This is a genomic window from Cytophaga hutchinsonii ATCC 33406 (genome assembly GCF_000014145.1).
Taxonomy (GTDB): domain Bacteria; phylum Bacteroidota; class Bacteroidia; order Cytophagales; family Cytophagaceae; genus Cytophaga; species Cytophaga hutchinsonii.
This window is the reverse complement of record NC_008255.1, coordinates 3,557,131-3,614,801: the sequence shown is the minus strand read 5'-3', so window position 1 is coordinate 3,614,801 and position 57,671 is coordinate 3,557,131. Positions and strand designations below refer to the sequence as shown.

Annotated in this window: 64 protein-coding genes and 1 tRNA gene (2 of these 65 only partly in view); 57 read left to right on the top strand and 8 right to left on the bottom strand. The window is 38.6% G+C overall.

Annotation, left to right across the window (positions count from 1 at the left end; all coding sequences use genetic code 11):
* The 49 genes from tuf to CHU_RS15215 all read left to right on the top strand — a co-directional run.
* Positions 1-561: the 3' portion of an elongation factor Tu gene (gene tuf, locus CHU_RS15450; protein ID WP_011586525.1), read on the top strand. 627 nt of this gene lie to the left of the window's left edge; the window shows 561 of its 1,188 coding nt (coding positions 628-1,188); the start codon falls outside the window, past its left edge; its stop codon occupies positions 559-561.
* 109 nt (positions 562-670) lie between these two features.
* A tRNA-Trp gene (locus CHU_RS15445) sits at positions 671-741 on the top strand.
* 17 nt (positions 742-758) lie between these two features.
* Complete coding sequence (secE, locus tag CHU_RS15440) at positions 759-941, top strand: preprotein translocase subunit SecE (protein WP_011586524.1); 183 nt, start codon at positions 759-761, stop codon at positions 939-941.
* 23 nt (positions 942-964) lie between these two features.
* Complete coding sequence (gene nusG / locus CHU_RS15435) at positions 965-1,522, top strand: transcription termination/antitermination protein NusG (RefSeq protein WP_011586523.1); 558 nt, start codon at positions 965-967, stop codon at positions 1,520-1,522.
* Between the two features lie 4 nt (positions 1,523-1,526).
* On the top strand, positions 1,527-1,970 hold the full coding sequence (rplK, locus tag CHU_RS15430) for a 50S ribosomal protein L11 (protein WP_011586522.1): 444 nt from the start codon (positions 1,527-1,529) through the stop codon (positions 1,968-1,970).
* A 14-nt stretch (positions 1,971-1,984) separates the two neighbouring features.
* Positions 1,985-2,683, top strand: coding sequence for a 50S ribosomal protein L1 (gene rplA, locus CHU_RS15425; RefSeq protein ID WP_011586521.1), 699 nt, complete (start codon positions 1,985-1,987; stop codon positions 2,681-2,683).
* Between the two features lie 27 nt (positions 2,684-2,710).
* A complete protein-coding gene (gene rplJ, locus CHU_RS15420) occupies positions 2,711-3,214 on the top strand; it encodes a 50S ribosomal protein L10 (RefSeq protein WP_011586520.1) in 504 nt (167 codons plus the stop codon).
* Between the two features lie 65 nt (positions 3,215-3,279).
* Positions 3,280-3,651: a 50S ribosomal protein L7/L12 gene (rplL, locus tag CHU_RS15415; RefSeq protein ID WP_011586519.1), complete on the top strand. Its 372-nt coding sequence runs from the start codon at positions 3,280-3,282 to the stop codon at positions 3,649-3,651.
* 135 nt (positions 3,652-3,786) lie between these two features.
* The gene (gene rpoB, locus CHU_RS15410) at positions 3,787-7,662 is read left to right on the top strand and encodes a DNA-directed RNA polymerase subunit beta (protein ID WP_011586518.1); all 3,876 of its coding nucleotides are present in this window, start codon (positions 3,787-3,789) and stop codon (positions 7,660-7,662) included.
* Positions 7,663-7,712: 50 nt separating this feature from the next.
* Positions 7,713-12,029, top strand: coding sequence for a DNA-directed RNA polymerase subunit beta' (gene rpoC, locus CHU_RS15405; protein WP_011586517.1), 4,317 nt, complete (start codon positions 7,713-7,715; stop codon positions 12,027-12,029).
* Between the two features lie 75 nt (positions 12,030-12,104).
* Entirely contained in the window at positions 12,105-12,437 is a 333-nt protein-coding gene (locus tag CHU_RS15400; protein ID WP_011586516.1) for a DUF3467 domain-containing protein, read from the top strand.
* A gap of 161 nt (positions 12,438-12,598) precedes the next feature.
* Positions 12,599-13,012: a 30S ribosomal protein S12 gene (gene rpsL, locus CHU_RS15395; RefSeq protein ID WP_011586515.1), complete on the top strand. Its 414-nt coding sequence runs from the start codon at positions 12,599-12,601 to the stop codon at positions 13,010-13,012.
* A gap of 7 nt (positions 13,013-13,019) precedes the next feature.
* Entirely contained in the window at positions 13,020-13,487 is a 468-nt protein-coding gene (gene rpsG, locus CHU_RS15390; protein ID WP_011586514.1) for a 30S ribosomal protein S7, read from the top strand.
* 18 nt (positions 13,488-13,505) lie between these two features.
* Complete coding sequence (gene fusA, locus CHU_RS15385; protein ID WP_011586513.1) at positions 13,506-15,611, top strand: elongation factor G; 2,106 nt, start codon at positions 13,506-13,508, stop codon at positions 15,609-15,611.
* A gap of 4 nt (positions 15,612-15,615) precedes the next feature.
* Positions 15,616-15,921: a 30S ribosomal protein S10 gene (gene rpsJ, locus CHU_RS15380; protein WP_011586512.1), complete on the top strand. Its 306-nt coding sequence runs from the start codon at positions 15,616-15,618 to the stop codon at positions 15,919-15,921.
* Between the two features lie 193 nt (positions 15,922-16,114).
* Positions 16,115-16,735 (top strand): 50S ribosomal protein L3, encoded by a 621-nt coding sequence (rplC, locus tag CHU_RS15375; RefSeq protein WP_011586511.1) that lies wholly within the window; start codon positions 16,115-16,117, stop codon positions 16,733-16,735.
* Between the two features lie 2 nt (positions 16,736-16,737).
* Positions 16,738-17,364, top strand: a complete 627-nt coding sequence (gene rplD / locus CHU_RS15370; RefSeq protein ID WP_011586510.1) for a 50S ribosomal protein L4 — start codon at positions 16,738-16,740, stop codon at positions 17,362-17,364.
* An 8-nt stretch (positions 17,365-17,372) separates the two neighbouring features.
* Positions 17,373-17,660 (top strand): 50S ribosomal protein L23, encoded by a 288-nt coding sequence (rplW, locus tag CHU_RS15365; RefSeq protein ID WP_011586509.1) that lies wholly within the window; start codon positions 17,373-17,375, stop codon positions 17,658-17,660.
* A gap of 16 nt (positions 17,661-17,676) precedes the next feature.
* Positions 17,677-18,516, top strand: a complete 840-nt coding sequence (rplB, locus tag CHU_RS15360) for a 50S ribosomal protein L2 (protein ID WP_011586508.1) — start codon at positions 17,677-17,679, stop codon at positions 18,514-18,516.
* Positions 18,516-18,785: a 30S ribosomal protein S19 gene (gene rpsS / locus CHU_RS15355; RefSeq protein WP_011586507.1), complete on the top strand. Its 270-nt coding sequence runs from the start codon at positions 18,516-18,518 to the stop codon at positions 18,783-18,785. Before rplB ends, rpsS begins: the two co-directional genes overlap by 1 nt.
* 29 nt (positions 18,786-18,814) lie before the next feature.
* Positions 18,815-19,363, top strand: coding sequence for a 50S ribosomal protein L22 (rplV, locus tag CHU_RS15350; RefSeq protein WP_011586506.1), 549 nt, complete (start codon positions 18,815-18,817; stop codon positions 19,361-19,363).
* A 5-nt stretch (positions 19,364-19,368) separates the two neighbouring features.
* Positions 19,369-20,133: a 30S ribosomal protein S3 gene (gene rpsC, locus CHU_RS15345; RefSeq protein ID WP_011586505.1), complete on the top strand. Its 765-nt coding sequence runs from the start codon at positions 19,369-19,371 to the stop codon at positions 20,131-20,133.
* 33 nt (positions 20,134-20,166) lie between these two features.
* Positions 20,167-20,589, top strand: coding sequence for a 50S ribosomal protein L16 (rplP, locus tag CHU_RS15340; RefSeq protein WP_011586504.1), 423 nt, complete (start codon positions 20,167-20,169; stop codon positions 20,587-20,589).
* A 1-nt stretch (position 20,590) separates the two neighbouring features.
* Entirely contained in the window at positions 20,591-20,779 is a 189-nt protein-coding gene (gene rpmC / locus CHU_RS15335; RefSeq protein ID WP_011586503.1) for a 50S ribosomal protein L29, read from the top strand.
* A gap of 34 nt (positions 20,780-20,813) precedes the next feature.
* The gene (rpsQ, locus tag CHU_RS15330; RefSeq protein WP_011586502.1) at positions 20,814-21,077 is read left to right on the top strand and encodes a 30S ribosomal protein S17; all 264 of its coding nucleotides are present in this window, start codon (positions 20,814-20,816) and stop codon (positions 21,075-21,077) included.
* A gap of 2 nt (positions 21,078-21,079) precedes the next feature.
* Complete coding sequence (rplN, locus tag CHU_RS15325) at positions 21,080-21,448, top strand: 50S ribosomal protein L14 (RefSeq protein WP_011586501.1); 369 nt, start codon at positions 21,080-21,082, stop codon at positions 21,446-21,448.
* 5 nt (positions 21,449-21,453) lie between these two features.
* Positions 21,454-21,789 (top strand): 50S ribosomal protein L24, encoded by a 336-nt coding sequence (gene rplX, locus CHU_RS15320; RefSeq protein ID WP_011586500.1) that lies wholly within the window; start codon positions 21,454-21,456, stop codon positions 21,787-21,789.
* Entirely contained in the window at positions 21,789-22,343 is a 555-nt protein-coding gene (gene rplE, locus CHU_RS15315) for a 50S ribosomal protein L5 (protein WP_011586499.1), read from the top strand. The genes rplX and rplE overlap by 1 nt, the downstream gene beginning before the upstream one ends.
* A 9-nt stretch (positions 22,344-22,352) precedes the next feature.
* Positions 22,353-22,622: a 30S ribosomal protein S14 gene (gene rpsN, locus CHU_RS15310; protein ID WP_011586498.1), complete on the top strand. Its 270-nt coding sequence runs from the start codon at positions 22,353-22,355 to the stop codon at positions 22,620-22,622.
* Positions 22,623-22,723: 101 nt separating this feature from the next.
* Positions 22,724-23,116 carry a 30S ribosomal protein S8 gene (gene rpsH / locus CHU_RS15305; protein WP_011586497.1) on the top strand — a complete coding sequence of 131 codons (393 nt, stop codon included), beginning with the start codon at positions 22,724-22,726 and terminating at the stop codon, positions 23,114-23,116.
* 23 nt (positions 23,117-23,139) lie between these two features.
* The gene (gene rplF / locus CHU_RS15300; protein ID WP_011586496.1) at positions 23,140-23,694 is read left to right on the top strand and encodes a 50S ribosomal protein L6; all 555 of its coding nucleotides are present in this window, start codon (positions 23,140-23,142) and stop codon (positions 23,692-23,694) included.
* A gap of 7 nt (positions 23,695-23,701) precedes the next feature.
* A complete protein-coding gene (gene rplR / locus CHU_RS15295) occupies positions 23,702-24,052 on the top strand; it encodes a 50S ribosomal protein L18 (RefSeq protein WP_011586495.1) in 351 nt (116 codons plus the stop codon).
* A gap of 20 nt (positions 24,053-24,072) precedes the next feature.
* Positions 24,073-24,591, top strand: coding sequence for a 30S ribosomal protein S5 (gene rpsE / locus CHU_RS15290; protein WP_011586494.1), 519 nt, complete (start codon positions 24,073-24,075; stop codon positions 24,589-24,591).
* A gap of 12 nt (positions 24,592-24,603) precedes the next feature.
* Positions 24,604-24,780, top strand: a complete 177-nt coding sequence (gene rpmD, locus CHU_RS15285) for a 50S ribosomal protein L30 (protein WP_011586493.1) — start codon at positions 24,604-24,606, stop codon at positions 24,778-24,780.
* 5 nt (positions 24,781-24,785) lie between these two features.
* Positions 24,786-25,238: a 50S ribosomal protein L15 gene (gene rplO, locus CHU_RS15280; RefSeq protein WP_011586492.1), complete on the top strand. Its 453-nt coding sequence runs from the start codon at positions 24,786-24,788 to the stop codon at positions 25,236-25,238.
* The gene (gene secY / locus CHU_RS15275) at positions 25,238-26,560 is read left to right on the top strand and encodes a preprotein translocase subunit SecY (protein WP_011586491.1); all 1,323 of its coding nucleotides are present in this window, start codon (positions 25,238-25,240) and stop codon (positions 26,558-26,560) included. Before rplO ends, secY begins: the two co-directional genes overlap by 1 nt.
* 7 nt (positions 26,561-26,567) lie before the next feature.
* Positions 26,568-27,347: a type I methionyl aminopeptidase gene (map, locus tag CHU_RS15270; protein WP_011586490.1), complete on the top strand. Its 780-nt coding sequence runs from the start codon at positions 26,568-26,570 to the stop codon at positions 27,345-27,347.
* A gap of 8 nt (positions 27,348-27,355) precedes the next feature.
* Entirely contained in the window at positions 27,356-27,574 is a 219-nt protein-coding gene (gene infA, locus CHU_RS15265) for a translation initiation factor IF-1 (protein WP_011586489.1), read from the top strand.
* 27 nt (positions 27,575-27,601) lie between these two features.
* Positions 27,602-27,718 (top strand): 50S ribosomal protein L36, encoded by a 117-nt coding sequence (gene rpmJ / locus CHU_RS19320; protein WP_072356053.1) that lies wholly within the window; start codon positions 27,602-27,604, stop codon positions 27,716-27,718.
* 17 nt (positions 27,719-27,735) lie between these two features.
* Positions 27,736-28,113 (top strand): 30S ribosomal protein S13, encoded by a 378-nt coding sequence (gene rpsM / locus CHU_RS15260; RefSeq protein WP_011586488.1) that lies wholly within the window; start codon positions 27,736-27,738, stop codon positions 28,111-28,113.
* 31 nt (positions 28,114-28,144) lie between these two features.
* On the top strand, positions 28,145-28,552 hold the full coding sequence (gene rpsK / locus CHU_RS15255; RefSeq protein ID WP_011586487.1) for a 30S ribosomal protein S11: 408 nt from the start codon (positions 28,145-28,147) through the stop codon (positions 28,550-28,552).
* 37 nt (positions 28,553-28,589) lie between these two features.
* The gene (gene rpsD, locus CHU_RS15250; RefSeq protein WP_011586486.1) at positions 28,590-29,195 is read left to right on the top strand and encodes a 30S ribosomal protein S4; all 606 of its coding nucleotides are present in this window, start codon (positions 28,590-28,592) and stop codon (positions 29,193-29,195) included.
* Between the two features lie 28 nt (positions 29,196-29,223).
* Positions 29,224-30,213, top strand: coding sequence for a DNA-directed RNA polymerase subunit alpha (locus tag CHU_RS15245; protein ID WP_011586485.1), 990 nt, complete (start codon positions 29,224-29,226; stop codon positions 30,211-30,213).
* Positions 30,214-30,218: 5 nt separating this feature from the next.
* Positions 30,219-30,689: a 50S ribosomal protein L17 gene (gene rplQ / locus CHU_RS15240; RefSeq protein ID WP_011586484.1), complete on the top strand. Its 471-nt coding sequence runs from the start codon at positions 30,219-30,221 to the stop codon at positions 30,687-30,689.
* Between the two features lie 98 nt (positions 30,690-30,787).
* On the top strand, positions 30,788-31,885 hold the full coding sequence (gene carA, locus CHU_RS15235) for a glutamine-hydrolyzing carbamoyl-phosphate synthase small subunit (protein WP_011586483.1): 1,098 nt from the start codon (positions 30,788-30,790) through the stop codon (positions 31,883-31,885).
* A 30-nt stretch (positions 31,886-31,915) separates the two neighbouring features.
* Complete coding sequence (gene eno / locus CHU_RS15230; protein WP_011586482.1) at positions 31,916-33,199, top strand: phosphopyruvate hydratase; 1,284 nt, start codon at positions 31,916-31,918, stop codon at positions 33,197-33,199.
* Between the two features lie 52 nt (positions 33,200-33,251).
* Positions 33,252-33,560: an FtsB family cell division protein gene (locus CHU_RS19810; RefSeq protein WP_011586481.1), complete on the top strand. Its 309-nt coding sequence runs from the start codon at positions 33,252-33,254 to the stop codon at positions 33,558-33,560.
* Positions 33,561-33,639: 79 nt separating this feature from the next.
* On the top strand, positions 33,640-35,919 hold the full coding sequence (locus CHU_RS15220; RefSeq protein ID WP_011586480.1) for a penicillin-binding protein 1A: 2,280 nt from the start codon (positions 33,640-33,642) through the stop codon (positions 35,917-35,919).
* A gap of 29 nt (positions 35,920-35,948) precedes the next feature.
* Entirely contained in the window at positions 35,949-36,965 is a 1,017-nt protein-coding gene (locus tag CHU_RS15215) for a pirin family protein (protein ID WP_011586479.1), read from the top strand.
* A 103-nt stretch (positions 36,966-37,068) separates the two neighbouring features.
* Here the strand turns inward: CHU_RS15215 and CHU_RS15210 are convergent, their stop codons facing one another.
* Positions 37,069-38,079 (bottom strand): sugar phosphate isomerase/epimerase family protein, encoded by a 1,011-nt coding sequence (locus CHU_RS15210; RefSeq protein WP_011586478.1) that lies wholly within the window; start codon positions 38,077-38,079, stop codon positions 37,069-37,071.
* A 73-nt stretch (positions 38,080-38,152) separates the two neighbouring features.
* Positions 38,153-39,307 (bottom strand): Gfo/Idh/MocA family protein, encoded by a 1,155-nt coding sequence (locus CHU_RS15205; RefSeq protein ID WP_041932441.1) that lies wholly within the window; start codon positions 39,305-39,307, stop codon positions 38,153-38,155.
* Positions 39,308-39,503: 196 nt separating this feature from the next.
* Between CHU_RS15205 and CHU_RS15200 the strand changes: the two genes are divergently transcribed.
* Positions 39,504-40,769, top strand: a complete 1,266-nt coding sequence (locus CHU_RS15200) for an MFS transporter (protein WP_011586476.1) — start codon at positions 39,504-39,506, stop codon at positions 40,767-40,769.
* Positions 40,770-40,782: 13 nt separating this feature from the next.
* On the opposite strand, the gene CHU_RS15195 is transcribed toward CHU_RS15200, so the two are convergent.
* The 3 genes from CHU_RS15195 to rlmN form a co-directional block, all read right to left on the bottom strand.
* Entirely contained in the window at positions 40,783-41,244 is a 462-nt protein-coding gene (locus CHU_RS15195) for a hypothetical protein (RefSeq protein WP_041932440.1), read from the bottom strand.
* 75 nt (positions 41,245-41,319) lie between these two features.
* Entirely contained in the window at positions 41,320-41,883 is a 564-nt protein-coding gene (locus CHU_RS15190; RefSeq protein ID WP_011586474.1) for a hypothetical protein, read from the bottom strand.
* A 4-nt stretch (positions 41,884-41,887) separates the two neighbouring features.
* Positions 41,888-42,949 carry a 23S rRNA (adenine(2503)-C(2))-methyltransferase RlmN gene (rlmN, locus tag CHU_RS15185; RefSeq protein WP_041932439.1) on the bottom strand — a complete coding sequence of 354 codons (1,062 nt, stop codon included), beginning with the start codon at positions 42,947-42,949 and terminating at the stop codon, positions 41,888-41,890.
* A gap of 241 nt (positions 42,950-43,190) precedes the next feature.
* Between rlmN and clpB the strand changes: the two genes are divergently transcribed.
* Positions 43,191-45,806 carry an ATP-dependent chaperone ClpB gene (gene clpB, locus CHU_RS15180; protein WP_011586472.1) on the top strand — a complete coding sequence of 872 codons (2,616 nt, stop codon included), beginning with the start codon at positions 43,191-43,193 and terminating at the stop codon, positions 45,804-45,806.
* 244 nt (positions 45,807-46,050) lie between these two features.
* Here the strand turns inward: clpB and CHU_RS15175 are convergent, their stop codons facing one another.
* Positions 46,051-46,503, bottom strand: coding sequence for a KTSC domain-containing protein (locus CHU_RS15175; protein WP_041932798.1), 453 nt, complete (start codon positions 46,501-46,503; stop codon positions 46,051-46,053).
* A gap of 227 nt (positions 46,504-46,730) precedes the next feature.
* Between CHU_RS15175 and CHU_RS15170 the strand changes: the two genes are divergently transcribed.
* Positions 46,731-47,162, top strand: a complete 432-nt coding sequence (locus CHU_RS15170) for a hypothetical protein (protein WP_238379298.1) — start codon at positions 46,731-46,733, stop codon at positions 47,160-47,162.
* A 58-nt stretch (positions 47,163-47,220) separates the two neighbouring features.
* Here CHU_RS15170 and CHU_RS15165 read toward each other — a convergent pair whose 3' ends face one another.
* Positions 47,221-48,636 (bottom strand): hypothetical protein, encoded by a 1,416-nt coding sequence (locus CHU_RS15165; protein WP_041932438.1) that lies wholly within the window; start codon positions 48,634-48,636, stop codon positions 47,221-47,223.
* Between the two features lie 319 nt (positions 48,637-48,955).
* Between CHU_RS15165 and CHU_RS19005 the strand changes: the two genes are divergently transcribed.
* The 5 genes from CHU_RS19005 (at position 48,956) to CHU_RS15140 (ending at position 57,283) form a co-directional block, all read left to right on the top strand.
* Positions 48,956-51,973: an esterase-like activity of phytase family protein gene (locus CHU_RS19005; RefSeq protein ID WP_049755587.1), complete on the top strand. Its 3,018-nt coding sequence runs from the start codon at positions 48,956-48,958 to the stop codon at positions 51,971-51,973.
* Between the two features lie 73 nt (positions 51,974-52,046).
* Positions 52,047-53,978, top strand: coding sequence for a cytochrome-c peroxidase (locus tag CHU_RS15155; RefSeq protein WP_049755586.1), 1,932 nt, complete (start codon positions 52,047-52,049; stop codon positions 53,976-53,978).
* Positions 53,979-53,997: 19 nt separating this feature from the next.
* On the top strand, positions 53,998-54,363 hold the full coding sequence (locus CHU_RS15150; RefSeq protein ID WP_011586466.1) for a c-type cytochrome: 366 nt from the start codon (positions 53,998-54,000) through the stop codon (positions 54,361-54,363).
* A 94-nt stretch (positions 54,364-54,457) separates the two neighbouring features.
* Positions 54,458-55,819 carry a chloride channel protein gene (locus CHU_RS15145; RefSeq protein ID WP_011586465.1) on the top strand — a complete coding sequence of 454 codons (1,362 nt, stop codon included), beginning with the start codon at positions 54,458-54,460 and terminating at the stop codon, positions 55,817-55,819.
* A 90-nt stretch (positions 55,820-55,909) separates the two neighbouring features.
* Positions 55,910-57,283, top strand: coding sequence for a DEAD/DEAH box helicase (locus CHU_RS15140; protein ID WP_011586464.1), 1,374 nt, complete (start codon positions 55,910-55,912; stop codon positions 57,281-57,283).
* Positions 57,284-57,353: 70 nt separating this feature from the next.
* Here CHU_RS15140 and CHU_RS15135 read toward each other — a convergent pair whose 3' ends face one another.
* Positions 57,354-57,671 carry the 3' portion of a DUF2147 domain-containing protein gene (locus CHU_RS15135; RefSeq protein ID WP_011586463.1) on the bottom strand. The gene runs 111 nt beyond the window's last position, so 318 of the gene's 429 nt are visible here — the last part of the coding sequence; its start codon lies beyond the right edge, outside the window — the gene reads right to left on this strand; it ends in the stop codon at positions 57,354-57,356.

The following is a 57,671-nucleotide window of genomic DNA, read 5'->3' as shown; positions in this document are numbered from 1 at the left end:
CCTTTCTTGATGCCGGTTGAAGATGTATTCTCTATCACAGGTCGTGGTACAGTTGCTACTGGTAGAATTGAAAGAGGTGTTATTAACTCTGGTGAAGGTGTTGACATTATCGGTTTTGGTGCTGAGAACTTAAAATCTACAGTTACTGGTGTTGAAATGTTCCGTAAGATCTTGGATCGTGGTGAAGCTGGTGACAACGTTGGTCTTCTTCTTCGTGGTATCGAAAAAGAATCTATCAAACGTGGTATGGTTATCTGCAAACCAGGTTCAGTAAAACCTCACTCTGAGTTCAAAGGTGAAATCTACGTTCTTTCTAAAGAAGAAGGTGGTCGTCACACACCATTCTTTAACAAATACCGTCCTCAGTTCTACATGAGAACGACAGATGTTACTGGTGAAATCGAACTTCCTGCAGGTACTGAAATGGTAATGCCGGGTGATAACATCACAATTACTGTAAAATTGATCGCTGCAATTGCACTTGAAAAAGGTCTTCGTTTCGCTATCCGTGAAGGTGGTAGAACAGTAGGTGCTGGTCAGGTTACTGAAATATTGAAATAATTATCTAATAATAAACAAGGTGCGTTTTTGATTATTTCAGAAACGCATTTGTTTTTTTATAGGATTGTTAATATCTTTGCACCCCGGCTATAAATTCCGGGGTGCATTTACGGGTGTAGTTCAAGGGTAGAATGTCGGTCTCCAAAACCGCTGATGGGAGTTCGAATCTCTCCACCCGTGCACAAGGAAAGTGAATTATGAAGAAACTAGTAAGTTTTGTACAAGGTTCTATAGACGAACTGACTACCAATGTATCCTGGCCGAAATGGTCGGAATTACAAAGTAGTTCTGCGCTTGTTTTATTTGCATCTATCATATTTGCAATTGTTATAGGTCTCATCGACTTCGCGTTTAAAAACGTGTTACAGTCGATTTACTAATTTTATATTCTTTCTGAAGGAACATGAGCGAGTTGCATTGGTACGTAGTTAGGGCTGTTAGCGGCCAGGAAAAAAAGGTAAAATCTTACCTTGAAAACGAAATTACCAGACAAAGACTAGTGGACTATGTGCCACAAGTGCTTATTCCTGCCGAGAAGGTGTATGAAATGAGAAATGGTAAAAAGAGAGTTAGAGAAAGAAGTTTTTTCCCAGGATATGTTCTGATACAAGCAGATTTAAGCCATGGTGAGGCTGCCCACGTGATTACCAGTATTCCTGGTGTTCTCGGCTTCCTGGGTGCTTCTGAAGGTGCTGCTTCAAAAAAACCAATTCCACTTCGTCAATCTGAGGTCAATAGAATATTGGGTACAGTTGATGATTCTCAGGTGGGAGAAGTTGTCCTAGAAACTCCGTTTGTTGTAGGCGAAACCGTAAAAGTTATGGATGGTCCTTTCAGCGGGTTTACAGGTAGTGTAGAAGAAGTATTCGAAGAAAAGAAGAAGCTTAACGTTATGGTTAAAATATTTGGCCGTAATACACCCGTTGAGCTTAATTATATACAAGTAGAAAAACTCCAGTAAGAAAATGGCAAAGGAAATTACCGGATATGTGAAGCTACAGATTAAAGGTGGGGCAGCAAACCCTTCACCTCCAGTTGGTCCGGCTCTTGGTTCCAAGGGTTTGAACATCATGGAATTCTGTAAGCAATTCAATGCAAGAACTCAGGATAAACCGGGCGTATTGCTTCCAGTATTAATTACAGTTTACACAGACAAATCTTTCGATTTCGTCGTAAAAACTCCTCCAGCAGCTATTCTATTAGCGGAAGCAGCTAAGATTAAAAAAGGTTCTGCAGAACCTAACCGTGTTAAGGTTGGATCTGTGAACTGGGATCAAATCCGTACAATTGCGGAAACAAAGATGCCGGATCTTAATGCTTTTAAAATAGAATCTGCAATGAAAATGGTAGCAGGTACTGCCCGTAGTATGGGATTAACAGTATCAGGTAAAGCACCGTGGGAGAACTAATTTAAATTAAAGTCATGGCAAAGTTGACAAAAAAACAAAAAGACGCTCTAAGTAAATTTGATGTCAATAATTCCTACTCTCTTTCAGACGCATCAGCGCTAATTAAGGAAATCACCTATACAAAATTCGACGCTTCTGTTGATATTGATGTAAGACTGGGTGTTGATCCTAAAAAAGCAGATCAAATGGTGCGTGGTATTGTGACGCTTCCTCACGGTACAGGTAAAGATGTTCGTGTATTGGTTCTTTGTACACCTGACAAAGCTCAGGATGCTAAAGACGCCGGTGCAGATCACGTAGGGTTAGACGACTATATCCAGAAAATCGAAGGTGGTTGGTTGGATATTGACGTAATCATCACAATGCCTACAGTTATGGCAAAAGTTGGTAAACTAGGTAAAATACTTGGTCCGCGTAACTTAATGCCTAACCCAAAAGCCGGTACTGTTACACTGGACGTGGCAAAAGCGGTGAAAGATGTGAAAGCTGGTAAAATCGACTTCAAAGTTGATAAATTTGGTATCGTGCATACAAGCGTTGGTAAAGTATCCTTCTCTCCGGAGATGATTCTTGAAAATGCGAATGAAGTATTGCAAGTGCTTGCTAAATTAAAGCCTGCTTCAGCAAAAGGTACATATGTTAGAAGTATTACACTTTCTAGCACAATGAGCCCAGGTATAACAATTGATAAGAGCTCAGTAGCAGGTCTGTAATAAGAGCCTCCTTAAACGAGTAATCAAATGACAAAAGAAGAAAAAGCAATAATCATTCAGGAGGTTGCACAGAAAATAGCAGGTGCTGCTACGTTCTATATCACTGATGGTTCTGGAATGACAGTAGATCAAGTAAACAAATTCAGAAAACTTTGTTTCTCTAAAGGTGTTGAATATAAAGTTGTAAAGAACTCTTTAATTAAAAAGGCTCTTCAGCAACTGAATATTGACCACACAGCGTTAAACGGAGCTGCTCTGAAAGGTGCTTCTGGTCTGATGTTCTCCGACACAGCAAACGTACCCGCTAAACTTTTGAAACAATTCCACAAAGGTGGTGTTGCAAAACCTGAGTTTAAAGGTGCATCTGTTTTCGCAGATTTCTATGTTGGAAAAGACAAACTTGATGCGCTTGCATCAATCAAATCTAAAGAAGAACTTATCGGCGATATCATCGCTCTATTACAAGCTCCAGCTCAACGTGTTATCGGTGGCCTTACAAACGAAAGCCGCGTCTTCGCAGAGCAAGCTTAAAAAAATTAGCTTCGGCTAATCAAACAAATACTTAAAAAATAAATTCATTAATAATTTATAATACAATGGCAGATTTAAAAGCGTTCGCTGAGCAATTGGTTAATTTAACAGTGAAAGAAGTTAATGAATTAGCTTCAATCCTTAAAGATGAGTACGGTATCGAACCAGCAGCAGCTGCAGTAGTAGTTTCTGGCGGTGGTGATGCAGCAGCAGCAGTTGAAGAGAAAACAGCATTTGATGTTATTCTTAAAAGTGCAGGTGCTTCAAAATTAGCAGTAGTTAAATTGGTTAAAGATCTTACTGGTCTTGGCTTGAAAGAAGCTAAAGATTTAGTTGATGGTGCTCCAAAACCTGTTAAAGAAGGTGCATCTAAAGACGAAGCTGAAGCTATCAAGAAACAACTTGAAGAAGCTGGTGCTGAAGTAGAAATTAAGTAATTACTAATTCTCTTCTGTTTATCAGATACGGCATTAGGCCTGACAGTTCATGTCAGGTCTTTTCCTGTTTGTATACCATCAGAATTATAGTGCTAAATTTCAGTTTAAATTATCTAACATAAACTAATTAAAGCGTTGGCAACTAACAATACTCAAAATCTTAGAAAGAGCTTTGCAAAAACTAGAAGTACGGTTGAATACCCAGATTTCCTAGATATCCAAGTTAGATCTTTCAAAGATTTTTTTCAGATTGATACTCCTGCTGAAAATAGATTCAAAGAGGGACTTTATAAAGTTTTTGCAGAAAATTTCCCAATCTCTGACTCCCGTGATAATTTTATTTTGGACTTCATCGATTACAACATCGATACGCCGAAATATAATGTTGACGAGTGTATTGACCGCGGATTAACTTACGCTGTACCTCTTAAAGCAAAACTTCGTCTTACATGTAACGATAAGGACAACGAAGACTTCCAGACAATCGAACAGGAAGTGTTCCTTGGAAATATTCCATACATGACTGAACGTGGATCTTTCGTTATCAATGGCGCTGAGCGGGTAATCGTATCACAGTTGCACCGTTCTCCGGGTGTATTCTTTGCTCAAAGCAAGCACACCAACGGAACTAAACTTTACTCCGCAAGAGTAATTCCTTTCAAAGGATCCTGGATCGAATTTGCAACAGACGTGAACAACGTAATGTTTGCATACATTGATCGTAAAAAGAAATTCCCTGTAACTACGCTGTTAAGAGCAATCGGATACGGTAGTGATAAAGATATATTAGACTTATTCGGTTTATCTGAAGAAGTTGAAGCTACTAAAGCTAATATTAAAAAAGCTATAGGTAGAAAATTGGCTGCCCGCGTACTTCGTACATGGACAGAAGATTTCGTAGATGAAGATACTGGTGAAGTTGTTTCAATCGACCGTAACGAAGTTCTTTTAGAACGTGATTCGATCATTAAAGAAGAAGACATCAACATCATTGTTGAATCTGGTTCTAAATCAATTATTCTTCACCGTGAAGACGTAAATATTGCTGATTACACAATCATCTATAACACGCTTCAGAAGGATAACTCAAACTCTGAAAAAGAAGCGGTTGAGCAAATCTACCGTCAATTAAGAAATACAGACGCTCCTGATGAACAGACAGCACGTGATATCATTCACAACCTGTTCTTCAGTGATAAACGTTATGATCTTGGTGAAGTTGGTCGTTACAGAATTAATAAAAAATTAGGTAGCGGCATGGGTAGTGAGGTTAAAGTCCTTACAAAAGAAGACATCATCAACATTGTAAAATATCTGATCGGTCTTATCAACTCACGTGCTGTTGTTGATGATATTGATCACTTGAGCAACCGTCGTGTTCGTACGATGGGTGAACAGCTTTACAGCCAGTTCAGCGTTGGTCTTGCACGTATGGCAAGAACAATCAAAGAACGTATGAATGTTCGTGACAACGAAGATTTCAAACCTGTAGATCTGATCAATGCGCGTACACTTTCTTCAGTAATCAACTCATTCTTCGGAACAAACCAGTTATCTCAATTCATGGATCAAACCAATCCATTGGCTGAGATTACGCACAAACGCCGTATGTCGGCTCTTGGGCCAGGTGGTTTATCCAGAGAACGTGCCGGTTTCGAGGTTCGGGATGTTCACTATACGCACTACGGTCGTTTGTGTACAATCGAAACTCCTGAAGGTCCAAACATTGGTTTGATTTCCTCTCTTTGCGTTCACGCAAAAGTAAATAGCATGGGTTTCATCGAAACTCCTTACCGTAAAGTTATTGATGGTATCGTTGACGTTAAAAACCAACCGGTATTCTTAACTGCGGAAGAAGAAGACGGTGCACACATCGCACAGGCAAACGCTATGTACGACGATAATGGTAACTTCATTAGCGATCGTATCAAAGCCAGATATGAAGGTGACTTCCCGGTTATTGCTCCGGATAAAGTTGACTTAATTGATATTGCAACAAACCAGATTGTTTCTGTTGCCGCATCTCTTATTCCTTTCCTTGAGCATGATGATGCCAACCGTGCATTGATGGGATCAAACATGCAGCGCCAGGCAGTTCCTTTATTAAGACCGGAAGCACCAATTGTTGGTACTGGTCTTGAAAGACGCGTGGCAATGGATTCAAGAACATTATTGATTGCAGAAGCAGATGGTGTTGTTGAGTTTGTAGATGCAAACGAAATCAAAATGCGTTACGATCTTACTGATGAAGATCGTTTAGTAAGTTTTGATTCAGATATAATCACATATAGCTTAATTAAATTCAGAAGAACCAACCAGGATACCTGTATCAATCTTAAACCGGTTATTCAACATGGTGAAAGAGTTAAAAAAGGTCAGGTATTGTGTGAAGGGTATGCAACGGATAAAGGTGAATTAGCATTAGGTAGAAACTTAATGGTAGCGTTCATGCCTTGGCAAGGGTATAACTTCGAAGATGCGATTGTTATCAGTGAGAAAGTAGTACGTGATGATATCTTTACTTCAATTCACATCGAAGAATTTGAATTAGAAGTTAGAGATACAAAACGTGGTGAAGAAGAATTAACTTCTGAGATTCCAAACGTAAGTGAAGAAGCCGTTAAAAATCTTGATGAAAACGGTATTATTCGTACGGGTGCTGAAATTAAAGAAGGTGATATATTAATCGGTAAAATCACACCTAAAGGTGAATCAGATCCTACACCGGAAGAGAAATTGCTTCGCGCGATCTTCGGTGATAAAGCAGGTGATGTTAAGGATGCTTCTATGAAAGCGCCTCCATCTTTACGTGGTGTTGTTATTGATACGAAATTGTTCTCCCGTCCTAAAAAGGATAAAGATTTGCGTATAAAATCTAAGAAGCAAGTTGAGACAATAAAAGGTAAGTACAGCAAAGATCTTTTAGCTTTAAGAGAGCAAATGATCGAAAAGCTTGCTGCTTTATTGGATGGACAGACTTCTCAAGGTGTTAAGCATAAATTCGGAGATGAAGTAATTTCTAAAGGTGTTAAATTCTCCCGTAAAAATATTGAGGCGAATGTCTTCCCGGACAAAAACCCATACAGAGATGAGAGCAATTATAACGTTCAGGAAGAAGCGAACTTATTAGGTGATTTGATTATTGATAATTGGACATCTGATAAAAAAATTAACGAAAACGTTTTACGTTTAGTTAAAAACTATTTGACAAAACGTAATGAAACTGCTGGTAAATTCAAACGCGAGCGCTTCACATTAGAAGTTGGGGATGAATTACCTGCTGGTATTGTTCAATTAGCAAAAGTTTACATTGCTAAGAAACGTAAGTTGAAAGTTGGTGATAAGATGGCTGGTCGTCACGGTAACAAAGGGGTTGTTGCCCGTATTGTCCGTGATGAAGATATGCCATTCTTAGAAGACGGAACTCCGGTTGATATCGTACTTAACCCGCTTGGGGTACCTTCGCGTATGAACATCGGTCAGATCTATGAAACATTATTAGGTCTTGCCGGCAAGAAATTAGGTAGAAAATATGCAACTCCAATCTTCGATGGTGCTTCTGAAGAAGAAGTAATCAACGAATTAAGAGATGCAGGTTTACCTACAATCGGTCGTACGAAACTGGTAGATGGTTTATCCGGTAATCCTTTTGACCAACCAGTTACGGTAGGTGTTATTTATATGATGAAACTTGGTCACTTGGTTGATGATAAGATGCACGCTCGTTCTATCGGGCCATACTCTCTTATTACACAACAACCGTTGGGTGGTAAAGCTCAATTCGGTGGTCAGCGTTTTGGTGAAATGGAGGTTTGGGCACTTGAAGCATTCGGTGCAGCAAACATTCTTCAGGAAATCCTTACAGTGAAATCTGATGATGTTGTAGGTCGTGCTAAAACATACGAATGTATTGTTAAAGGCGAAAACCTACCGAGACCAAACATCCCGGAATCATTCAATGTATTGGTGCATGAACTTAGAGGTTTAGCTCTTGAGATCACACTTCACTAATATCATAATAGTTTTAGAACCTTTTGGCTAACCAATAGACACAGAAAAAAATGGCGTTCAGAAAAAACAAAAAACTGAATAACGATTTCACAAAAGTAACCATCAGTCTTGCTTCTCCAGAATCAATTCTTGAAGGCTCTCATGGTGAGGTTACACAACCGGAAACAATCAACTACAGAACATACAAGCCAGAGATGGGTGGTTTGTTCTGTGAGCGGATTTTCGGTCCGGTAAAAGACTGGGAATGTCACTGCGGTAAATACAAACGTATTCGTTACAAAGGCATTATTTGTGATCGTTGCGGGGTTGAAGTAACAGAGAAAAAAGTTCGTCGTGAACGTATGGGTCACATCGAATTAGTTGTACCTGTAGCACACATCTGGTATTTCCGTTCATTACCAAACAAGATCGGTTACATGTTAGGTTTACCTACAAAGAAACTTGATCAGATCATATACTACGAACGTTATGTTGTTATTCAATCAGGTGTTAAATCTGAAGACGGTATCAACTACCTTGATTTCCTTACTGAAGATGAATATCTGGATATCTTAGATAAACTTCCTCGTGAGAATCAATTATTAGACGATAAAGATCCAAATAAATTCATCGCTAAGATGGGTGCAGACGCGTTAGAAACACTTCTTTCCCGTTTGAACTTAGATGAATTATCATACAGCTTACGTCATGCGGCAGCAAACGACACTTCTCAGCAACGTAAAGCGGAAGCGCTTAAACGTTTGAAAGTTGTTGAAGCTTTCCGTGATGCAAGATCCCGTATAGAAAACAAACCGGAATGGATGATTATCCGCATGGTTCCTGTGATTCCCCCGGAATTACGTCCATTAGTGCCGTTGGATGGTGGTCGTTTCGCTACATCCGATTTAAATGATCTTTACAGACGTGTTATTATCCGTAACAACCGTTTGAAAAGATTGATCGAAATCAAAGCTCCGGAAGTAATCTTACGTAACGAAAAACGTATGCTTCAGGAAGCGGTAGATTCATTGTTCGACAACTCACGTAAGATAAACGCTGTACGTGCAGAAGGTAACAGAGCATTGAAATCACTTTCAGATATGTTGAAAGGTAAGCAGGGACGTTTCCGTCAGAACTTACTTGGTAAACGTGTCGATTACTCTGGCCGTTCTGTAATCGTTGTAGGACCTGAATTGAAAATGCACGAATGCGGTCTTCCGAAAGATATGGCAGCTGAATTATTCAAGCCATTTATCATTCGTAAGCTGATCGAACGTGGTATCGTAAAAACAGTTAAGTCTGCTAAGAAAATAGTGGATCGTAAAGATCCGGTTGTTTGGGATATTCTTGAAAACGTATTGAAAGGTCACCCGATCCTTTTAAACCGTGCTCCTACACTTCACCGTTTAGGTATTCAGGCATTCCAGCCAAAATTGATTGAAGGAAAAGCAATTCAGTTACACCCCTTAGTGTGTACTGCCTTCAACGCCGATTTCGATGGTGACCAGATGGCGGTTCACGTTCCACTGGGACATGAGGCTATTCTTGAAGCATCATTATTGATGATTGCATCTCATAACATCCTGAACCCTGCGAATGGTGCGCCAATTACAGTACCATCTCAAGACATGGTTCTTGGATTATATTATGTAACAAAAGGCCGTAAGTCTACACCTGAGCACCCGATCAAAGGTGAAGGTATGGCATTCTACGGTGCTGAAGAAGTTGTGATCGCTATCAACGAAGGTCGCTTATCACAACATGCACATATCAAAGTTAAAGGTATCGTACGTACAGATGCCGGTGAATTAGTTGAACAAATGATTGATACCGTTGCCGGTAGAGTATTGTTCAACTTAGTAGTTCCGGAAGAAGTAGGTTTCGTAAACGAACTGTTAACGAAGAAAAAATTACAGTTGATCATTGGTATGGTATTCAAGATCGCTGGTATGTCTAAAACTGCGAAGTTCCTGGATGATATCAAGCAGATCGGATTCCAGATGGCCTTCAGAGGTGGTCTTTCTATCGGTTTGGATAACATTGGTATCCCCGCTGATAAAAATACATTGATCGATGGCGCTAAGAAAGAAGTTGATTCAGTATGGAGCAACTACTTAATGGGTCTTATCACAGACAACGAACGTTACAACCAGGTTATTGATATCTGGACGCGTGTGAACTCTGAGATCACAGATACATTGATGAAACAGCTTGAAGCTGATCAGCAAGGTTTCAACCCGATCTACATGATGATGCACTCCGGAGCACGTGGTTCTCGTGAGCAGATCCGTCAATTAGGTGGTATGAGAGGTTTGATGGCTAAGCCACAAAAGAACTTACAAGGTTCAGTTGGTGAGATCATCGAAAACCCGATCCTTTCCAACTTCAAAGAAGGTCTGGATGTAATCGAATACTTTATCTCTACACACGGTGCTCGTAAAGGTCTTGCCGATACAGCCCTTAAAACGGCCGATGCAGGTTACTTAACACGTCGTTTGGTTGACGTCGCACAAGATGCAATTATCAACGAACAGGATTGCGGTACATTAAGAGGTCTTACAGTTTCTGCATTAAAAGACAACGACGATATCGTTGAACCGTTAACAGAACGTATCCTTGGTAGAGTAAGCGTTCACGATGTATTCCATATTATTTCAAATGAATTGTTGGTTTCTTCCGGACAGGAAATTACAGAAGAAATTGCAAGAAGCATAGATGATTCAGGCATTGAATCTGTTGAAATCAGATCCGTTCTTACGTGTGAATCAAGAAGAGGATGTTGTGCAAAATGTTACGGTAGAAACTTGTCATCCGGTCAAATGGTTGGTATTGGAGAATCTGTAGGTGTTATCGCAGCACAATCCATTGGTGAACCAGGTACACAGTTAACACTTCGTACATTCCACGTGGGTGGTACGGCATCTAACATTACTGTTGATGCAAACATCAAAGCTAAGTTTGATGGTGTAGTTGCTTTTGATGATTTAAGAGTAATTCAATCTACAAACTTAGAAGGCGATAAAGTAACTGTAGTAATGGGCCGTTCAGGTGAGATTCGTATCGTTGAGCCGGTATCTGGCAAAACGTTATTGAGTAACCACGTTCCATACGGTGCATTCTTAAATGTGAAAGATGGTGAAACGGTTAAAAAAGGTCAGGAACTTTGCTTCTGGGATCCATATAACGCTGTTATCTTATCTGAATTCGAAGGTACAATCCAATTCGATTCAATCGAAGAAGGTGTAACATACCGCGAAGAATCTGATGAACAGACTGGCCACAGAGAAAAAGTTATTGTTGATACAAAAGATAAAACGAAAAACCCTGCAATCATTGTAAACCATAAGAAAGGCGAACCAAAAGGATACAGCATCCCGGTAGGCGCCCACTTAGCAGTTGAAGATGGACAGGATGTTAAACCTGGTCAGGTATTAGTTAAGATCCCTCGTTCTGTTGGTAAAACAAGAGATATTACGGGTGGTCTTCCACGTGTAACTGAATTGTTCGAAGCACGTAACCCTTCTAATCCTGCTGTAGTAAGTGAGATTGATGGTATCGTAACGTACGGCGCAATTAAGAGAGGTAACAGAGAGATCTTTATTGAATCAAAAGATGGTGTTAAAAAGAGATACATGGTACCGCTTTCCAAACACATCCTTGTTCAGGACAACGATTTCATCCGTTCAGGAAATCCGTTGACAGATGGAGCAATTACTCCATCAGATATCTTATCAATCAAAGGACCTACAGCTGTTCAGGAATATCTTGTAAATGAAATTCAAGAAGTATACCGTCTGCAAGGTGTAAAAATCAATGATAAACACATTGAGATTATTGTTAGACAGATGATGCAAAAGGTTCAGATTATCGAAGCCGGGGATACATCTTTCTTAACAAACCAGGCAGTGGATCGTTTCAAATTCAGAGAAGAAAACGATAATATCCTGGATAAGAAAGTTGTTGTAGAATGTGGCGACTCAGAAAAATTAAGACCAGGTATGATCATTACTGCACGTCAGTTAAGAGACGAAAACTCTAGCTTGAAACGTAAGGATCAACGTTTGGTAGTAGTTAGAGATGCTGAACCAGCAGTTTCTATGCCAACACTTCAAGGTATTACTCAAGCTTCTTTGGATACAGAAAGTTTCATCTCTGCAGCGTCGTTCCAGGAAACGACAAAAGTACTCAGCGAAGCAGCAGTAAGAGGAAAAGTAGATTTCTTAAAAGGCTTGAAAGAAAACGTAATCGTAGGTCACTTAATCCCTGCAGGTACAGGTCAGCGTGTATTCAATGACATTATCGTAGGATCAAAAGAAGAATACGATAGTTTGATCGCTTCGAAAGAAGCCTTCAATGCTGCCCGCAAAGGCGAGTTACAACAGAGTTAATAAATATTGAAAAAATAAACAAGGGCACTGGTTCTTATAACCTTTGCCCTTGTTTTTTCTAAAAGCGTCTATAAAATGGCTATCAAAAATAATCCAGCTGAAGAAATGATGCAAAATCAATTAAACATTGAGTTGCCGGAAGACATGGCAGAAGGTGTTTATGCTAATTTAGCTATGATTGCACATTCTAACAGCGAGTTTGTATTAGATTTCATTCGTATGATGCCTGGAGTTCCCAAAGCACGTGTCAAAGCGCGGGTCGTACTAACTCCCGAACATGCAAAACGCTTATTACAGGCTTTAAACGACAATATCGTGAAATACGAAGAAGCATTTGGCCCGATAAAAGATCAGGAAGAATTTCCACGTTTTCCGATGAATTTTGGAGGTCCGGTAGGAGAAGCCTGATTGAAATCTAAATAATTGAGCATTAATTAATAAAGAATGCGCAAAATGGTGATAAGATGTGGATGAATTTGAAAAAAAATAATATCCACAATTTGCAGAATCGCCAAATTAGCGTACCTTTGCAGTCCGATAAATTGAGAATAGTTAAATACTTAGGATAAATGCCTACTATACAACAATTAGTAAGAAAAGGAAGAGAACAACTTGTATTCAAGTCAAAGTCTCCTGCTCTAGATTCCTGCCCACAAAGAAGGGGCGTATGTACACGTGTGTACACTACAACACCAAAGAAACCAAACTCTGCGATGCGTAAAGTTGCGAGGGTGCGTTTAACAAACTCTAAAGAGGTGAATGCTTATATTCCCGGAGAAGGCCACAACCTTCAGGAACACAGTATTGTGTTGATCCGAGGTGGTAGAGTAAAAGATCTTCCAGGTGTTCGTTACCACATCGTTCGTGGAGCATTAGATACTGCCGGAGTAAACGGTAGAAAACAAAGTAGATCTAAATACGGTGCTAAGAGACCTAAACCAGGCCAGGCTGCTGCAGCTCCTGCAAAAGGCAAGAAAAAATAATTAGAATATGAGAAAGGCGAAACCAAAGAAGAGATATCTTCTTCCTGATCCTAAATTTAGTGACACTATGGTTACTAAATTTGTAAACAGCTTAATGTATGATGGCAAGAAAAGCACAGCATACAGTATTTTTTATGATGCAGTTGCATTAGTTGAAAAGAAAACATCTGAAAGCGGTTTAGAAGTTTGGAAAAAAGCACTTAACAACGTGAGCCCTCAGGTTGAGGTTCGTTCCCGTCGTGTAGGTGGTTCTACATTCCAGGTTCCGACTGAAGTTCGTCCGGATAGAAAGATGGCTTTAGGAATGAAGTGGTTGATTAACTACGCTCGTTCTCGCGGTGAAAAAACTATGACTGATAAATTAGCTGGTGAAATTATCTCTGCTTCTAAAGGTGAAGGTGCTGCAGTTAAAAAGAGAGATGACGTACATAGAATGGCTGAAGCTAACAAAGCATTCTCACATTTCAGATTCTAATTTTCTGCAAACAATATTATGGCTCGCGATTTAAAATTCACACGAAATATTGGTATTGCCGCTCACATTGATGCTGGTAAAACTACAACTACTGAACGTATTCTTTACTATGCTGGTGTAAACCACAAAATCGGTGAAGTACACGAAGGTGGAGCAACAATGGACTGGATGGCTCAAGAGCAAGAAAGAGGTATCACGATTACTTCTGCTGCCACTACAGTTGGTTGGAAATACAGAGATAACCAATATCACGTAAATATTATTGATACTCCAGGTCACGTGGATTTTACTGTAGAAGTAAACAGATCATTACGTGTACTTGACGGTTTAGTATTCTTATTCAGTGCGGTTGATGGTGTTGAACCACAATCTGAAACAAACTGGCGTTTAGCCAACAACTACAAAGTAGCCAGATTAGGTTTCGTTAATAAAATGGACCGTTCCGGTGCTGACTTCTTAAACGTATGTAAGCAGGTTAAAGAAATGTTAGGCAGCAATGCTGTTCCATTGCAATTACCGATCGGTTCTGAAGATAATTTTCAAGGTGTTGTTGACTTAGTTAACAACAGAGCAATCGTTTGGAATGAAGCTGACAAAGGTATGACTTTCACGGAAGTGCCTATTCCAGCTGATATGGTTGATGAGACACTTGAGTACAGAGAGAAATTATTAGAAGCAGTAGCTGATTATGATGAGACTTTGATGGAGAAATTCTTCGAAGATCCAAATTCAATCTCGGAAACTGAAATATTAACAGCATTGCGTAAAGCTGTTTTAGATATGAAAATCGTTCCTATGTTGTGCGGTTCTTCATTCAAAAACAAAGGTGTTCAAACCATGCTTGATTATGTAATGGAGTTGTTACCTTCTCCGTTAGATAAAGATGATCTAGTAGGAATTAATCCTGATACAGATAAAGAAGTTGTGCGTAAGCCGGTTGAAACAGATCCATTCTGTGCATTAGCTTTCAAAATTGCAACAGATCCATTTGTAGGCCGTCTATGTTTCGTAAGATCATATTCAGGTCTATTGGAATCAGGTTCATATGTTTACAACACACGTTCCGGAAATAAAGAGCGAATTTCTCGTATTTTCCAGATGCATGCCAACAAGCAAAATCAAATTGACAGATTACACTGTGGAGATATTGGAGCTGTAGTAGGTTTCAAAGATATCAAAACAGGTGATACATTGTGTGACGAGAAAAACAAAATCATCCTTGAATCAATGGTATTCCCAGAGCCGGTTATCGGTTATGCGATTGAGCCAAAGACACAGGCAGATGTTGATAAAATGGGTGTTGCTATCGCTAAATTGGTAGAAGAAGATCCAACGTTACACGTGCATACAGATCAGGAAACTGGTCAGACAATCCTTAGAGGTATGGGTGAATTACACCTTGAAATTATCATCGATCGTATGAGACGTGAATTCAAGGTTGAAATTAACCAGGGTGCTCCTCAGGTTGCTTACAAAGAGTCGTTAACTAAAAGCACTGAACACCGTGAAGTTTTCAAAAAACAATCGGGTGGTCGTGGTAAGTTCGCAGATATCGTATTCGAATTATCTCCGCGTGAAGATGATAAATTAGGCCTTGAATTTGAGAATAAAATTGTTGGTGGTGTAATTCCAAAAGAATTTATTCCTTCTATTCAAAAAGGCTTTGAAGAAGCAATGAAAAATGGCGTAATCGCTGGTTTCCCTGTGGAATCAATGAAAGTACGTTTAAATCATGGTTCATTCCACGATGTCGATTCAGATGCATTGTCATTTGAATTGGCAGCAAGACAAGGTTTCAAAGAAGCAGCTAAAAATGCAGGTGCTAAAATCATGGAACCGATCATGTCTGTTGAAGTTGTTACTCCTGAAGAATACACTGGTCCTGTAACAGGTGACTTGAACAGAAGAAGAGGTATGATGAAGGGGATGGATTCTAAAATGGGTGCTCAGGTTATCAAAGCTGACGTTCCATTGTCTGAACTATTCGGTTATGTGACTGACTTAAGAACAATCTCTTCTGGTCGTGCAACTGCTTCATTGACATTCTCTCATTATGAATTCGTTCCTGCAAACCTTGCAGAAACTATAGTAGCTAAAGTTAAAGGTACTGCTGTAAGCAAATAATATCATGAATCAAAAAATCAGAATAAAACTTAAATCTTACGATCACAATTTGGTTGATAAATCTTCCGAAAGAATTGTAAGAGCTGTTAAGGCTACCGGGGCTGTTGTTAGTGGTCCAATTCCTTTGCCAACAGAAAAAGAGATCTTCACCGTTTTGAGATCTCCACACGTTAACAAGAAATCCAGAGATCAGTACCAGCTTTGTACATACAAAAGATTGGTTGATATCTACTCTACAAGTTCTAAAACAGTGGATGCTCTAATGAAATTAGAGTTGCCAAGTGGTGTAGACGTAGAAATCAAAGTTTGATAGAATCTTTCTTTTGATAGAAAAAATATAGGATGTAATACGAAAGTATTACATTTCTTTTCTACAAAGGGCTCATTTAAGCGAAAATAAACGTAAACTAATTTTGGTTACATGTATTTTTTCGTATCTTTGCAGTCCCTTTTTAGCGAAGGGTTAAATAATTAAATTGTATTGTCCGTAAAATATTAGGGTGATGTCCGGTATTATAGGTAAAAAAGTAGGGATGACAAGCGTATATGATGCAGTAGGGAATTATGTTCCTTGTACTGTAATCGAAGCTGGTCCTTGCGTTATCACGCAAATCAAAACTGTAGAAACAGACGGTTACAAAGCTGTTCAGTTAGCTTTCGATGATAAAAAAGAAAAGAGCACGACTAAGCCTCTTTTGGGTCATTTCAAAAAAGCAGGTGTTTCTCCAAAAAGAAAGCTTGTTGAATTCAAAGGTTTTGAAAATGAATTGACTCTTGGTCAATCTTTAGCAGCACAAGACGTATTCGTAGAAGGTGACTTCGTGGATGTAGTTGGTACTGCAAAAGGTAGAGGTTTCCAAGGTGTTGTAAAAAGACATGGTTTTGGTGGTGTGGGTGGTCAAACTCACGGTCAGCATAACAGAGCTCGTCACGCTGGTTCAATTGGTGCATGTTCTTTCCCTGCACGTGTATTTAAAGGTACTCGTATGGCTGGTAGAATGGGCAACAACAGAGTTAAAATTCAGAATTTACAAATTTTGAAAGTTTATCCTGAGCACAACTTATTAGTTGTTAGTGGTTCTGTACCAGGTTCTAAAAATTCTTACGTTTTAATTGAGAAGTAATTATGGAACTTTCCTTATTAAATATAAAAGGTAAAGATACTGGAAAGAAAGTAGTTCTTTCTGACGATATCTTCGCGGTAGAGCCTAACAACCACGCGATCTATTTAGATGTGAAACAATATCTTGCTCACCAGAGACAAGGTACTCATAAAGCTAAAGAACGTGCTGAAGTTTCTTTCTCAACAAAGAAACTTAAAAAGCAAAAAGGTACAGGCGGTGCGAGAGCAGGTAGCCGTAAATCACCAATATTTGTTGGTGGTGGTACTATCTTCGGTCCAAGACCAAGAACATACGGTTTCAAAGTAAATAAAAAAGTTAAAGACCTTGCACGTAAGTCTGCATTCAGCCACAAACTGAAAGAAAGCAACGTGACAGTCCTTGAGAACTTCACTTTGAATGCCCCAAAAACTAAAGATTATTTAGCAATACTTAAAGATCTTTCTTTGGATACAAAAAAGACTTTATTCGTAATCGCTGATATCGATAAGAATATAATCCTTTCAAGCAGAAACTTGAAAAAAGCTAAAGTTGTTAGCGTAGACCAAATCAATACATATGATTTAGTGAATGCAGACAAAGTAGTTATTTCTGAAGGATCTGTTTCGAAAATTGAAGCATTACTCAACTAATTAGAGTCATGAGTATTTTAAAGAAACCACTTATTACCGAAAAGGTATCTGCACAGAATGAAGGTGGAGTATACGGCTTTGTTGTAGATAAAAATGCAAACAAAGTTGCCATCAAACAAGCAGTTGAAAAAATGTACGGCGTCAATGTTGAAGAAGTAAGAACCATGATCGCTCCTGGTAAAAAGAAGACCCGCTATAGCAAAGGTTCATTCTTATCCGGAAAGACATCTTCATTCAAAAAGGCAATCGTAAAAGTTAAAGACGGAGAAATCATAGATTTCTACGGTAATCTATAATCATTAAGGTTCCATCATGTCACTGAAAAAATTCAGACCGATTACACCTGGTACAAGATTTAGAGTAGCCGCATCATACGATGACGTAACTACATCTACTCCTGAAAAGTCACTTGTTGTTTCTATTAAGAAATCAGGTGGCCGTAACAGCCAAGGTAAAATGACTATGCGCTATATTGGCGGTGGTCACAAACAACAGTATCGTATTATCGATTTCAAACGCGATAAGCACGCTATTCCTGCAGTAGTTAAAACGATCGAATACGATCCAAACCGTACTGCACGTATCGCTTTATTGTCTTATGCAGACGGTGAAAAAAGATACATCATTGCTCCAACGGGATTAGAAGTAGGTAATACTATTCTTTCCGGACCTGGTATTGCACCAGAAGTTGGCAATTGTCTTCCTTTATCAGATATTCCTCTAGGTACTGTTGTACACAATATTGAGTTAAAACCAGGCAAAGGTGCTGCAATGGCACGTAGCGCAGGTACATATGCTCAGTTGGTAGCACGTGAAGGTAAATATGCTACGCTTAAATTACCTTCCGGTGAAATGAGAATGGTTCTTGTAGTTTGCTACGCATCTATCGGAACGGTTTCTAACGCTGATCACATGAACCTTACAAAAGGTAAAGCCGGCGCCACAAGATGGGCAGGTAGAAGACCACGTGTTAGAGGTGTTGCAATGAACCCGGTTGATCACCCTATGGGTGGTGGTGAAGGTCGTTCATCTGGCGGTCACCCAAGATCTAGAAAAGGCTTGTATGCTAAAGGTGGTAAAACCAGAAGCGCAAACAAGTATTCTAAGAATATGATAGTTAAAAAAAGAGTTAACAAAAGATTGAGTAAATAATGTCACGTTCGCTCAAAAAAGGCCCATACATAGATTTCCGTCTTGACAATAAGGTTCAGGCGTTGAATGATTCAGCTAAGAAGACTGTGATCAAAACTTGGTCAAGAAGATCAATGATATCTCCTGAATTCGTTGGACATACTTTCGCAGTACACAACGGAAATAAATTTATCCCTGTTTATGTTACAGAAAACATGGTAGGACATAAATTTGGTGAATTTTCACCAACAAGGACTTTCAAAGGTCACGCTGCAAAAGGTAAGAAATAATTAAGTCATTAAGTTGACAAAGTATTCCAATGGAAACGACAGTTAAAATAAAAAAATCGGTTCTCAAAAGACAGAAGATTGCAGCAGCTAAAGAAGCAGCAGCAAAGGGAGCAGTTAAGGCACACCTTAACAACGTTCCGACTTCTACTAGAAAGATGAGACTTGTTGCTGATCTTGTAAGAGGACAGCGTGTAACGTTAGCGTTAGGTATCTTAAAATACCAGGCTAAACAAGGTGCTAGAAAATTAGAAAAATTAGTACTTGGTTCAGTTGCTGATTGGCAAGCTAAAAACTCTGAAGCTAGAGTTGAAGATGCAGATTTATATATTCGCGAAATTTTTGTTGATGGCGGTAGAGTTCTTAAAAGACTTCGCACTGCTCCTCAAGGTAGAGCGTATAGAGTTCGTAAAAGATCAAATCACATAACAATCGTTATTGATTCTTTAAAAGAGCTACCTGCTGCACCAGTTGCAGTAGTTGAAGAAAAAGAAGTTGTTGCTACTGCTGCTGCTAAGCCAAAAGCTACTGCTAAAAAGGCAACTGGTGAAAAAAGCAAAGCTAAAACTAAAGCGAATTAATTACCATGGGACAAAAAGTTAATCCGATAGGTTTCCGTTTAGGAGTTGTTAAAGGTTGGGAATCTAACTGGTACGGAGGCAAGACATTTGCTGACAAATTAGTTGAAGATGAACAAATACGTAAATATGTACTTGCTCGTATTCCTAAAGGCGGAATCTCTAAAATAGTTATCGAAAGAACTATTAAAAGAGTAACCCTTACTATTAATACTGCTAGACCTGGTGTTGTAATTGGTAAAGGTGGTGCTGAAGTTGATAAAATTAAAGAAGAGTTAAAGAAAATTACAGGTAAAGATGTTCAAATTAACATCTTTGAAATTAAAAGACCTGAAATGGAAGCTCTTCTAGTAGGAGAGTCAATAGCTCAACAATTAAAAGCTAGAATTTCTTACCGTCGTGCAATGAAGCAAGCAATTGCCGGTACGATGCGTGTAGGTGCTCTAGGTATTAAAATTAAATTATCCGGTCGTTTAGGTGGTGCTGAAATGGCACGTACTGATCAATATAAAGAAGGACGTATTCCTCTACATACATTACGTGCTGACATTGACTACGCTGTGAGTGAAGCATTAACTGTATATGGTAAAATCGGTATCAAAGTATGGATCTTTAAAGGTGAAGTATATGGTAAAAGAGATTTATCACCCAATGTAGGTAATGCTGCATCTGGAGCAAGTTCTTCTTCTAACAATGATAACGCTTCTCCTAATCAAGGCGGTCCTAGAAGAAAAAGAGGCGGCGAAGGTAATAGAAAAAAGTCTAACAAATAGAACAGAGATTCTGTCTGTATATAAAATAAAGTCATGTTACAGCCAAAACGTACAAAATATAGAAAGCAGCAAAAAGGGAGAGTAACTGGTGTTGCTACCCGCGGTCATAGAATTGCTTTCGGCTCTTTTGCAATTAAGTCTTTAGAAGGTGGTTGGATTACAGCTCGCCAAATCGAAGCAGCACGTATCGCAATGACACGTGCAATGAAAAGAGAAGGCCAGGTTTGGATCCGAGTGTTTCCAGACAAACCAATTACTCAAAAACCTGCAGAGGTTCGTATGGGTAAAGGTAAAGGTGCTCCTGAATATTGGGTTGCTTGTATCAAACCGGGTACAATCTTATTCGAATCAGGTGGAGTATCAATAGAAACGGCACAAGAATCTTTGCGTTTGGCTGCGCAAAAATTGCCTTTCAAAACAAAGTTTATTGTAAGACCGGATTACGTAGCATCATAATATGAAAACTGCTGAAATAAAAGGTTTATCGGTAGAAGATTTAAAGCAACGTATCGTTGCTGAAAAAGAGAACTTGCACAAGCTGAAATTTGCGCATGCGATTTCTCCGATTGAGAATCCGATGAAAATAAGTCATACTCGTAAGCTGATCGCTCAATTGAGTACTGAACTTACTGCAAAAAGTAAATAAGTTAAGGTCGAAAGATTAAATCTACCGAACTATAATGGAAGAGATTCTAAGAAACGCCAGAAAAGAAAGAACTGGCAAAGTAGTTAGTAATAAGATGAATAAATCTATTACTGTAGCTGTTGAACGTAAGGTAAAACACGCTAAGTATGGTAAATTCATACACAAAACTACAAAATTAATGGCCCATGATGAAAATCAGGAATGCGGAATTGGTGATACAGTGCGCGTTATGGAAACAAGACCATTAAGTAAATTGAAACGTTGGAGACTCGTTGAAGTCATTGAAAAAGCTAAGTAATCATGATACAGCAGGAATCAAGGCTATCCGTAGCAGACAACAGTGGTGCTAAAGAAGTATTAGTAATCCGTGTACTAGGTGGTACAGGTAAAAGATATGCTTCAATTGGCGACAAAGTTGTTGTGACTGTAAAGTCAGCAATTTCTTCAAGCAATATGAAGAAGGGTACGGTATCTAAAGCCGTGGTGGTACGCACCAAAAAAGAAGTTAAGCGTGCGGATGGTTCATACATCCGTTTCTCTGATAACGCTGCAGTTTTGTTAAACAATAATGATGAACCAAGAGGTACTCGTATCTTCGGTCCAGTTGCGCGCGAATTGAGAGACAAGCAATTTATGAAAATCGTTTCATTAGCCCCTGAAGTTCTTTAATTCGTATGGCAAGCAACAAACAAACAAAACTACATGTCCGCACAGGTGATAACGTTATTGTTATCTCTGGTGATGATAAAAGAAAGAGCGGTAAAGTTCTTTCTGTAGATAAGGAAAACCAAAAGGCAATTGTAGAAGGTATCAATATTGTTACTAAGCACAATAAGCCAACAGCGAATGTACCTAACGGTGGCATCGTTAAGAAAGAGGCTCCTATTCACATCAGTAAATTGATGATCGCTGATCCTAAAACAGGAAAAGCAACAAGAATCGGCCGTAAAGAAGATAAAAACGGCAAAATGGTTAGATACGCTAAACAGTCAGGGGAGGTAATCAAGTAATGGCTAATCCTAGATTAAAAGATAAATATCTTAATGATATTCTTCCGGAACTAAAGAAGAAGTTTCAGTACTCTTCCGTTATGCAAGTTCCTAAGATTACAAAGATTGTAATCAATAAAGGTATTGGTGCAGCTGTAGCTGACAAGAAATTAGTTGATGTAGGTGTTGATGAACTTACATTGATCTCTGGTCAGAAAGCAGTAGCTACTAAATCAAAGTTAGATGTTTCTAACTTCAAACTTAGAGCTAATATGCCAATCGGTGCTAAAGTTACGTTAAGAGGTAATCACATGTATGAGTTCCTTGACCGTTTAACGGCAGTGGCTTTACCACGTGTGCGTGATTTCAAAGGTATCAACGATAAAGGTTTTGACGGTCGTGGAAATTACACATTAGGTGTAAAAGAACAGATCATTTTCCCTGAAATCAGCATTGATAAAATAAATAAAATTACTGGTATGGACATCACGATCGTGACTACTGCCAATACAGACGAAGAAAGTTTTGAACTTCTGAAAGCATTCGGTATGCCGTTTGCATCTCTGAAAAAATAACAATATACCATGGCTAAAGAATCGGTAAAAGCTAGAGAAAGAAAAAAGCAGGCAACAGTTGAAAGATTTGCTGCTAAAAGAAAAGCTCTAAAAGAAGCAGGTGATTATGTAGGTTTAGATAAACTACCTAAAAATGCTTCTCCAGTACGTTTGCACAATCGTTGTAAGTTGACTGGTCGTCCAAGAGGTTACATGAGAAAATTCGGTATCAACCGTGTTACTTTCAGAGAACTTGCTGCAAATGGTAAAATTCCAGGTGTAACCAGAGCCAGTTGGTAATTTATTTCAAAATACTTTATTATTAAAAAATAATATCGTACCTTTGCAGGCCCTTTTAGGGCTTTTAATTTCTTATTAAAGTTGTTAGAATTGTTAAATATATGGATCCAATAGCCGATTACCTTACAAAAATCAGAAACGCGATAAAAGCAAAGCATCGCGTTGTTGAGGTTCCTGCTTCAAATATCAAGAAGGAGATTACTAAGGTATTATTTGATAAAGGTTATATTCAAAGCTATAAATTTGAAGAGAGTGCTGTTCAGGGCTCTATTAAAATAGCTTTAAAATATCACCCGCTTACAAAAGAATCAGCGATCGTTAAGATTGAGCGTATCAGTAAGCCAGGTTTGAGAAAATACACACACGCTGAAACTATGCCACGCGTGTTAAATGGTCTTGGTGTAGCTATCGTTTCTACCTCAAAAGGTATCATGAGCGATAAAGAGGCTAAGAATCTAAATATAGGCGGAGAAGTTCTTTGCTTTGTATATTAATTTAAAAATTTCGGACGAATACTATGTCACGTATCGGTAAATTACCTGTAACTCTTCCGGAAAAAGTTGAATTATCTGTATCACCAAGTAATCTTGTGACAGTAAAAGGCCCTAAAGGTACTCTTACTCAACAAGTTGATGTAGATATCAAAGTTTCCGTAGAAGATGGAAAGGTTGTAGTTGCTAGACCAACTGAGCAAAAAAGACACAAAGCATTACATGGTTTGTATCGCTCATTAATCAGCAACATGGTTCAAGGTGTTAGCCAAGGCTATAAAGTTGAACTTGAATTAGTTGGTGTTGGTTACAAAGCAACAGCTACTAATAACATTCTTGAATTAAGCTTAGGATATTCTCACGGTATCTTTTTGAAGTTACCTTCAGAAATCTCAGCTTCAGCGTTAACGGAAAAGGGTAAAAACCCTATCGTTACTTTAGAGTGTATTGATAAGCAGTTAATCGGTCAGGTTTCTGCAAAAATCAGATCTCTAAGAAAAATCGAACCTTACAAAGGTAAAGGTGTTCGATTCAAAGGAGAAGTTGTACGAAGAAAAGCTGGTAAAACAGCATCTAAATAAATAAGACATGGCAACTAAGAAAGATCTTAGAAGGCTCAGAATAAAAAGAGGTATCAGAAATAAAATTTCTGGTACTGCTGAGAAACCGAGATTATCTGTATTCAGAAGCAATACAGGTATATCAGCTCAATTAATTGATGATATCAGTGGCTTAACTCTTGCAAGCTGTTCTTCTGTTGAATTCAAGTCTAGTAAAGGTACTAAATGCGAAATTTCAACATTAGTAGGAAAAAAAATTGCAGAAAAAGCAGCTACTAAAGGCATCAAAAACATTGTTTTTGATAGAGGTGGCTTTTTGTATCACGGTCGTGTGAAAGCATTGGCTGAAGGTGCAAGAGAAGGTGGTTTAGCATTCTAATTCAATAAAGAAAAGATATTATGTCTCAAGTCAACGTTAAAACGGTAAAAGCGAGTGAAATCGAGCTTAAAGAGCATGTTGTTGCTATTAACCGCGTTGCTAAAGTAGTTAAAGGTGGACGTCGTTTCAGTTTTTCTGCAATAGTTGTAGTAGGAGATGGACACGGTGTTGTTGGTCATGGTTTAGGTAAAGCAAATGAAGTTACAGATGCGATTACTAAAGCAATCGACGATGCCAAAAAGAATCTTATAAAAGTTCCTGTTATTAACGGAACTCTACCACATGAAATGATTGGTAAATACAGTGGTGGTTTTGTATTTGTTAAGCCAGCTGCTCCAGGTACTGGAGTAATTGCAGGTGGTGCGATGCGTGCTGTATTTGAAAGTGCTGGTATTAAAGACGTTTTAGCAAAATCTAAAGGTTCTTCAAACCCTCACAACGTAGTAAAAGCAACAATCGACGCATTAGTTAAAATGAGAGCTCCTCATAAAGTAGCTATGCAGCGCGGTGTTGCTATGAGTAAAGTATTTAATGGTTAATTATAAATAATCATGGCAAAAGTTAAAATTACTCAAGTTGTAAGTGCAATTAAAAAAACTGATAACCAAAAAAGAGTATTAGCATCTTTAGGTTTAGGAAAGATTAATTCTTCAGTTGAACAAGAACTTACACCTTCAATAAAAGGAATGCTAAATAAGGTAAATCATTTAGTAGTTGTTAGCGAGTAAGCATTATGAAATTACATACATTAAGACCTGCAAAAGGTTCTGTAAAAACATCAAAACGTATAGGTAGAGGTACTGGATCTGGTAGAGGCGGTACATCAACTAAAGGTCATAAAGGAGCCAAATCCAGATCGGGTTATTCTTCTAAAATTGGTTTTGAAGGTGGTCAAATGCCGTTACAACGTCGTTTACCTAAGTTTGGATTTAAACCTCTGAACAAAATTGAATTCAAGCCAATCAATCTTGACGAATTACTTGAATTGATAGAAAAAACAGGTGCTTCTGTTATTGATACAGCTTTAATGAACCAGAATGGTTTGATCGGTAAAAACGATAAAGTTAAAGTTCTGGCAAGAGGTGAAGTTAAATCAATTAAGGCAGAAATTATTGCTCATGCATTTTCGGCTTCAGCTTCTGAAGCAATCACAAATGCTGGCGGTAAAGTTACTCTTATAGGCTAATGAAGCGTTTCATTACTACTTTTAAGAATATATTCTCAATAGAAGAACTTCGTACGAGAATCTTCACAACGATAATGTTCCTAGTTATGTTCAGACTAGGTTCTTTTGTTGTTTTACCAGGTGTAGACCCGAGTAAAATTACTGAAGGTACGAATACTAGCGGAATATTAGGTGTTATTAATACTTTCTCCGGCGGTGCATTCAATAACGTATCCGTATTTGGATTAGGTATCATGCCGTACATCTCGGCTTCAATTGTTCTTCAATTATTGACCTTTGCAGTTCCATATTTTCAACGTTTACAAAAAGACGGTGAATCAGGAAGAAAGACAATAAACCAGTATACAAGAATTTTAACAATTTTCATTACAGTTGCTCAATCAATAGGTTATTTAGCGGCAACATTAGATGAAGGTATGATTTATGAAGGAATGAATACACCTTTCATGAATGTAGTTAGAATTGTTACATTGATTTCCGGAACTATGTTCTGTATGTGGATCGGTGAGCGTATAACTGAAAAAGGAATTGGCAATGGTATTTCAATGTTGATCATGATTGGTATTGTTTCAAGATTACCATTCGCATTAATGGCTGAAGTATCATCTAAAAATCTTGAAGGTGCATTACCATTACTAATAGAATTTGCAGCTTTATTTGCAGTAATCATGCTGGTAGTTCTTGTGCAGCAGGCTACGCGGAGAATACCAATTCAATATACCAAACAAATTGCCGGAGGTAAGCAGGTAATTGGTCAACGTCAATATTTACCGTTGAAATTGATTGCTGCAGGCGTTATGCCGATTATCTTTGCTCAATCTGTGATGTTCCTTCCTGCAATTATCGGATCTTCATTTCCTGATTCGGAATTTGCAACAACGATTGGTTCAACAATGAGTGATTTCACTTCCTGGCAATACAATGTTGCTTTTGCAACAATGATCATATTGTTTACTTATTTCTATACAGCAATCACGGTTAATCCGAATTCAATTGCTGAAGATTTAAGAAGAAACGGGGGATTTATTCCTAGTGTTAAGCCAGGTCTTGCGACATCAGAGTATATTGATGATGTACTTACAAAAATAACATTGCCTGGATCTATATTTCTTGCTCTTTTAGCAATCTTACCTGCTTTTGCAAGTATGACTGGAATTGAAAAGGAATTTGCATATTTCTACGGCGGTACTTCTTTGTTGATTATGATTGGTGTTGTGCTTGACACACTTCAGCAAATCGAAAGCTTCTTATTGATGAAGCATTACGATGGAATGATGCAAACCGGTCGTGTTAAAGGAAGATTAGATACAGCTGCTGTTTAAATAAAAAATGGCAGTAATTCATTACAAGTCTAATGAAGAGCTAGAGATTATTCGCGAAAGCGGAAAAATACTTGGTAAAGCTCATGCAGAAATTGCAAAAATCATCAGACCGGGAGTTAAAACAAATGAATTAGATAAAATAGCTTATCAATTCATAGCTGATAACGGAGGAATACCTTCCTTCAAAGGCTTATACGGTTTCCCTTCCACACTTTGTATTTCAGTGAATGAAGTTGTTGTTCACGGTTTCCCAAGTGAGTATGAATTAAAAGATGGTGATATTATCTCTGTTGATTGTGGTGTAAAATATAATGGATATCATAGCGATTCTGCTTATACTTACCCAGTCGGAAATGTTAAAGAAGAAGTTTTGAAACTGCTTCGCGTAACAAAAGAGAGCTTATATAAAGGTGTTGAACAAGCCATTGTCGGCAATAGAATAGGTGACATAGGATTTTCAATACAATCGTTCGTTGAAAAAGAAGGTTATTCAGTAGTTCGGGAATTGGTTGGGCATGGTTTAGGTAAAAGCCTTCATGAGAAACCGGAAGTACCAAATTACGGAAACAGAGGTAAAGGGCTTAAACTGGAAGAAAATCTGGTTATTGCTATCGAACCTATGATTAATCTAGGTAAAAAGAATGTAGTTCAGGAGAATGACGGCTGGACAATTCGTACATCAGATAAAATGCCTTCTGCACATTTCGAACATACGGTAGCAGTAAAAAAGGGAAAACCGGAAATTTTGACTACCTTTGAATTTATTGAACAAATTATTAATATTTAATTCATCGCATGTCAAAACAGTCATCAATTGAGCAGGATGGTAAAATATTAGAAGCATTATCAAATGCAATGTTTCGTGTTGAATTGAGTAACGGGCACCAGGTAATCGCCCATATTTCAGGTAAAATGCGAATGAATTACATTAAGATATTGCCAGGAGACAAAGTAAGAATGGAAATGTCTCCATACGATTTAACCAAAGGAAGAATTGTATTTCGATATAAATAATAATTAAACATATAAATCAACAAGACGATGAAAGTAAAAACATCGATCAAAAAAAGAAGTGTAGATTGCAAAGTTGTCAGAAGACACGGCAAACTTCTAGTAATCAATAAGAAGAACCCACGGTTCAAACAAAGACAAGGTTAATATAATAGAATAATACTATGGCAAGGATTTCTGGTGTTGATATTCCCGATAACAAAAGAGGTGAAGTTTCTTTGACTTACATCTACGGTATTGGTCGTAATTCAGCTCAAAGTATTTTGACGAAAGCTGGTGTAAACTGGGACAAGAAAGTTAGTGAATGGAATGATGATGAGGCGAACGCAGTTCGTGCGATCATTGCTTCTGAACACAAAACTGAAGGTGCTCTTAAGTCTGAAGTACAATTAAGCATTAAACGTTTGATGGATATCGGCTGTTACAGAGGTCTTCGTCACAGAAAAGGATTACCTGTACGTGGTCAGCGTACAAAAAACAACTGTCGTACTCGTAAGGGTAAACGTAAAACAGTTGCAAATAAAAAGAAGGCAACTAAGTAGTAATTACTGAAACTGAAATTTAATTCAGAATATGGCTCAACAATCAACTGCCGCGAAAAGAAAAGATAAAGCTAAAAAAAGAATCGTAGTTATCGAACCTACAGGTCAGGTTCATATCAGAGCTTCTTTTAACAACATTATCATTTCTGTTACCAATAGTACAGGTCAAGTAATATCTTGGGCTTCTGCTGGTAAAATGGGATTCCGCGGATCTAAAAAGAATACTCCTTACGCTGCTCAGGTTGCAGCGCAAAACTGTGCTCAGGTTGCCTTTGAAGGCGGAATGAGAAAGTGTGAAGTTTTTGTAAAAGGACCAGGCTCAGGTAGAGAGTCTGCAATTCGCACCATCCAAAATGCAGGTATCGAAGTGTTAACGATTAAAGACGTTACGCCTATGCCACATAACGGATGCAGACCTCCTAAAAAGAGAAGAGTCTAATTATTTTAATTGAACATCAATAATTAATTAATACGAAATGGCACGTTATACTGGCCCAAGGTCTAGAATATCAAGAAGATTCGGTGAGCCTGTGATGGGGGATAGCAAAGCGCTTCAAAAGAAGAACTATGCGCCTGGAATGCACGGTAGAAATAAAAAAAGAAAGCAATCTGAATATTCTATTCAGTTAAAAGAAAAGCAAAAAGCTAAATATACTTATGGTGTATTAGAAAGACAATTTGCTAAAACTTTTGACACTGCAGCAAGAAAACAAGGTATCACTGGTGAAAACCTTTTGAAAATGCTTGAAGCTCGTTTAGATAATACAGTTTACCGTTTAGGTATTGCTTCATCAAGAAGAGCTGCTCGTCAACTTGTAATTCACAAACATATTGTGGTGAACGGTGATGTTGTAAACATTCCTTCATACCAATTGAAACCTGGCGATCAGTTAGGTGTTCGTGAGAAATCAAAATCAATCGAAGCAATAACAGATAGTCTTTCTACTCAATCAGCTAAGAAATTTACCTGGTTAGAGTGGGATCAATCAAGCATGTTAGGTAAATTTGTAACTTACCCTCAGCGTGAAGAAATTCCTGAAAACATCCAGGAACAACTGATTGTCGAGTTGTACTCTAAATAATAAATAAACATAATCTAACTATATATTTATGTCTATTCTTTCTTTTCAAATGCCAGAAAAAGTGGTAATGGAAAAAGCAGACGATTTTCATGGTCTGTTCGAATTCAAGCCGCTTGAAAAAGGATATGGTGTAACTATCGGTAATGCTTTAAGAAGAATTTTATTATCTTCTCTTGAAGGTTATGCGATCACAGGAATCAAAGTTCCTGGCGTGTTACACGAGTTCTCAACAATTCCTGGCGTAAGGGAAGATGTAACTGAGATTATCTTGAACCTTAAGCAAGTTCGTTTCAAAAAGATTTCTGACGTGAACGAAAATAAAATCGTTGTTAGTATCAAGAAACAAGCTTCTTTCAAGGCTGGAGATATTGCTAAGTTTACTTCTGCTTATCAGATCCTAAACCCTGAATTATTAATCTGCAATGTAGATTCTAATTCAAACTTTGACATTGAGCTAACACTTGAAAAAGGTCGTGGTTATTTGCCTGCAGAAGAGAACAAACCAGCAGAACAAATCTTTGGTTATATTCCAATCGATGCTATTTTTACACCTATCAAAAATGTAAAATACAGCGTTGAGAATACAAGGGTAGAACAAAGAACGGATTACGAAAAACTAATTCTTGAAATATTAACGGATGGGTCTATTCACCCGGAAGATGCATTGAAAGGTGCTGCTAATATTTTAATAAAACACTTCATGTTATTCTCAGATCAAACAATGACGTTTGAAGCTGTGAAAGCTGAGGAAGAAGAGACAGTTGATGAAGAATTCTTACACATGAGAAAACTTCTTAAAACTTCTCTGGCTGATCTAGACTTGTCTGTACGTGCTTACAACTGTTTAAAGGCTGCTGATATCAAAACATTAGGAGAGCTTGCTACTCTTGATATTTCTGACATGATGAAGTTCCGCAACTTTGGTAAGAAGTCTCTAAACGAGTTAGAGCAGTTAATTATAGATAAAAACTTATCCTTTGGAATGGATACGGCTAAGTACAAACTTGACGAGGATTAATCGCAATGAGACACGGTAAAAAAGACAATCACCTAGGTAGAACAGTAACTCACAGAAGAGCTCTATTATCAAACATGGCTTCTTCTCTGATTCTTCATAAAAGAATTTCTACTACAGTTCCTAAGGCTAAGGAACTAAGAAAATATGTTGAGCCATTGATTACAAAAGCGAAAGCAGATTCTACGCACAGTAGAAGAACGGTTTTCTCTTATCTTCAAAATAAAGATTCAGTAAAAGAACTATTTGATAATGTTGTTGAGAAAATCGCAGCAAGACCAGGTGGTTATACTAGAATCCTTAAAACTGGAGCCCGTATCGGTGATAACGCTGATATGTGTATCATTGAATTAGTTGATTACAACGAAACATACGTAAAAGATTCAGAAGTTAAAGTTGCAGCAAAAAGAACACGTCGTTCTACTGCAGCTAAGAAAGATGATTCTTCTGAATCAACAGGTGCTGAACCACAGGCATAATGCTAACCAAGCAAAAATGTTTAACAATATCTTAAATAAAAAAGGATTTGACTTTTGTTGAATCCTTTTTTATTTTGTCAAAATCCAAATCAAAAAGAATGAAACTCCACGAACAAAAAGAAGCATATTTAATGCTTGAAGATGGTACCTGGTACAAAGGTATTGCAGTTGGTAAAATCGGGACTACATCAGGCGAGATTTGTTTCAATACAGGGATGACAGGGTATCAGGAAATTTATACCGATCCGTCGTATTATGGGCAAATCATTGTAAACACTACAAGCCATATTGGAAATTATGGTGTTAAAGAAGACGAACAGGAATCTGCCGGTGTTAAATTCAGCGGATTGGTTTGCAGAAATTTTTCAGAAATGTTTTCACGGAAGGACGGCGATGGATCACTTCAGGCTTACTTCGAGAAAAATAATATTGTAGGTATCAGCGATGTTGATACACGTGAACTGGTTCGTTATATCCGTTCTAAAGGAACAATGAATGCAGTGATTTCTTCTGAAATTTTAGATGTGGAAAAACTGAAAGAAGAAGTTAAAAAGGTTCCTTCTATGAAAGGCCTTGAACTTTCAAGCAGAGTTTCTACTAAAGAAAGTTATTTCTTAGGAAATCCGGATGCTAAATACAAAGTGGCTGTATTGGATCTTGGTGTTAAAACCAACATTTTAAAAAACCTTACAGACAGAGATTGTTACTTAAAAGTATTCCCGGCTAAGACAACCTATGCTGAAATGAAGCAATGGTCACCAAATGGTTATTTTATTTCTAATGGGCCTGGTGACCCAGCTGTAACAAGCTATGCAATTGATACGGTAAAAAATATTTTATCTGAAAACAGACCGATGTTTGGAATTTGCCTGGGGCATCAGATCTTAGCGGAAGCAAATGGTATTCCGACATATAAAATGCCAAATGGCCACAGAGGTTTGAATCATCCGGTAAAAAACTTAATTTCGGGTTTGTCTGAAGTGACTTCTCAAAATCACGGATTTGCAGTGGATGCAAATGCAGTGCCTAAGGACAGCAATGTTGAGATCACACACATAAACTTAAATGATAATACAGTAGAAGGTATTCGGTTGAAAGATAAGAATGCATTCTCTGTACAGTATCACCCTGAGTCTTCTCCGGGGCCACATGATTCCAGATACTTATTTGATCAATTTGTATCAAACTTAAACTAGTATATTAAAATAAATTTAAATAAAACGAAGATGAGCTTAATAGAAGAAATCGTTGCACGTCAGATTTTTGACTCAAGAGGAAATCCTACTATCGAAGTAGATGTAATTACAGAAAATGGTTTAATCGGTAGAGCAGCAGTTCCATCTGGTGCATCAACTGGTAAGCACGAGGCGGTTGAATTGAGAGATAATGACAAATCAATATACATGGGCAAAAGCGTTTTAAAAGCGGTTGCAAACGTAAATGATATCATTGCTCCTGAATTGATCGGTTCTCACGTATTCGAGCAAAATTTGATCGATCGTTTAATGATTGATTTAGATGGTACTGCTAATAAAGGTAAATTAGGTGCTAACGCAATCTTAGGTGTTTCTTTAGCATTAGCTAAAGCTGCTGCTCAGGAAGCTGGTTTACCATTGTACAGATATGTAGGTGGTGTTAGTGCTAACACATTGCCTGTACCAATGATGAACATCATCAACGGTGGTTCTCACGCAGATAACTCAATCGATTTCCAGGAGTTTATGATTATGCCTACTGGTGCAAAATCATTCACTGAGGCTATGCGCATGGGGTCTGAGATTTTCCATAATCTTGCAAAAGTATTGAAATCAAAAGGCATGTCTACAAACGTAGGTGATGAAGGTGGTTTCGCTCCAAACATTGCTTCTAACGAAGATGCATTGATCACTGTTATTCAGGCTATCGAAGCAGCTGGTTACAGACCGGGTGAAGATGTTATGATTGCATTTGATGCTGCTTCTTCTGAATTTTATGATTCTGAAACAAAGTTATACCACTTCAAAAAATCAACCGGTGATAAATTAACGTCTTCTCAAATGGCTTCTTACTGGGCTGATTTGGTTAAGCGTTATCCAATCGTATCTATCGAAGATGGTATGGATGAAGATGACTGGTCTGGTTGGGCTGAATTGACTAAACTGGTTGGCGATAAAGTACAATTAGTAGGTGATGATTTGTTTGTTACAAACGTAAGCCGTTTACAGCAAGGTATCGACCAGGGAATTGCTAACTCTATTCTTGTTAAAGTAAACCAAATCGGTTCATTAACGGAAACAATCTCTGCTGTTAACTTAGCGAAGAGAAATTCATATACTTCAGTTATGTCTCACCGTTCAGGTGAAACAGAAGACAATACAATCGCTGACTTGGCAGTTGCATTGAATTGTGGTCAAATCAAAACGGGTTCTTGTTCCCGTTCTGATCGTATGGCGAAATACAACCAATTGTTACGTATTGAAGAAGAATTGGGTGAAGCTGCATACTTCCCTGGTAAGAACATGCGTAAGTAATATAACTCAAGGTCCCGCTATTAGCGGGACCTTTTTTTTTGTAAATTGCGGTATGAAAATATTCGAATGGACAAAAACGCTACCTCCTTTCTTTAGGAATTTTTTCTTCCTATTCTCTGTAGTTTTTATCATCTGGATGATTTTTTTTGATTCAAATGATATAATAAGTCAATACAAAATGAGAAAACAGCTCAGCGATCTTGAAAATGAGCGTGAATACTACGAACAAAAAATTATTGAAGTTAAAGCGGAAGAAGAAGCTTTAATGCAGGATAAAGTAAAGCTTGAAAAATTTGCACGGGAGCATTACTTAATGAAAAAACCAACCGAAGACATCTACATTCTCGTAGAGGAAGAATAAAACGCGATAGTTATAACTCATCAACGAACGCTTTTTAAATAACAAGCATTATTATTATTATTGAATTGATTCTGATTTAATGAATACATATACACGGTACGTTACCATAATCTGGACACTATTTATAGGCGGTTTATACACCATATTTTTATGGTCTGTTTTAATACGCTTTAATTATTTAGGTGCGTTTGGCGAAATGCCGGATCTTGTAAAATTAGAAAATCCTAAAAATGAACTGGCATCAGAAGTATACTCTTCCGATGGTGTATTGCTTGGTAAGTATTTCAGAGAAAACAGAAGCCCGGTTACGTACGCAGAAATTTCTCCGAATGTAATCAATGCATTAATTACTACGGAGGATATTCGTTTCAGAGAGCACGCAGGCATTGACTTAAAAGGTGTGTTCGCAATTTTTTACTATATGGTAAAAGGTGATCAGCGCGGGTCCAGTACAATTACGCAGCAACTTGCCAAGAATTTATTTAAGACTCGAGGCATAAAGGACAAAGGGTTACTGGGATACATTCCTGGTTTTAATATTTTAATTGCTAAAGTAAAAGAATGGGAACTTGCTATTACATTAGAGAAGATGTATACCAAAAATGAAATTCTTGCGCTTTACTTAAACACGGTTGATTTCGGGAGTAATTCATTTGGAATAAAAGTAGCAGCTAAAACGTTTTTTCAAACAAGACAGGATAGCTTAACCATTCCGCAAGCCGCGATGCTTATTGGATTGCTGAAGGCCCCAACATCATATAGCCCGATTTTAAATCCTGAAAATTCATTTAAAAGAAGAAACACGGTATTGCAATTGATGTATGAAAATGGAATCATTGATCAAACGCAATTCAATTCGTATAAAAAGCAGCCGATCAAATTGAATTACGAAGTGGAAAATCACACCGATGGTCTTGCACCTTATTTCAGAACAATGGTTAGTAAATACCTGCAGGAGTGGTGTAAGAAAAACGATAAAGATTTATATGGCGGCGGTTTAAAAATATATACAACGATTGATTCACGTATGCAGGTGCATGCGGAAGCAGCCGTTGCAGAGCATATGAAAGTACTGCAACGAAGGTTCAACAAGCATTGGGAAGGTGAAAAACCATGGCGTTATCAGAACAAAACGGAGATCCCGAATTTTATTGAAAACATCGCAAAGAAAACAGAACGTTATAAAGCGCTTGAAGATAAATATGGAAAAGATCATGATTCTGTCATGATTGCCTATAAGACACCAATCCCGATGACTGTGTTTAGCTGGAGCGGAGATATTGACACGTTAATGAGCCCATATGATTCGATTGTATATTACAAACATTTTTTACATACGGGTTTTATGACGATGGATCCATATTCCGGTTTTATTAAAACCTGGGTCGGAGGCATTAACTACAAGCATTTCCAATATGACCATGTGCAGCAAAGTCAGCGCCAGCCCGGGTCTTCGTTCAAACCATTTGTATATGCAACGGCTATAGCAAAGGGGGTTTCACCTTGTACACTGGTGCCGGATTTACCTATTACATTTAAATATAAAGAAGACGGAAAAGAAATTGTGTGGACACCACGCAATGCTGACTGGGTGTACTCGGGAGATTCTTTAAACTTACGTCAGGGGATGGCGCGGTCTATCAATACGATTGCAGCGCGTGTAACAAAGATGGTTGGTGTACAGCCAGTTATTGATATGGCGCACAACCTCGGCATTGAAAGTGAATTGCGTCCGGTTCCTTCGGTATGTTTAGGATCAAGTGATGTAAACGTTTTTGAAATGGTAGGTGCGTACAGTACGTTTTTAAATAAAGGTGTATGGACAGAGCCAACGTTTATTGAACGTATTGAAGATAATAGCGGTAATGTTATTTATGAGGCAATTCCTAAACGCAGAGATGCATTAACAGAAGAGGTTGCGGCTGTCATGGTGCATATGCTTAAAGGTGGCACAGAAGAGGGCGGAGGTACGTCTCAGGCATTGTTCCAATATGATATATTCAAAGGCAATGAAATGGGCGGTAAGACTGGTACATCTTCCAATTATTCAGATGGATGGTTCATGGGAATATCTACGAAACTTGTAGGCGGTGTATGGGTAGGGGGAGAAGACCGCAGCATACATTTCAGAACTTCTGCTACCGGAGAAGGGTCTAAGACAGCCTTGCCCATCTTCGGCTTATTTATGGAAAAAGTATACGCAGATAATTCGCTGGATATTAAAATGGGCAGATTTAAAATGCCGGCGAAATTAAGTATCAATATTAATTGTCCGAGAAGAGCTTCACGTGTTGTTGTCGATAGTCTTGCGATTTCTGAAGAAGAAGATCAATTGCCGGAAGCAGAAATCAAAGAGTAGTATATTCGAAAACTAAGACTACGTTAACTATGGAAGGAACACCCATCATTCAAATAAAACCTTTGGGTTTTCCCTGGGAAACATTAGATCCGTTTATTTTCTGTGTGCATCACAGAGATGATTTTCCGAAAGGCAATGACAACATGGGGCCCTCCGTTTCACTGGCAGGGCGAACCATCGGGCAGGATTTTTCCGGTAAAGAAGGCTGGAATATGTATCATGGAAAAACCATGCCGGGCTTTCCATATCACCCGCACCGGGGCTTTGAAACCGTTACAGTGGTTAAAGAAGGTGTGATTGATCATACAGATTCTTTGGGAGCGGCCGGCCGCTTTAGCGGTGGTGATGTACAATGGATGACTGCTGGAAAAGGAGTTTTGCATTCAGAAATGTTCCCGCTGGTACATTCAGATAAAGGTAACCCTATGGAGTTGTTTCAGATCTGGCTGAATCTTCCAAAGAGAAGCAAGTTTGTACAGCCGCATTTTAAAATGTTGTGGAAGGAAAATATTCCGGTATTAAATGAAATGGATAGTAACGGCAATAAAACAGAAGTGAACGTAATTGCCGGTAACCTGAAAAGCTTTCATGGACCTGAACCAACACCGGATTCCTGGGCAGCAGAACAAGGTAATGATGTTTCTATTCTTACAATTAAACTTGATGCGCATGCAACGTGGACATTACCAAAGACAGACGCTGGTGTAAACAGGATGCTGTATTTTTATAAAGGTAGTTCAATGAAGATTGCAGCAACTGATATTTCTGTTTATCATTCTGTACAATTAAAATCTGACATCGATGTTATTTTGCAAGCAGGTGTTGAAGATTGTTATTTGTTACTGCTTCAAGGTAAACCCATGAACGAGCCGGTAGTGCAATACGGACCGTTTGTCATGAATACGGAAGAAGAGATCAGAGAAGCATTTGCAGAATATCAGAAAACACAATTTGGTGGCTGGCCCTGGCCAAATCATGAGCAGGCACATGCGCGTGAGAGCGGGCGGTTTGCGCTGCATGCGGATGGAAGAGAAGAAAAGATGTAGAAAGTTTAAAGTGTAGAGTGTAAAGTGCAGCATTAAATAAACAGTCGTCAAATATTTATTAATAAGAAGCGCATCACTTTACACTTTGTACTCTATACTTTCTTCATCCTGCAAAATCATCAAACGCTTTATCTGCAACACGAATGATATGATTCTTGATAAACGCAGCACCTTCTCTCGCTCCGTCTTCCGGGTGTTTCAGGCAGCATTCCCATTCTAATACAGCCCAGCCAGGAAAATCATATTGTGTAAGTTTACTAAAGATAGCTTTGAAATTTACCTGTCCGTCGCCTAAGGATCGGAATCTTCCCGGACGATCGATCCAATCCTGATAACCGCCATACACACCAGCACGGCCAGAAGGATTAAACTCCGCATCCTTCACATGAAACATTTTTATGTGTTCGTGATAGATGTCGATGTAGTCCAGATAATTCAATTGCTGTAAAACAAAATGACTCGGATCGTATAAAATATGTGCACGGGAATGATTATCCGTTGCTTTCAGAAAGCGTTCAAAGGTAATACCATCATGCAGATCCTCACCCGGGTGAATTTCATAACATAGATCAACACCAGCCTGATCAAAAGCATTCAGAATAGGCAACCAGCGTTTTGCTAATTCTGTAAACCCCTCTTCAACACTTCCTGCTTTACGCTGTGGCCACGGATACATGGTGTGCCATAGCAATGCACCTGAAAACGTTGCATGCGCAGTTAATCCTAAATTCTGTGAAGCTTTCGCAGCATACATTAACTGCTGTGTCGCCCATTCTGCACGTGCTTTCGGATTGTTATGAATAGCTGCCGGAGCAAAGACGTCAAACGCTGCGTCATAAGCAGCATGAGAGGCTACCAGCTGTCCCTGTAAATGACTTGTAAGTTCTGTGATCTCTAATCCTGCTGCATGAACAACCGCTTTGATTTCATCGCAATACGTTTTGCTCTCTGCCGCTTTTTGAAGATCAATACAGCGGACATCCCAGCTGGGGATCTGTACACCTTTATAGCCAAGGCTTGCAGCCCAGTCACAAATATTTTTAAGATTGTTGAATGGTGCAACGTCGCTCATAAACTGAGCTAAGAAAATGGCAGGACCTTTAATTGTTTTCATTTATAAACGTAAATGAATTATGAATTATGTCCGCCGCGGCGGAATGAATTATGAATTAATTTTTTATAGGAACTTATAGTTGTTTCCATGTTGCATTCTCTTTGCCTGAAATAATTACGGTTTCTATAAACTTCATGCCTCTGATTCCGTCTTCAATGGTTGGATAATCCAGTAATGGATTATGAGTTATCTGATCTTCAAAAGAGTGGACAGCTTTGGAAAAATTTCTGTATATGTTTGCCATAGCTTCTATATAACCTTCCGGATGACCTGCCGGTATACGGCAGTGCAGGCGTGCATGTTCAGAAAGGTAGGAATGATTTGCACCTGCTCTCCGTAGCTGCGTCGGCTGGTCATTTTGTTTTACTATCAATGTATTGGGTTCGGATTGCAGCCATTCCAATCCCGCGTGTTCACCATACACGCGGATCTTTAATTCATTCTCTTCACCGTTCGCTATCTGGGATGCAATTAAAACACCTTTAGCGCCATTATCAAAGCGCAGTAAAATGTTTGCGTCATCATCCAGTTTTCTTCCAGCCACAACGCTGCTAACGTCTGCACTTAATTCCGTAATTTTCAAACCCGTAATATATTCAGCAATATTTTCAGCATGTGTTCCGATATCTCCCACGCAACAGCTTAGGCCTGCCTGCGCCGGGTCTGTACGCCAGCCGGCCTGTTTTTGTCCATCGCTTTCGATTGGCGCAGATAGCCAGCCTTGCGGATATTCAACAATTATTTTTCTGATGGTGCCCAGCTTTCCTTTTGCAATCAGATCTCTGGCTTCTTTCACCATCGGATAAGCGGTGTATGTATGTGTTAAACCAAATAATAAACCTGTTTCTTTTACCTGTATACCCAATTGCTCAGCCTCAGCAACGGAGAATGCCAGTGGTTTTTCACATAGCACATGGAAACCATGTTTTAAAGCCAGTAAGGCTGGCTGAGCATGCAAATGATTTGGTGTAACAATAGAAACAAATTGCATGCGTACATCGGCGGGTAACTGTGCTTCCTGAACAATCATTTCTTCATATGATGCATAGATCCGTTCTTTCGGAAGATGTAATGCTTCTCCGGTTTGTATTGAACGCGCTGCATTGCTGCTGAATGCGCCGCAAACAAGTTCAATAGTGCCATCCAGGGCAGCAGCCATTCTGTGGACGGATCCAATAAATGCGTCAAGACTTCCGCCGATCATTCCCATTCGTATTTTCGAACTCATATTGCCGTTGGAGTAGTATTTGATTGTTAAATATAGGAAAGAATCTTAATAAGTGTAGAGTGTAAAAGTGTAAAGTGTACATGTCAACATTGTTCCATGGTAAATATTAAGAAACGATTACACTTTACACGCTCAGCTTTACACTTTCTTATACCTTACTTCTATAACTTATTACAATTTTGCTACATTTGAATTTATGGAAACACACATCAATCCGAACAAATTATTTTTTGCCAGCTGCATTGCTATTATTGCAACAGCGATGACGTTTGCCATTCGTGCCGGACTGGAAAAGGAATATTGTCACGTATTTTCGCTCAACCATGAACAGATTGGTTATGTACTGGGTACTGCTTTCTGGGGATTTACGCTGTCAATCATTTTTGGCGGCTTTCTCTGTGATCTGTTAGGCATGAAGCGTTTACTTGCCATTGCATTTGCAGGACATGTGCTGGGTATTATATTGACCATCCTGTCAGATGGATTCTGGTCGCTGTTTTATTCAACCTTGCTCATAGGTATTGCAAATGGAATGATTGAAGCTGTTTGTAATCCATTGGTTTCGACCTTATATAAAAATGATAAAACAACAAAGCTAAACCGCCTGCATGTATGGTTTCCGGGCGGCATTGTGATCGGCGGATTGATCGTATTCTTTTTTAAATCCTGGGGAATTGCAAAAGAGTATCAGCTGGCAACGATTTTAATTCCTACGTTTATGTATGGGATATTATTTTTTAAGGAACATTTTCCCGCAACCGAACGGGTAGATTCAGGTATATCTTTCAAGCAAATGTTTCAGGCTTGTTTGAATCCGTTATTTATTGTAATGTTATTTTGTATGCTGTTAACAGCAAGTACAGAGTTTGGCACCAATCAATGGATCTCAAATTTTCTTGGCAGCTTAGGTGTGAAAGATATTTTGCTGCTCGTATATATAAATCTACTGATGGCTATTGGAAGAACCTTTGCAGGAGGTTTTGTACATACGCTTTCGCCGATTGGTATGCTGATCTTCTCGGCTGTTTTTTCAGCTATCGGATTATTGATGTTTGGCTATGTGGAGGGATATTGGGCATTTCTACCGGCAACTATTTTTGCATTTGGCATTTGTTTCTTCTGGCCAACCATGCTTGGTTTTGTTTCAGAAAATTTACCGAAAACAGGAGCACTTGGTATTTCATTGATGGGCGGTGCCGGCATGCTGTCTGTTTCATTTGTACTTCCGTTTATGGGGAAATTGTACGATAGTAAAACGTTAGCGCATATGCCCGCGGGACATGCGTTAGAAGCATTACATACAATAAATGAATCGCATGCGGATAATGCACGATTGAAAACAGCACAACTTATAGCGGGTATAGAGACCCTGCAATTGGTTGCCCTGCTGCCTGTAATATTAACGGTGGTATTTACAGGAATTTATCTCGCAAAGAGAAAATTGCGAAATAATAAATCATGAATTAACGGGTCAATTAAAACTGTGGCAGTATATAGTGCGGAGAACTGGATGCTTTTATACTGTAAGGTGAATAGCCATACGGAATTAACGGGTATGATTTGTTTACAGGATAGTATGCAGGTGGATACAAAGATGCCGGGGAATACGAGCCGTAAGGTATTAAGGCTCCGATGATTTGATTCGGAACACTATATGGATTCAATAAAGAATTTTTATTTATTGGTACATATGCAGGAATAGCAGACGGATTTATTTTATTTTTTGTTGTGTCAGTATATTGCGCATTTAATGCTGTAAGCCAAACATGATTTGTTATGCTGTTACTTGCGAACATGCGAATGTTCGTATTAAAAGATGTATCTGCCTGAAATGGCGGGCGCATGTATTTTCTATACATAATTTGTCCTTGTGCCATATCCGGCAAAAGCAACAGAATAAAAAAAACAATGTTGTTAAGATAAATATATCTATTCATAGTCAAAAAAAGTTTATATAACAACATAAACACACATCGCTGAGGTTCAAAACTCAACGATGTTATGTTGTTTTTTTATAGCGCAGATAAACTAAAAATATACATGCGCAAATCTTTGATCTTTTTATTTCCTTCTTCGCTCCATTCAATTCCTATGTTATCTTTAGGGCTTAATAACACAGTCTTGCCTGATTTTTCAGCGGTAGTTGCACCTAATTTTTTAGAATAAAAATCAACCAGTTCCGCTTTTAATGCTTTAAGACTGCTGTCATTTTTTGGGTATAGAAATACTTCAATGGAATTTAATTTTTCTTTATTGAAATTATAAATAAGGTCAGCTTCTTCGGTTCCATCAAGAGCAACCGTGTAGGTAGCACTTGCCGCGTCTTCTTCAATTTTTTGTAATTCCGGTTCAGTAGCGGTAGAAATGCTTTCTCCTATTTTCTTTCCTCTGAACAGAGCTGTATCTGTTACCATCAGTAATTTGAATTTAGATGAATAACCGGCAAGCGGACCTACAAGCGTATCCGTACTTAAGGTATCTGTCAGAACCAGATTTGTATTCTCACTAAAATTATCGCACGAAAAAAATACTGTCGTACACAAAGCAATAGCTAGGATCGAAAAGATATGTTTCATTTTTTTATTTTACTTCTTTAATGGCCAATTGTCCGCAGGCAGCATCAATGTCTTTACCGCGGCTTCTTCTAATATTAACGATAATTCCTTTGTCAGTCAACACTTTTTTGAATTGTTCCAGCTTATCTACCGATGTATTCATAAAATCAGCTTCCTGGATCGGATTGTATTCAATGATATTGATCTTGCAGGGAATGTTTTTTGCAAAAGCATATAATTCTTTCGCATCCTGAGCCGTATCGTTTACACCATCAAATACGATGTATTCAAACGTAACCGAAGACCCTGTTTCTTTACAGAAATGCAGCAACGATTCTTTCAATACATTTAAATTATTCGTTTCATTGATCGGCATAATGGTATTACGCTTCACATCATTGGCAGCATGTAACGATAACGCCAAACGGAACTTCACTTTTTCATCACCAAGTTTGGTGATCATTTTTGCAATACCTGCAGTAGAAAGGGTAATACGTTTTGATGCAATGTGTAAGCCCTCTTCAGACGTTACTTTATCAATACCTTTCAAAACGTTTGTATAATTCAGTAAAGGCTCACCCATGCCCATCAATACAATGTTTGTAAGCGGAGTCTGGTAATGCTCTTCAGCGGCTTCTTTGATTAAAACTACCTGATCGTAAATTTCATACGGTTCAAGATTACGCTTGCGGTCCATGTAACCGGTTGCGCAGAACTTGCACGTAAGCGAACAGCCTACCTGTGAAGAGATGCAGGCCGTCATACGGTCGTCGGCTGGTATTAAAACGCCTTCAACCAGATAACCGTCGTGTAATTTAAAACCGAATTTTATGGTGCCATCAGTACTTACCTGTTTCTGAGAAATAGTAACCGGGTTGATGGAAAAGTTGTTTTCTAATAATGTGCGTGTTTCTTTCGAAAGGTTAGTCATCTGTTCGAAAGAACGGGCAGAACGTTTCCAAAGCCATTCGTAGACTTGTCTGGAACGGAATGCTTTTTCACCTGAGGCAACAAAAAAATCTTTAAGCTCCTCAGCACTAAGGCTGCGGATACATTTCTTTTTGATTTCTGTAGATGTAGTTTGCATGCTACAAAAGTACAACATTAAGTTGAGTAATATCATTTTTATGCAGGTGTATCGTGTGTGCGCTTACGCATTATGAAATGAAAAAATGTCATTCACGCGGCTTGTAAAAATGATCTTTATCAGTTATTTTGACATATAAACTGCTTGAATAACTGATAAATAGCGTCATTTTGGCTTTTTTTATTGCGTATATTGGAAATGGTTCACGATTTGAACAACAGCTAACCGGAGGAAAAAAAGTATGAATATTAATAATTACACGATTAAAGGGCAGGAGGCATTTCAGAAAGCGATGGAAATTGTTGCTGCCAACGAACAGCAATCCATTGAATCTGTTCACTTATTGAAAGGAATAATCGTTGCGGATGAAAACGTGGTTCCTTTTTTATTCAAAAAAAATAATATCAATCCGGTTACGTTTAATCAGACATTGGATGCCGTAATTAAAACCTACGGTAAAGTTTCCGGAGGCAGTCCGTATTTGTCAAACGATGCCACGCAGGTATTAAATAAAGCTACGGCTTTATCAAAAGAGTTTGGCGACGAATATATTTCGATCGAGCACATGTTGCTTGCATTGGTTTCAGGGAAAGATAAGGCTGCAACGTTATTAAAAGATGCCGGCCTTTCGGAAAAGGGCTTGCGCGCTGCGATCCAGGAGTTACGTGGTACAAGTAAAGTAACCGATCAGCATGCGGAAGGTAAATACCGGTCGCTTGAAAAATATTCTAAAAATTTAAATGACCTGGCTCGTTCCGGAAAAATTGATCCGGTGATTGGCCGGGATGAAGAGATCCGCAGAGTACTGCAGATCTTATCCAGACGTACCAAAAATAATCCGATTTTATTGGGCGAGCCGGGCGTTGGTAAAACAGCTATCGCTGAAGGCCTTGCACAGCGTATTGTTTCGGGTGATGTTCCTGAAAATTTAAAAAGCAAACAATTAATCTCTCTGGATATGGGTTTGCTGGTTGCAGGTGCAAAGTATAAAGGTGAATTTGAAGAGCGGTTGAAATCGGTGATCAAAGAAGTGATCGATTCAGATGGCGAGATTGTGTTATTCATTGATGAGATCCATACGTTAATTGGTGCCGGCGGCGGGGAAGGTGCGATGGATGCGGCAAACTTGCTGAAACCTGCACTTGCACGTGGTGAGCTGCATGCAATCGGTGCAACAACCTTAAAAGAATATCAGAAATACATTGAAAAAGATAAAGCGCTGGAACGTCGTTTCCAAGCGGTAATTGTTGACGAGCCGAATACACAGGATGCAATTTCTATCCTTCGCGGGATCAAAGAAAAATACGAAGTGCATCACGGAATCCGGATTCAGGATGATGCCATCATTGCTGCAGTAGAACTTTCTCAACGCTATATCAGTGATCGTTATTTGCCCGATAAAGCGATTGATTTGATGGATGAAGCATCTGCTAAATTGCGTATCGAGCTTGATTCTATGCCGCAGGAGCTGGATGAAATTCTTCGCCGTATCATGCAGCTGGAAATTGAACGTGAAGCGATCCGTAGAGAAAATAATAAAGAGAAGGAAACGATTCTTTCCCGTGAACTTGCAGAACTGAATGAGCAGAAGAGCCAGATCATGGCTAAGTGGCAGGAGGAAAAACGTGTGATCGATGGCTTGAAGCAAGCCAAGGAAGATATCGACCGGTACAAAATGGAAGCCGAGCAAGCCGAACGTAATGGTGATTACGGTAAGGTTGCAGAGATCCGTTATGGTAAAATTCAGGAGTCTGAAAAGCAATTGGTCGAATTCAACAAGCAGCTGCAGGAGTTGAAACAAACACTTGGTTCTTCGATGCTGAAAGAAGAAGTGACGCCGGAAGATATTGCAGAAGTTGTTGCGAAATGGACAGGCATACCGGTTTCAAAAATGCTTCAGAGTGAGAGAGAAAAGTTGCTTCACTTAGAAGAAGAGTTAGGTAAACGTGTCGCCGGACAAGCGGAAGCGATAGAGGCCATATCCGATGCGGTCCGTAGGAGCAGAGCAGGCTTACAGGATCCGAAGCGTCCGATAGGTTCTTTTATTTTCTTAGGAACAACAGGTGTTGGTAAAACCGAACTGGCAAAAGCACTGGCTGATTATTTATTCAACGACGACAATGCTATGGTACGTATTGATATGTCTGAATATCAGGAAAGCCATGCTGTAAGTCGCTTGGTTGGTGCACCTCCGGGATACATCGGATATGAAGAAGGGGGACAATTAACGGAAGCTGTTCGACGGAAGCCGTATTCAGTAATTTTATTGGATGAGATTGAAAAGGCCCATCCGGATGTATTTAATATATTGCTTCAGGTATTGGATGAAGGGCGCTTGACAGATAATAAAGGCCGTGTAGCGAACTTTAAAAATGCAATCATTATCATGACATCCAATATGGGTGCGCATGTGATTCAGGAGAATTTTGATAAGCTAACTGCTGCAAATGAAGATCAGGTAGTTGAGGAAACAAAAAATGAAGTAATTGATTTATTACGTAAAACGATTCGGCCGGAGTTCTTGAATCGTGTCGATGAAATTATAATGTTCAGACCGCTGACCCGAAAAGAGATTCGTAAGATTGTTGGTATACAGTTTAGCTTGATCCAAAAACGTCTCGAAGAGAACGGAATCAAAGTTGAGGCAAGTACCGAAGTATTGGATAAATTGGGAGAGTTAGGTTTCGATCCGCAATTCGGTGCACGTCCGTTGAAACGTGTCATGCAGCGTTTGATCCTGAATGAATTGTCCAAAGAAATTCTTTCCGGAAACATTCAGAAAGAAAGTGTTGTAGGCATTACGCTTGGTGAAGATGGGAATCTGCAGTTTTTGAACTTGGATAGTGTACCGTTGTAAGCTCAAGGCTTAACGCGGAACGCCTAAAGCTTTTGCGTTACTTATTAAAAGAGCAACTGTTTAATTTTAACAGTTGCTCTTTTATTTTTAGTTTAAAACTTTTGTTAAATTACATTTGTTGAAATAGTTGAGAAACTATTTGGCTTTAGGCTTTCAGCATTAGGCCTTAAGCCTTAAGCTAAAGACGGCATAAAAAAAGAGACTCCGTTAAAAGTCTCTTCTAATAATTGCTAATGAACAGGAGTTAGTCCACACTCGATGGGTTTGCGGTTTTTCTGTAAACAAATTCGCCGCCGCAAATATTACGTCGAACAAATCTGCCTGGTACATCTGAGTTTAATAATTTGTTGTAGATGTTGCTTGGCACATCAAAGAATTCATATACAGCTCCATCCGAATATTTTACTTCTAAGACACGTGCTTTGTATTGATAATCGATCATACTTGCATTTGTGATCGTATGCATGAATTCTTCTTTGAATGATTCAACTGTTTCAGGCGCAATGCTGATCAGGAAATTGTATGCTTCAATAAATTCTTTACTTTTTTCTTCTGCTTCCAGCTTTGCAGTTTCATTGTCATTGAATTTATCCGGATGCCATTCTTTCATTAAATTTCTGTAAATGGTTTTTAACTCCTTTAATTCAACGGTTTTATCTACGCCTAATAGTTTTCTATAATCGGCTACTTTTTTCATACTTCGATTCAATTCTGATTTTAACGCTACAAATATAACCATAAAGAATAAGGAAATGGGCCTGCGGGCATTATTGAATGGTAAATTTTACTAAATAAAGCCCTAAATGAGGTCAATACCGATCTAAAAAGACATATTGTAAACTGTAAGAAGGCTAAAAACGTATTACCTGAATATAGAAAATATCAAACAAAATAGATATATTATACTATTAACCAAGACAAGCTATGAAACAGGAAACGATCAAAATTATATCCAGGCTGATCATGATATTTGCCGCCATTTATAATATTTTCTGGGGGATATTAATTTCGATTCATCCCAAAGTGATTTTATTTGATGATTGTGATTCAATTTTTGTAATAATCGTATTACAATGTATCGGTATGCTGGTGGGTGTGTATGGGATTGCTTATTATTTTGCATCACGCGACCCGGCGCGTTACTGGCCGCTTATAGTTGTTGGTCTAATAGGGAAAATATTAGGCCCCATAGGTTCATTGCATTATATTTTCACCAATCAATTAGACCCCTATTTTTTCTGGGTAAATGTATTTAATGATATTATCTGGATATTTCCGTTTTGCTGGATTCTATATCATGTATACAAAAGAAATTTAGAATATAGTGAGGAAGATGAAGAAGAAGATATTATCTAATACAATACTGTCAAATAAAAAACCATCACATCTGTGGTGGTTTTTTATTTGTGTATGCTTACATTTTCTTTCGAATCAATAAATACAGATCTTCCGTATTGTTTGGCTTATCGGGCATTTCATTTACATCAATTGTCAGAGCCATTTCTTTTTCATCTCTGGTTTCAGAGAGTTTATTAAGTCGTGTATAACAGATTTTACCTTTATCAGTTACAAATAAAATCACGTTATCTGAATCGGGATTGAGAACAATAGTTGTATTGTATACCCATACGGAGTTAATATTTTTATCAATGAGATAAGTGGTTTGAGGTGTATAGAATTCATTGGTAGATGCATTTCTGAATCGTGCATGGACAAGCGCTTTTTTTGTAAGTACGTACAACCGATCGCAGTTCCATAAGCCCATACGTGTTATTGAAAATGTCCGGTAAATCTCGTCTGTCTTTTTTTGAACCTTGCGTTTATTTTCAATTTTTTCAATACGTGCTTCATCAACCGGGCGTTCATTCAGATACGCCGTGTAAAGCTCTTCGTTGGTTTCACATTGTTCCGGGAGGCTGGCGATTTTCATGTATGCTGTAATTTTTATGTTCTTAAATTCCATCGATACTAAATATTTATTTAACGGCGTTTCCCGTTCAACAATTTTTGCAGATATTAATTGATCCACTTCAAAAGCTGCTGCTACTTTCATCTTATCCTGCGTAAGGTATCCTGTCCATACCGCTTCTTTGTAAAGCGCTAGCTCTGGATATTGATCGGTCATTAAAGGAATAGTAAAAAACGTATTGTCATACATGCAGTCCGGTTTTACAAGCGAAATTACTTTTCCGTTAATTCTGCGCTGAACGGGTTTTGAAGCCGCCCATTCTATCGTCATTTGGGGATCAGCTTCATTCTCCTTTTTTAAAGAAGTAACAATGGTTTGTTCTTGTTGCTTTTCTTTAACAGGCAATATTTTTTGCGTTTCTGTCCAGGTATTTGTCAGCGTGTCAAAATAATATAAATTGAAATCGATGTCTTTGTTTGTTGAAGGAACTTCAATATCTATTTTTTTATTCTGTGCAATCTGCAGCGGCTTACCTTCACAGCTGGCTTGCATGTTAAACATGCCGGCAGACTCCATTTGTATTGGACCTTCTGCAGTATTGTATTGCATGTTAATGCCTGATGCCAAAATATCTGCCGGATTATGGTATTCTGAAACCGTAACAGACACGGGGCCTTCAGGAGTTTTTCCGTTTGATGTTACAAAAGCATTTTCCGGTATCGCTATTTTGATTCCTTTTTTAGAAAGCAGGTTATTTTTCTTTTTCGGATCAATTGTAAATTCTTTTACCTGACCTTTTACAGAATTGAATGCAGTATCAGCACGTTTAGGTTCAGCTGCTTTTGCTGAAACAATCTCTTCAGAAATAGTTTTTTGCTGTTTTATATCACAGGAAGCAATACATACTCCTAAAAATAGCATAGTGCACAACACACAGTTTTTAATAGACATCATAGCAATTCGTTTGGTATGTTACTATAATGTTATTATTTGAAAAAGATACAGCAGCCAATATAAATAAATTATTTCTTTTAAAGATTCAGCTGCATAGTTAGCTGGGAATGTGCTGCATAATTGGATACACGGTTGGAATTTTTTGTACGTATAATCAGTAGAAGCAATACCTAATATTAAGTGTGTGTTAACTGCAGATGCTTATCCTAACAGTTTTATAATATCTACATAATTTCTTCAGAATCTGAGCGACGTACTTTTGATGTAAACAAAAACAAAAATTGTTATGAGAAAAAGTTTACAAAGCATGCTTGTTTGCTTTGGCGTTTTGCTGGGTGCACAACTGGATGCATCGGCACAAGTCGTCAAGCTGCAGGATTATGTGAATAATAATTCCGCTGTTATCGGAACATTTCAGAATATTAATTTCCATGAAGCGGGATTTTCAGGTCTTTACGCAATCGCTGGCACAAATGGTACAGAATTCTGGACAGTCTCCGATAGAGGAGTAAACGTAGATGCGGCAAGCGCTAATACAGCAGCGTGCAGGCCTACCTATGATAAGATCTATGGTTTCCAGAACTACGCACCGAAGATTCACCGCATCCGTATCCATGGTGACTCTATACAGATCTTACAAACAATATCCATGAAACGTCCGAACGGTACAGGTGCAACAGGTTTGTTGAACCCAACAGGTTTCGGAAGCACAAGTGTTGAGCAGGCGTCTATCGATACTGTTTTAAACTGTGCAAACTTCAGTGTTAAAATTGCTCCTAAAGATGTATGGGGTATTGATTCTGAAGGTATCGTTGTAGATAAACAAGGTAACTTCTGGATCTGCGAAGAAGGGGGGCCGTCTATCTGGAAATTGAATAAGAACGGTGTTGTAATCAACCGTTTTACTCCTTATGGTAACCTTCCGGGTATTGAGGCGCAGGATATTGCTATTGATACAGTATTCAAGTATCGTAAAAACAACAGAGGTTTTGAAAACATAGCTATTACACCAAGCGGTAAAATTTATGCGTTGATTCAAAGCCCATTGTTATTCCCTTCAAAAGCAGTTGGAGAAGCAACACAAGTACACAGACTATTAGAAATTGATCCGGCTACAAATGCTACTAAGGTGTTTGTTTATTTAAACGCAGGTGTGATCGGTGCTTCAGGCCCCGATCAGATCCGTTTGAGCGACTGGAAATTAAGTGATATGGCTGCGATCAGCGATACTACTTTTTTAGTGATCGAAGCTGCCTTACGTGGCGCAACGGATATTAAAAATATTTACAAAATAAATATCAAAGACGCTACGCCTGTAACATCTGCATTGTATAGCGGTTTAACAGTTGAAGCATTGGTGAATCAAGCTGGTTTAACAGCTAACGGAATTGTTCCCGTTAAGAAAACACTTTTTGCAGATATGTTTTCTATCGGCTGGGATCATGCATTGGAAAAAGCAGAAGGTTTAGCAATCATCAATGACAGCACAATTGCAATCTGTAATGATAATGATTACGGACAAGTTTCCCCATCAGCAAATGGCGTTGCTACAGCAACGGGTATTAAGTCTCATCTTGTTACATTCAGATTAAAAGGGACTAATAAATTAAATAACTATAAAACACTTACTACTGATTTAGCACAAGGTAAAACTGGACTGAGTACATCACAGACACCTTACCTGTTACCATTTGCACCAGGAGTTGAGTTTACTTCGATCTTAAGTGTAAAAGATAATGTAAACGGTTATAAAATGGTTGGTATCCCGGATGGCCTTGGCGCGTACGATAACAACGACGGAACATTTACGCTTTTAATGAACCACGAATTAGGTTCTGATAAAGGTGCTGTGCGTGCACATGGTGTTATAGGTGCATTCGTATCTAAATGGGTAATCAATAAATCAGATCTGTCTGTAGTTAGCGGTTCAGATTTAGTGAACACGGTAAAATTATGGAACGGTACAGGTTATTCAACATTTAATACTGCATCGCCTCAGGCATCGGCATTCAACAGATTCTGTTCAGCAGATTTGGCTGCACCAACTGCTTACTATAACAGTGTAACCGGTCTGGGTACACAGGATCGTATTTTTATGAATGGAGAAGAAGGTGGTGATGGCCGTGCCATTGCACACATTGCAACGGGTGCAGAAGCTGGTACCGCATATGAACTTCCTGCGTTAGGAAAATTCTCCTGGGAAAATTCTGTAGCAAGTCCGATTGAAGGAAACAAAACAGTTGTTGCCGGTATGGATGATGGTACAGGCGGACAGGTTTATTTCTATGTTGGTACAAAAACAAACACCGGCTCCGTAGTTGATAAAGCTGGTTTAACAAACGGTAAGTTATACGGTGTCGCTGTTACAGGTTTGTTAAGTGAAACGAGTGCAGGTGTTCCTGCAGCAGGTACAGCATTTACCTTAGTTGATTTAGGCGATGTAAGAGCCGTATCACTATCAGCATTGAATACGAATAGTGTAAATGCAGGTGTAACTACATTCTTACGTCCTGAAGATGGTGCCTGGGATCCGAAAAGCCCGAATGACTTTTACTTTGCAACAACAAATGCGTTCAATTCTCCAAGCAGATTGTGGAAATTATCTTTCACGGATGCATCAAACCCGGAATCAGGCGGAACGATCACAGCAGTACTTGATGGTACAGAAGGCCAGCAAATGCTTGATAACATCACGATTGATCATTACGGACACGTATTATTAGTGGAAGATGTTGGCGGAAACCCACACATCGGTAAAGTATGGCAGTATACAATTGCAACAGATGTATTAAAAGAAATTGCTTACCACGATAGTACACGTTTTATGAATGGCGGTGTAAACTTCCTTACACAGGATGAAGAAGCATCAGGTGTATTGGATGTTGAATCAATCCTGGGTAAAGGTATGTTCTTAACAGTGGTACAGGCACACTATGGTATTGCCGGTGAATTTGTAGAGGGTGGCCAGTTACTGGCATTCACAAACCCGGATACAAAAAATGCTGATCCGATTACTACAGGTGTTGTTATTGAAGAAGGTACAGGAAATACAACGATTAAATTATATCCGAATCCGACAGGAGAGTCTGCAACAATTGCGATGATTCTTTCAGAAAAATCGCAGGTAGTAGTAAATACATATGATATTCAGGGAAGGGCTGTATTGCCAGCAATCAAACAATCATTGGAAAGCGGCGAACAGAACATTTCATTGAATACTGCATCATTAAGCAATGGAACATACATTGTTGAAATTGTAGCTGAAAATGTTACACATAGAATAAGAGTAATTGTAATTCACTAATATTTTTTCGTACTAGTTGAGACGGGTTGCGTGTTGTCGCGCAACCCGTTTATTTGTTATGAAGCTTACTAAAATGAAAAAGTATATATTATTAATAACAGTATTAGGTACATTATTTGTATCAATTTCATTTATATCCAAAACAGAATCTCTTGTATCATCTGAATATCCGTCTTTATACACAGAACGTATACAGGCATTCAAACAAAAGCAAACCGCGTTATTACGAAGGATTGATGAAAGTAATGTAACGAAGGAATCGGATCTTGAACAGATAAAAGAAATTATTCAGCAAACGCGTGTTCAGTTAAAAGGCGTTGATTTTTGGCTGCGTTATCTGGAACCAATTTCATATAAAAAAATTAACGGGCCGCTTCCGGTAGAATGGGAGACAGAAGTATTTGAAAAACATGAAGCGCCTTATAAGCGAGAGGCCGCGGGGTTAACGCTGGCATATCTGTATCTGGAAGAATCCGGTATAGAAAAAAAAGAATTAAAGCGATTGGTTCAGGAATCTATTTCTGCAACGGATGTTTACTTTGCAGATTCCATAACAAAGCACCTTGCAGATTATCACCATTTTTATTTATGTAACAGATTGTATCTGTTAAATATTTCCGCCATTTATACTACAGGCTTTGAGTGTCCGGATACGGAACAGGTAATTCCCGAATTGTTGAGTATGATGAAAGATATGCAGCCAGTGTATGTCGCATACAATAAAAGCTTTCCAGCTACAGCCATTTATCCAGAATATTTAGAACTGTATGAAAAAGCCATTGATTTTGTTTTCAAACAACCAAACGATTTAAACGATTTTGATCATTTTACATTCATTCAGCAATACATAAATCCGCTGTTTGCATTGAATCAAAAAATGATTCATAAATATAACGTGTCCAGTAAAAACCTGGTTGATTATTCGTTAAATAAAAACAGCACATCTATTTTTGATAAAGGATTGTATTATGCACAGAATACAAAAGGGATTTTTTCCCGGGTAACAGATTCTACAGATCTTAACGAGTTAAATGATTTAGGTAAATTGTTGTTTTACGATCCGATCTTATCCGGAAATAATTTACGCAGCTGTGCTTCGTGCCATTTGCCTACCGAATATTTTACAGATACGCTTAACCGTACAGCACTTCAGTTTAACCGGGTTGATCGCTTACCAAGAAATACACCTTCATTGATTAATGTACAGCAAAATCATTTGCTGATGATGGATGGCGCGCACATTACCATGCAGAACCAGGCAAAAAGTGTTATACTCAACCCGACTGAAATGGGAAGTACAGAAATAGCGCTCATACAAAAAGTGCTGAGCTGTAAAGAATACAATACACGTTTTACAAAATTACTAAAGTATACACCACAGGAAAAAGGCATCACCATTGATCACATCACATCTGCATTAACCATTTATTACAGCAAGTTCAGTAACGGTTATTCGGATTTTGATGCATCTATGATTGAAAAAAAATCTATAGATCCTATTGTGCAGGAAGGTTTTAATCTGTTCATGAGTAAAGCGCAATGTGCAACATGTCATTTTGTGCCACAATTTAATGGAGTAAAACCACCGTATGTGAATTCAGAATTTGAAGTGATCGGCGTGCCTGCAGATAAATTATTTTCACGTGTAAGTATGGATAATGGTCGAACAGTTGTTTATGTTTCCGATGAAATGAACCGTGCGTTCAGAACAGGGTCTATACGCAACGCTCCGTATACAAAGCCTTATATGCATAATGGCGTTTTTGATAATCTAACAGAAGTAATTGAATTTTACAACAATGGCGGCGGTGCAGGAAGAGGACTTGACATACCGAATCAAACACTTTCTTCGGATTCGTTGCACTTAACAAAGGAAGAAATAAATAAGATTGAAGTCTTTATTCAATCCTTAAATGAACATATTGTTTTTGAAAAACCTCCGTTAACATTACCTGTATCAAAGGATAAGGTGTTGAATCAGCGAAAAGTGGGCGGCGAATATTAATAGAATAAGAATCGGTATTATGCGTAAATATTTTAGAATTGTAGTGGCAGTGTTTGTGAGTGTTCTTTTGATCAATTCCTGTAAAACACAAAAAAAAGTCGTGTATGAATTTCCGGAGGCAATGTCAAAACCCATTCAGGAACAATATGCAGTAATGTGTGAGAAGGGGCGTGTGTTATATGATTTGAATTGCGCAGGTTGTCATAATAAAAAAGTTAAAGGTAAAACAATCATTCCTGATTTTACAGAAGAGGAACTTGGTGCATATTCTATCCGTATGGCAAATGCTGTGCATGAAGAAAATGTTTCAGAAGCACGTGTGTCTGCAGAAGAATTAAATCTCATCACATACTTCTTGACCTACAAGCCCAGAAATAAAAAATAATTTATATATGTAATGTGTATCCGTGTAAAAGCGGCAAGCTAATTTAACCTGGAAATGATTGCCATTTTAAGTAAAATGTGCTAACATTGGTTAGATGAAGGAATATTTCTATAAAAAAATATCTCAATTAGATTATAAGGAATTTCACCGGACAGCATATCAGCTTATTCCTTTATGGGTAGCTTCCGTATTGGTTGGTGTTGCCGCGGTTATGTATGCCCGCGGTTTTCTCTATGTGGAAGATTTGAGTACAGAATTTTTACATACGTACCCGGAAGCGATTTTTGCGATCAGTCCAGTTGCTTTTTTAAGTTCCTGGTTTTTAGTAAAAGTATTTGCACCCATGGCAGCTGGTAGCGGAATTCCACAGGTAATGGCAGCTGTTGAGTTAGAAGGTAAATCAAATTTAAGCCGGAAGTTATTGAATGTAAAAGTTTCCATCGTAAAGGTATTAAGCAGCCTGGTTATGCTTGCCGGCGGCGGAGCAATCGGCAGGGAAGGACCTACCATTCAGATATCGGCTTCTATTTTTAGCTTCATGCATCATGCGCTTCCAAAGCAGTGGGAGAAGTTCAGTGCACAACTGATGGTGCTTACAGGCGCGGCATCTGGTTTGGCAGCAGCTTTCAATACGCCGCTTGGAGGTATTGTATTTGCAATTGAAGAATTAACACGGATTCAGTTTTCTAAATTCCGGACAACATTATTTGTAGCTGTTATTATTTCAGGCATGACGGCACAAGCCATGCTGGGTCCGTATTTGTATTTGGGATTCCCTAAAGTACAGGTTGCCGGTTACTCATATATACTTTGGGTAATAGCAGCAGCGGCACTTGCAGGCTTTATGGGCGGAATGTTCGGGAGTCTTATATTAGTGATTCACCGCTGGAAAAAAACAATTAAAACAACAGGAAAACACATTGCCATAGTGCTCATTTTTGCGTTGAGTTTTGCATCTATTTATTATTTTTTCAACCGTTCAGTTATTGGTGCCGGTAAAGAAGTCATGGAAGATCTGTTGTTCATCAGCAATAAAGATGTTTCCCCCTCTTTAGTGCTCAGCCGTTTCTTCGGCCCGATTCTCAGCTTCGGTAGTGGCGGCGCAGGTGGTATATTCGCTCCGTCGCTGTGTGCCGGCAGCACAATCGGAGCATTTATCGCTTACGTTGCAGACATCCCTTCTGAATTCACGAATTTATTAATTCTTGCAGGCATGGTAGGCTTCCTCACCGGCGTTACGCATTCGCCCTTTACATCTGCTATTCTTGTACTTGAAATGACCGACAGGCATTCGGTGATCTTTTATCTGATGCTCGCTGGTATGTTTGCATATCTGGTTTCGATGCTCGTTGATAAAAAATCCGTCTACGAACATTTAAAAGAAGGGTATCTGAATTCGTTTCTGCCTCCTGAAGGAAAAACACCTGAGCCTACTGAAACAGACGTTGCCAAATAGAAATAAATTAATGGGTATTTGTGTATCTTTGCAAGGTATGTTCTTTTAAAGAATTATTTTTTATCTTAAATCTGAATTTGTATAATCTGAATGACATTCTCCGACCTGGGTTTAAATGCTGCGCTACTTCAATCCCTTAGTGAAAATAATATTTCTTCGCCATCAGAAATTCAGCAAAAAGCAATTCCTGTTATTCTGAATTCTACTAAAAATGTAGTAGGCGTTGCACAAACCGGAACAGGTAAAACAGCTGCATTTGGCTTGCCCGTATTACAACAGATCAATCCTTCTTTACAGCAAACACAGGTACTGGTGCTGGTACCCACCAGAGAACTTGGCCAGCAGGTTGCAAAAGATCTGTTTGTATTCTCCCGCTACATCGTGCGCATACATACAGAAGCCGTTTACGGCGGGAAAAAGATTGAAGAGCAAATAAAAAAGCTTGAAACACCAAAACACATTCTGGTTGCAACTCCCGGCCGGTTGCTTGACCTGATTGCGCGAAAGGCGGTGAACTTAAGTAACCTGAAATACCTGATCCTGGATGAAGCCGATGAAATGCTCAATATGGGCTTTCTTCCGGATATTGATAAGATCATGAAGATTGCAAAGCCCACTGCACGTAAGCTTTTGTTCACCTCAACACTTGGTTCTGAACTTAAGCTGATCATCCGGGAATATTTAGGAACCGACATCGAAGAGATTCGCATAAAGCCGCAGGAGTATGTAAATAGAAATATTGAACATCAGTACCTGGCATATCAATACGGATATAAATTAGAATATCTGAAAGCATTTTTGCTGAAGCATAGCAATGAACGCGGCATCATATTCTGCCGTACACAGGCCGCGGCTAAATTACTGGGGCAGCAGCTGGCCGGTTTTGATATTGTTGTCGGGTCACTTTACGGCGACCTCAATCAATATGAGCGTACAAAAGTGATGCATGCATTTAAAGACAAACGCATTGAGGTACTTATTGCAACGGATATTGCAGCCCGGGGCATTGATGTGAGCGATCTGAATTATGTGATTCATTATCATTTGCCGGATAACGAAGCGCAATATGTTAACCGCAGCGGAAGAACGGCGCGCGCCGGAAAAAAAGGCAAATCCATTGCCTTGTTACAAAGCGATGAACTATATCATAAAGATGATTTTGAAGATGCGTTACGCATCAGGTTTGAACCCATAAAGCTGGATATAACGATTGATAAAAAAGAATCGTGTCCGGTAAAAATGACAATCAATGTAGGTACACGACATGAACAAACGCCGGAGTCGCTGAAACAATTCTTAATGCTTCAATCCGGTGTGAAGGAAGAAGCCATACAAAATGTACTTGTCTATCGCGCACATGCAACGTTTGATATAGATTCAAAATATCAGAGTCAGTTGATTAATAACATTCATCAGACAAAACATTTTCATCAGCGGGTGCTTATTGAAGAAACGGCTAAATAAAATCGACACGGTTGTCCGTCGGTACATGCCGTAACGGATAACCGTGTCGAACATTTTTCAATTAAAATTATTATTTAAAACGCGTCCAGGTTTCTGTACTATACAGAAAGCCAATGTAACCGCGCATGCTCAAGGTGCCATCATCATTCAGCCACAGTTTTCCGGTATAGGTTTTACCTTCTCTGCAATCGTATATTTTGCCATTAATATATTCACCATCTTTATACACGAAATTTAAAAATGTTAAAGATCCGATCAACGGGTTAGAGCGTTTAGATGCATCCGGATTTTTGCCGTCAACTTTAGGTTTTCCTGTTGTCGGATCATTGGGTTCAGAGAGCCAGATTATTTTTCCGAAATAAACATTGCTGTTTGTCTTATATATTTC

Bases quoted from the DNA above. Each gene is read 5' to 3' on its own strand.
- secE (WP_011586524.1), top strand. From the start codon at position 759: ATGAAGAAACTAGTAAGTTTTGTACAAGGTTCTATAGACGAACTGACT.
- nusG (WP_011586523.1), top strand. From the start codon at position 965: ATGAGCGAGTTGCATTGGTACGTAGTTAGGGCTGTTAGCGGCCAGGAA.
- rplK (WP_011586522.1), top strand. From the start codon at position 1,527: ATGGCAAAGGAAATTACCGGATATGTGAAGCTACAGATTAAAGGTGGG.
- rplA (WP_011586521.1), top strand. From the start codon at position 1,985: ATGGCAAAGTTGACAAAAAAACAAAAAGACGCTCTAAGTAAATTTGAT.
- rplJ (WP_011586520.1), top strand. From the start codon at position 2,711: ATGACAAAAGAAGAAAAAGCAATAATCATTCAGGAGGTTGCACAGAAA.
- rplL (WP_011586519.1), top strand. From the start codon at position 3,280: ATGGCAGATTTAAAAGCGTTCGCTGAGCAATTGGTTAATTTAACAGTG.
- rpoC (WP_011586517.1), top strand. From the start codon at position 7,713: ATGGCGTTCAGAAAAAACAAAAAACTGAATAACGATTTCACAAAAGTA.
- CHU_RS15400 (WP_011586516.1), top strand. From the start codon at position 12,105: ATGGCTATCAAAAATAATCCAGCTGAAGAAATGATGCAAAATCAATTA.
- rpsL (WP_011586515.1), top strand. From the start codon at position 12,599: ATGCCTACTATACAACAATTAGTAAGAAAAGGAAGAGAACAACTTGTA.
- rpsG (WP_011586514.1), top strand. From the start codon at position 13,020: ATGAGAAAGGCGAAACCAAAGAAGAGATATCTTCTTCCTGATCCTAAA.
- fusA (WP_011586513.1), top strand. From the start codon at position 13,506: ATGGCTCGCGATTTAAAATTCACACGAAATATTGGTATTGCCGCTCAC.
- rpsJ (WP_011586512.1), top strand. From the start codon at position 15,616: ATGAATCAAAAAATCAGAATAAAACTTAAATCTTACGATCACAATTTG.
- rplC (WP_011586511.1), top strand. From the start codon at position 16,115: ATGTCCGGTATTATAGGTAAAAAAGTAGGGATGACAAGCGTATATGAT.
- rplD (WP_011586510.1), top strand. From the start codon at position 16,738: ATGGAACTTTCCTTATTAAATATAAAAGGTAAAGATACTGGAAAGAAA.
- rplW (WP_011586509.1), top strand. From the start codon at position 17,373: ATGAGTATTTTAAAGAAACCACTTATTACCGAAAAGGTATCTGCACAG.
- rplB (WP_011586508.1), top strand. From the start codon at position 17,677: ATGTCACTGAAAAAATTCAGACCGATTACACCTGGTACAAGATTTAGA.
- rpsS (WP_011586507.1), top strand. From the start codon at position 18,516: ATGTCACGTTCGCTCAAAAAAGGCCCATACATAGATTTCCGTCTTGAC.
- rplV (WP_011586506.1), top strand. From the start codon at position 18,815: ATGGAAACGACAGTTAAAATAAAAAAATCGGTTCTCAAAAGACAGAAG.
- rpsC (WP_011586505.1), top strand. From the start codon at position 19,369: ATGGGACAAAAAGTTAATCCGATAGGTTTCCGTTTAGGAGTTGTTAAA.
- rplP (WP_011586504.1), top strand. From the start codon at position 20,167: ATGTTACAGCCAAAACGTACAAAATATAGAAAGCAGCAAAAAGGGAGA.
- rpmC (WP_011586503.1), top strand. From the start codon at position 20,591: ATGAAAACTGCTGAAATAAAAGGTTTATCGGTAGAAGATTTAAAGCAA.
- rpsQ (WP_011586502.1), top strand. From the start codon at position 20,814: ATGGAAGAGATTCTAAGAAACGCCAGAAAAGAAAGAACTGGCAAAGTA.
- rplN (WP_011586501.1), top strand. From the start codon at position 21,080: ATGATACAGCAGGAATCAAGGCTATCCGTAGCAGACAACAGTGGTGCT.
- rplX (WP_011586500.1), top strand. From the start codon at position 21,454: ATGGCAAGCAACAAACAAACAAAACTACATGTCCGCACAGGTGATAAC.
- rplE (WP_011586499.1), top strand. From the start codon at position 21,789: ATGGCTAATCCTAGATTAAAAGATAAATATCTTAATGATATTCTTCCG.
- rpsN (WP_011586498.1), top strand. From the start codon at position 22,353: ATGGCTAAAGAATCGGTAAAAGCTAGAGAAAGAAAAAAGCAGGCAACA.
- rpsH (WP_011586497.1), top strand. From the start codon at position 22,724: ATGGATCCAATAGCCGATTACCTTACAAAAATCAGAAACGCGATAAAA.
- rplF (WP_011586496.1), top strand. From the start codon at position 23,140: ATGTCACGTATCGGTAAATTACCTGTAACTCTTCCGGAAAAAGTTGAA.
- rplR (WP_011586495.1), top strand. From the start codon at position 23,702: ATGGCAACTAAGAAAGATCTTAGAAGGCTCAGAATAAAAAGAGGTATC.
- rpsE (WP_011586494.1), top strand. From the start codon at position 24,073: ATGTCTCAAGTCAACGTTAAAACGGTAAAAGCGAGTGAAATCGAGCTT.
- rpmD (WP_011586493.1), top strand. From the start codon at position 24,604: ATGGCAAAAGTTAAAATTACTCAAGTTGTAAGTGCAATTAAAAAAACT.
- rplO (WP_011586492.1), top strand. From the start codon at position 24,786: ATGAAATTACATACATTAAGACCTGCAAAAGGTTCTGTAAAAACATCA.
- secY (WP_011586491.1), top strand. From the start codon at position 25,238: ATGAAGCGTTTCATTACTACTTTTAAGAATATATTCTCAATAGAAGAA.
- map (WP_011586490.1), top strand. From the start codon at position 26,568: ATGGCAGTAATTCATTACAAGTCTAATGAAGAGCTAGAGATTATTCGC.
- infA (WP_011586489.1), top strand. From the start codon at position 27,356: ATGTCAAAACAGTCATCAATTGAGCAGGATGGTAAAATATTAGAAGCA.
- rpmJ (WP_072356053.1), top strand. From the start codon at position 27,602: ATGAAAGTAAAAACATCGATCAAAAAAAGAAGTGTAGATTGCAAAGTT.
- rpsM (WP_011586488.1), top strand. From the start codon at position 27,736: ATGGCAAGGATTTCTGGTGTTGATATTCCCGATAACAAAAGAGGTGAA.
- rpsK (WP_011586487.1), top strand. From the start codon at position 28,145: ATGGCTCAACAATCAACTGCCGCGAAAAGAAAAGATAAAGCTAAAAAA.
- rpsD (WP_011586486.1), top strand. From the start codon at position 28,590: ATGGCACGTTATACTGGCCCAAGGTCTAGAATATCAAGAAGATTCGGT.
- CHU_RS15245 (WP_011586485.1), top strand. From the start codon at position 29,224: ATGTCTATTCTTTCTTTTCAAATGCCAGAAAAAGTGGTAATGGAAAAA.
- rplQ (WP_011586484.1), top strand. From the start codon at position 30,219: ATGAGACACGGTAAAAAAGACAATCACCTAGGTAGAACAGTAACTCAC.
- carA (WP_011586483.1), top strand. From the start codon at position 30,788: ATGAAACTCCACGAACAAAAAGAAGCATATTTAATGCTTGAAGATGGT.
- eno (WP_011586482.1), top strand. From the start codon at position 31,916: ATGAGCTTAATAGAAGAAATCGTTGCACGTCAGATTTTTGACTCAAGA.
- CHU_RS19810 (WP_011586481.1), top strand. From the start codon at position 33,252: ATGAAAATATTCGAATGGACAAAAACGCTACCTCCTTTCTTTAGGAAT.
- CHU_RS15220 (WP_011586480.1), top strand. From the start codon at position 33,640: ATGAATACATATACACGGTACGTTACCATAATCTGGACACTATTTATA.
- CHU_RS15215 (WP_011586479.1), top strand. From the start codon at position 35,949: ATGGAAGGAACACCCATCATTCAAATAAAACCTTTGGGTTTTCCCTGG.
- CHU_RS15210 (WP_011586478.1), bottom strand. From the start codon at position 38,079: ATGAAAACAATTAAAGGTCCTGCCATTTTCTTAGCTCAGTTTATGAGC.
- CHU_RS15205 (WP_041932441.1), bottom strand. From the start codon at position 39,307: ATGAGTTCGAAAATACGAATGGGAATGATCGGCGGAAGTCTTGACGCA.
- CHU_RS15200 (WP_011586476.1), top strand. From the start codon at position 39,504: ATGGAAACACACATCAATCCGAACAAATTATTTTTTGCCAGCTGCATT.
- CHU_RS15195 (WP_041932440.1), bottom strand. From the start codon at position 41,244: ATGAATAGATATATTTATCTTAACAACATTGTTTTTTTTATTCTGTTG.
- CHU_RS15190 (WP_011586474.1), bottom strand. From the start codon at position 41,883: ATGAAACATATCTTTTCGATCCTAGCTATTGCTTTGTGTACGACAGTA.
- rlmN (WP_041932439.1), bottom strand. From the start codon at position 42,949: ATGCAAACTACATCTACAGAAATCAAAAAGAAATGTATCCGCAGCCTT.
- clpB (WP_011586472.1), top strand. From the start codon at position 43,191: ATGAATATTAATAATTACACGATTAAAGGGCAGGAGGCATTTCAGAAA.
- CHU_RS15175 (WP_041932798.1), bottom strand. From the start codon at position 46,503: ATGAAAAAAGTAGCCGATTATAGAAAACTATTAGGCGTAGATAAAACC.
- CHU_RS15170 (WP_238379298.1), top strand. From the start codon at position 46,731: ATGAAACAGGAAACGATCAAAATTATATCCAGGCTGATCATGATATTT.
- CHU_RS15165 (WP_041932438.1), bottom strand. From the start codon at position 48,636: ATGCTATTTTTAGGAGTATGTATTGCTTCCTGTGATATAAAACAGCAA.
- CHU_RS19005 (WP_049755587.1), top strand. From the start codon at position 48,956: ATGAGAAAAAGTTTACAAAGCATGCTTGTTTGCTTTGGCGTTTTGCTG.
- CHU_RS15155 (WP_049755586.1), top strand. From the start codon at position 52,047: ATGAAAAAGTATATATTATTAATAACAGTATTAGGTACATTATTTGTA.
- CHU_RS15150 (WP_011586466.1), top strand. From the start codon at position 53,998: ATGCGTAAATATTTTAGAATTGTAGTGGCAGTGTTTGTGAGTGTTCTT.
- CHU_RS15145 (WP_011586465.1), top strand. From the start codon at position 54,458: ATGAAGGAATATTTCTATAAAAAAATATCTCAATTAGATTATAAGGAA.
- CHU_RS15140 (WP_011586464.1), top strand. From the start codon at position 55,910: ATGACATTCTCCGACCTGGGTTTAAATGCTGCGCTACTTCAATCCCTT.